Source organism: Octadecabacter algicola (assembly GCF_021532625.1).
GTDB classification, from domain to species: Bacteria; Pseudomonadota; Alphaproteobacteria; order Rhodobacterales; family Rhodobacteraceae; genus Octadecabacter; species Octadecabacter algicola.
In genome coordinates this window covers 741013-786458 of record NZ_JAKGAR010000003.1, presented here as the reverse complement: position 1 = coordinate 786458, position 45446 = coordinate 741013, and the positions used below count along the sequence as shown (strand labels likewise).

Sequence of the window (45446 nt, the reverse complement as noted above, 5' to 3'; positions counted from 1 at the left end):
GCGCCGCTTGCTGCGTTGCTGATGAAGGGGGTTCTACGGTCAGTCACCCAAACCCGCAACCCCTTTTTTAAAGAAAATGCACATTTCTGTCATTTTCTTGTTTTTCGTTGAATTTCAAAGCCTTGGTTGTCGAAAACTACGTGCGACCCTAGGTCATTCGTAATTTTGTTACCTTCGCGCTTGGGGCGCTAACACTAGATGCTGCGTTATCCACAGACATGTGCACAAGGCAGGCTGAAACGCGCACTGAATCGGCGCGCCCTTTCGACCGTTTCCAAATTTGAATCGCGTGATTCAGTCGAATGAAGCGGATACTTAGGGGAGAAAGTGGCCGTGTTTTCGTAAATATCACTGAACTCAGTCCCGATTCACTGCCTTGAAAAGATCCGCGACAGCCAAAAAGATAGGATCAACCCCGGAATCAGGCACATAAAAGCAGCACGAAGCGAAAAAGACTCTGCCACGAAGCCAATTAAGGGCGGTCCGATCAGAATCCCGCAGATTCCAATCATCGCCATGGTCGCGATGTTCTGTGCTTCATGTGTGTTGTCCAACCCAGCCGCTGCAGAAATGCCCAATGGAAAGGCGACCGACACTCCAAGTCCGATTAAGGCGAACCCGACAAAAACGGCTGCAACACCGAATGGCAATATTAGACATGCAATTCCCGCAATCGCCAAGCTCACAGTCAGCCGTGCGATGGCCTGCGCCCCATACCTGCGTCGCAACGCATCACCGACAAATCGCCCCACGGCTAAGAACCCCGCGAAGATGGAAACCGCGATGCCTGCATCTTCGGACATCCCTCCCCAGCGTTCCGCGAGATAAACCGCAGCCCAATCCGACATCGCGCCTTCGACCATGGTCACACACAATACAAAGAGAGAGATAACGAAGAGTGCTTTTGGCATTTCTCTAAGCCGTTGGGGTTTTACGGATGCATTATCTTCTTCACCCAAGAGGCGCGGCAGGCTCAAACCGGCCCATACACCGATCAATGCCGACATTGCAGCGACAAGGAAAACACCCAAGGCTGGCCCAACGACAATCAACACAGTCGCGAGCAATGATCCCGCCATGACACCCAAGGCCCAAAAACCATGGCATCTGGACATGATGTGAAGGTCAGCGGATTTCTCTAGGCGTCCAGCGTAGGTGTTCAACGCCACCTCAAGGAACGCCACAAATGCGCCCAGTACCGCCAAGGATAGAAACAAGCTTACCACGCCGCTGGCCATAAACGGCAAAAGCACCGCCGCTGTCTGTATCGGCAACATAAAAGCAAACGTTTTACGCGGCCCGATCTTGGCAACGATCCGACTGGCTAACTGCAATGTCGGGATCAGTGCAATCGGCATTCCAAGCAAAGCTAGGGCAAGGTCGGATTTCGACAGGCCAAGCGTTTCCTTTATATAAGGGATCAGTGCCAGCCATGCACCGAAAGCCATCGGCTGAAGAAAGAAGAGTGCCATGATAAGGATCGTGGCTTTTTTAGTCGTGCGATTATCCATAGGCGGACGCTAACAGGCGCCGGTGCGAACACCAGTCAATTCGCATTTCAAGATTGAAAGACCGGCAGCCTAAACGCTTGTCGACAGCCGAGCTTTAATGTTCGGTACATAACGGGTCCCGATCAGGGCGACGACAACCGCAAGATAAACCATAGGTTCAACCTCCCACACCTTTTGCACCATTATAAAGTGCACCGCCCCAAGGACCGCGATGGGATAAACCAGCTTGTGCAACTTGCGCCACGCCGCGCCCCCCAACTTACGAACGGACAGGTTGTTAGATGTCACCGCCAACGGGATCATCGCGACGAATGCGACCATGCCGATAGTGATATAAGGACGTTTCCAAATATCGCTCCACATTTGGTCAAACCGCAGCGACATATCCAACACCACCCAAATGCCCAGATGCACCGCGACATAAACAAACGCCATGACACCGATGGCACGGCGAAACTTTAGCAGGTTCAGCTTCAGGTATTTACGCAATGGCGTAATGAGCAGGCCAAAGATAATCAGCTTTAACGACAGCTCACCTATCTCTCGCTCAAGTGCGTTGATCGGCTCAACGCCCATCCCACCCGTCGCCGCACTATAGAACAGATACGGGATCGGCAGGATCAGCAAGATATAGAGCACCCAAGCAGGAACCTTACGGGCGGCGGCGTTAATGGTGTCGATCATTAGAAATCTACGCTCAAATCCATGCCTTCATAAAGGCTGGCAACTTCGGGATAGCCGTTGAACATCAGCGTGTCTTGGCGTGATGCAAACAACCCGCCGCCAATCATACGCTCAGAGGCTTGTGACCAGCGCGGGTGGTCCACTTCTGGGTTCACATTACTGTAGAAGCCATATTCGCGTGCATTGATGTCATTCCATGTGGCCTTTGGCTGTTCGTCGGTCAAAGTGATCCGCACGATAGATTTAATCGACTTGAAGCCATACTTCCACGGCACCACCAGCCGGATCGGCGCGCCGTTCTGATTGGCCAAAGGTTCGCCATAGATTCCGGTCGCCATCAGCGTGAGCGGGTGCATGGCTTCATCCAAACGCAGCCCTTCGACATATGGGAAATCGATCACTCGGTTGCGCACACCAGGCATGACTTCCGGCATCACAGCAGTTTCAAATGCAACATGGGTCGCTCCGGACTGAACGCCCGCCTTTTCCAGCAGATCTGCCAATTCAAAACCATTCCATGGTACAACCATCGACCATGCTTCAACGCAACGGAAACGGTAGATACGTTCTTCCATGGTCATATCGGAAATCAAGTCTTGCAAAGAAAAGGTGCCCGGATTGTCGACCATACCGTCGATTGTAACTTCCCAAGGGTCTGTAACCATGTCGCCAGAATTCTTGGCGGGGTCATCTTTGCCTGTGCCGAATTCATAAAAGTTATTGTAGCTGGTGATTTCTTCCAACGTGTTCGGCTCAAGTGGGGCTTGCTGCGCCGCCGCCTGCCCTGCAAGACCGCCCGCAGCAGCAAGGCCCGTCATCCCCGCCAAAACGGCACGGCGATTAAGCCAAACGCCTTTCGGTGTGACATCAGAAGCAGTGTAAGTGTTTGTCCAGCGGTGGGCCATTGGGGCGTTCTCCGTTTCAAGTTTCACTCTCTATATAAGGAAGAGTGATCACAGGTCACTAGAAGCCGCCTCACATCTGCGCGGGGGAACTGTAACGTTTGAAGAAGGTTATGACGGATAAAGCACCGAAAGCGGTGTGCTCGTGCCGTCAGGCTGAACAATCCGCACGTGATCGCGGCGCATTTTGCGCGGTTCCGGCACACCTACAGAATGGGCAATGGTTTCGACTTCTTTGACGATTCCTTTGGCGTAGGCGGCAACGTGTTCCCATTTTTCTGCCGGCACGAGACCTTTTTGAAACCGAGGGTCGTGTGTGGTGATCCCTGTTGGGCATGTGTTCTTGTTACATTTAAGTGCTTGAATGCAGCCAAGGCTAAACATGAACCCCCGCGCAGAAGTCACAAAATCAGCGCCTGCACAAAGCGCCCAAGCAATATCACCGGGGTTAACCAGTTTGCCCGAAGCCACGACACGGATACGATCCTTGAGGCCACGCTCATTACGCAATGCGGTCACCAGAGGTAAAGCTTCGCGGATCGACACGCCCACCAAATCCATCAACGGCATCGGCGCAGCCCCTGTGCCGCCTTCGCCCCCATCAAGCGTGATGAAATCCGGAGCGGACTCAACGCCACGTGCAACGATCACATCAAAGAACTCCGCCATAGCGGCCTCTGACCCGAGAACGGTTTTGATTCCCGTCGGCAGGCCCGACACCTCGCGCACGTGGGCAATAAAATCGAGCAGGTCATCCCAGTCGTCTACTTCCGCATGGCGGTTCGGGCTGATTCCGTCTTGTCCCTTAGGTAGGCCACGAATCTCTGCGATCTCAGCACTGATCTTGGCGGCCGGAAGGATGCCACCCTTACCGGGTTTAGCCCCCTGAGCGAGCTTAATCTCAATCATTTTGACTTGTGGCGTTTCCGCCACTTTGCGCAGCTTTTCGTCGTCCAATGCGCCATCCGCATCCCGCACGCCGAACTTCGCGGTACCCATCTGAAAGACGATGTCGCAGTCACCTTCCAAGTGATAGGGTGACAGTCCGCCCTCGCCAGTGTTCATCCAGATGCCCGCAGCGGCGCAGCCTTTTGACAGCGCCTGCACTGCCGGCTTTGAGATTGCCCCATAGGACATGCCTGACAAGTTGAAGATAGACTTTGCCTCATAGGGCACGCGGGTGTTCGGCCCGATAACCAGTTTCTCGGTGCTGGCAAATTGATTGTCCAAGGGCGGAAATGCAGCATTGGTAAAGATTGGCGTACCGGGAATAGACAGATTGCGAGTCGATCCAAACGCCAAAGTGCTACTGCCCCCATCCGCTGTATGTTTCACCCAATCCCTTTGCGCGCGGTTGAACGGCAGCTCTTCGCGATCCATGGCAAAGAAGTATTGGCGGAAAAACTCGCCCAGCGCAGAGAACAGATAACGAAACCTGCCAACCACTGGATAATTGCGACGGATCGCATCCTCGGTCTGGGTGCGATCAATAATTCCGAGCACGAGAACCAATAGAATGACGGCCCCGACAATGAGGATGAAAGCCACAGCGAGACCTTCAAAAACGGACATCGAGAAACTGGAAAACATTGGAAATCGCCTATTTTTGGAAACCGTTAGAGTACAGACAATAGAATGGCTAGCAATCGGTCAACCGCTTCACGTAATTGAGAACTTTTGCTTTCCCTAGTGTTAAGGACACTCTACTCTATGGCGATAGGCTGGCCAAAAATTGTCAACAATATGGCGCAGTTGAGCCTATCGGGCTAGGATAGCTGTTTACTCCCTGTCGTTCACTTGCCACTGTGCGGTTTCACGAGGGCTAACCATGACCAAAACAGCAATTATCACAGGGGCCGCGCGCGGCATTGGGTTGGCAACGACCGACATCCTTTTGTCACAAGGCTGGCAGGTCGCGATGGTCGATCGCGACGGTGGTGCTCTCGCCGACGCTATAAATACAAGAACCAACGTACATGGCATTGATTGCGATGTGTCAGATCCCGTTGCCGTAGATGGCATGGTTACTGAAACGCTGCGCCATTTCGGACGAATTGATGCATTGATAAACAATGCAGGTGTCGCCGATTTTGGCCCGATAGAGGCAACCGATTTCAGCCGTTGGAAAACGGTCATGGAAACCAATCTGGACGGCGTGTTCCTGTGTTCGCAGGCGGCTATTCCCGCGCTCAAGAAAACCAAAGGTGCCATTGTAAATATCGCCAGTATTTCAGGCCTTCGCGCGTCAACGCTCCGCGTCGCCTATGGCACATCTAAGGCTGCGGTGATCCAACTCACACTCCAGCAAGCCGCCGAGCTTGGTGAATATGGCGTCCGAGCCAATACAGTATGCCCCGGCCCAGTGCGCACGAAGCTCGCGATGGCCGTCCACTCGCAAGACATTATCGACGCCTATCACGATGCAATTCCGCTGAACCGCTATGGGACCGAGAATGAAATCGGTGAAGTCATCGCCTTCTTGGTGTCCGACAAGGCCAGCTATATGACGGGTCAGACAATCGCCGTCGATGGCGGGTTCGAAGCGACGGGCGTCGGTCTTCCGTCGTTGAGAAAAACAACTGAAACAGCGGATGAAATGGGCGAATAAGGTGTAAGAACACCACACATTGCCAGTTTTTTGCCTTATTGTGCTTCAAAATCACCCCATTGAAGGCAGATTTATCGTTAATTGTGAGCCGTGAACCAAAATCGGTAACGCAATACTGGAGACGCAATGAATCGTCTTTTTAAGTCAAAGAAGCACGAAGCTGAGGTTGATCCCAACAAGCTATTAACCCGTTTCAAGCGTGTGCATCGGCGTGACGCGCCTCAACCCCCAAGAGACGGCGGGATCGATCCGCTTGGAAAGCTGACGCGCTCCGATCAGCAACACCAGCGCACGGCCCCAATTCCCAATCTAACCTCAGGTCCAAGCCCAGTTAGACGGTCGATGATGGATCTGCAGGCTACATTGCATGCCACAGGACCGATCTCGGTCAACGTATTGCAAAAGGCTTTGCCACTCCGTGCCGCAAAGATCGCCGGAAAGTCGCTCATTTGACAGCAATGACATCGTCAATCACCTTGATGGGTGTAAAAGGCGGACCCGCTATTCGGCCCGGATCAAACATGCCGACATCCAATCTGTTACGCATGGGCGGGCAGACCATCCTGATCGATGCAGGGCTTGGTTGCACCCGCGGGATTTGTGATGCTGGCGTGCCACTGACGGGGATAGATTGCATCGTTATCACCCACCTACACTCGGATCACTACCTCGAGCTTGGGCCTTTCTTTCACACCGCGTGGACAGCTGGGTTGAACCGCCCCATTCGCGTTATCGGCCCTGAGGGTTTGCAGGCCTATTGGGACGGTTTTTTGTCTTCGATGGCTTTCGACATCAAACTTCGCCAAGACGATGAGGGCCGCTGCCCTCTCGCACCACTGGCCGAGATCGAAGTGATCACGGATGGTCCAACCGCAATTGGCGACGTATCCCTGCAAGCGATGCGCAACCTCCACCCGCCCATCCATGACACCTACGCCCTGCGATTTGATTGTGCTGGAAAACGCATTGTTGTGTCAGGTGACACAGCCTTTATGCCCGAAATGATCGATTTTGCCGAAAGTGCCGACATCCTTGTGCACGAAGCAATGTTGATCGAAGGGGTCGAAGCCCTCGTGGCGCGAATGACAAATGGCGACGACCGTCTTCGCACCCATATTCTACGCAGCCACACCAGCGCCGAAGACGTAGGCCGCATCGCGCAAGACGCGGGCGTCAAACAACTCGCGCTAACCCATATGGTTCCGGACGGAGATCCTGATTTTACCGAAGCCCATTGGGTCGCGGAAATTCGGAAACATTTCAACGGGCGGTTTCAGATCGGCACCGATGGCGTTACCCTGACGACTTAATACCCGTTCATAATATTTTGGATGTATGGAAGCACACTCGCCGCCAATATGCCCACAGCTGCGCCCACACCGAGCCGGACTGAAAAGCCCGGAAATTTAGGCGCAACGACGCTCAAGCAACCGCAAACAACTGCATAGAAAATAAGTGTGGTTCCATCCATCCTTTGACCCTAGCACAGCATTTCGGAACTACAAAACGCGCGGCCTGCGCCGCCTGCACACTCGTGGGATATGCTCGCATCGGTGGCCGCCAGCCTTACCACTTGCCTAAAAAGTAAAAAGCCCCCCAGCAAAGCTGAGGGACTTTTTTGTCGTGTTGAAATGCCAGTGCTTAGTGAACCACAGCATCATCTGGTTTTGGACGGTTGGATTCACTAACGCGGTCGCCAACCAAAAGCCCGTCAGCTCCTGCGGAAACCGAAACAGTGCTACCGTCTTTCACATCACCCGCCAGCAGCATTTCTGCCAATGGATCCTGCAAGGCACGTTGGATCACCCTCTTTAAAGGCCGCGCCCCGAACACAGGGTCATAGCCTTCGTCGGCCAACCATTTGCGCGCCCCTTCATCAAGATCGAGCGTGATCTTGCGAGCGGCCAAACGCTTGAGCAGACGTGCCATCTGGATGTCGACGATCCCGTCCATGTCATCCCGTGCGAGACGGTCAAAGATGACGGTTTCGTCCAGACGGTTGAGGAACTCGGGCCTAAAGTGTGCCCGCACCGCATTCATCACATCGCGCTTGGCGTCGCTCGCGTCCGATCCTTCTGGCAACTGGCTGAGCGCTTGCGACCCAAGGTTGGACGTCAGGATGATCAGCGTTTGCTTGAAGTCCACAGTGCGACCCTGACCATCGGTCAGAACACCGTCATCGAGAACCTGCAACAGAACGTTAAACACATCGGGGTGGGCTTTTTCGACTTCGTCAAACAGGATCACCTGATAGGGGCGTCTGCGAACCGCTTCGGTCAACACACCGCCTTCTTCATACCCAACGTATCCCGGAGGCGCACCAATCAGACGTGCCACGGCGTGCTTCTCCATGAACTCAGACATATCGATCCGAACCATGGCGTTGTCATCGTCGAACAGGAACTCGGCCACCGCTTTGGTCAGCTCGGTCTTACCGACACCGGTTGGCCCAAGGAACAAGAACGACCCAAGGGGGCGGTTCTCGTCATTCAATCCAGCACGCGCGCGGCGCACGGCATTCGCCACGGCTTTCACAGCAGAGTTCTGCCCGATAACGCGTTTATGCAGCCCATCTTCCATGCGCAGCAGTTTTTCGCGTTCGCCTTCCAGCATCTTAGCGACAGGTACCCCTGTCCAACGCTCGACCACGCTCGCGATTTGCTCGGGACGTACGGCTTCTTCGACGAGAGGCCCTTCATCGCTTTGCTCCTCGGCTTCGCCAAGTTGCTTTTCGAGGTCAGGAATCACGCCATAAGACAGCTCACCCGCTTTTTGCAGATTGCCTTCGCGTTTTGCGATGTCCAATTCAGCGCGAGCACGATCCAGCTGTTCTTTCAGCCCACGCGCCCCTTCGAGCTTATCGCGTTCTGCCTGCCATTTCGCCGTCATGCTTGCCGATTTTTCCTGCAAGTTCGACAACTCACCCTCAAGAGTTTCAAGGCGATCTTTCGACGCTTGATCATCCTCAAGACGCAGAGCTTCGGCTTCGATTTGAAGCTGCATGATCTGACGATCAAGCGCATCAAGCTCTTCCGGTTTAGAGTCGACTTCCATCCGCAAACGGCTGGCCGCCTCGTCTACAAGGTCAATTGCTTTATCGGGCAAGAAACGGTCGGTGATATAACGATGCGACAGGGTCGCGGCGCTCACCAAGGCGCTGTCAGAAATCCGCACACCGTGGTGAAGTTCGTATTTCTCCTTGATACCCCGCAGAATGGAAACCGTGTCTTCGACGGTCGGTTCTTGCACCACAAGCGGCTGGAAACGACGGGCAAGGGCCGCGTCCTTTTCAACGTATTTGCGATACTCGTCCAACGTTGTCGCACCGATACAGTGCAATTCACCGCGCGCCAGAGCGGGTTTAATCAGGTTGGCGGCATCCATCGCGCCGTCGCCTTTGCCCGCGCCCACAAGCGTGTGCATTTCGTCGATAAACAGGATCACTTCGCCAGCGGCTTCGGTAACTTCGTTGAGAACGGCCTTGAGGCGTTCTTCAAATTCGCCGCGATATTTTGCACCAGCAATCAATGCGCCCATGTCTAGCGACAAAAGCGATTTATTGCGCAGGGATTCTGGCACATCGCCGTCTACGATCCTCAATGCCAACCCCTCGGCAATCGCCGTTTTACCAACGCCAGGCTCCCCGATCAGAACAGGGTTGTTCTTTGTACGACGTGACAAAACCTGCATAGCGCGACGAATTTCTTCGTCACGACCGATGATCGGGTCAATCTTGCCTTCGCGCGCACGTGCGGTCAGGTCGAGCGCATATTTCTTTAGTGCATCATAGCCTTCTTCGGCATTCGCCGTATCAGCGGTGCGGCCCTTGCGAATGTCATTAATCGCAGCGTTCAGCCCTTGGGCTGTGACCTTACCGGCATCAAGCGCGTCTTTGGCTTTCGATTTCACCATCGCAAGCGCCATCAAAATACGTTCGACCGGCACAAAGCTATCGCCGGCCTTGCTGGCCAACTTTTCTGCTTCGGCAAGAATCTTACCGGTCGTGCCATCCATATAGGTCTGCGCAGCGTCACCGGACACTTGCGGCAGTTTGGCCATAGCGATGTCGACGTTTTGAAGAACAAGTGCTGCGTCACCGCCGGATGCATTGATCAGGTTCGCAGCGAGCCCCTGATCGTCATCCAGCAAAGCTTTGAGTAGGTGTTCAGGCGCGAGCCGCTGATGGCTTTCGCGCATTGCAATGGTCTGTGCGGCCTGAATAAAACCGCGTGACCGTTCAGTGAATTTTTCAAGATTCATGTGGTCTCTCCTTCTAAAGCGCCCCGTTTAAATTGCTGCCCGCTATGCGGCACAGACTGAGTGGGGCCTTGTTCTAAATGTGGTGTTCGTGCCCGCCCAATTCAAGGGTGCCGCGCTGTGTTCTCGTGCCCCAACGCCGCCGATTAGGGTGCCGCGATAATCCTATATTTGATTGTGGTTACCGTAGTGCAATAATGGCCAAGAACGATTCCTTGGCCCATTACACCGGAGAACGGACATGTCCCTGTCAGTTAAGCCTCTCGCGAGCGCAATCGCGCTTTGTGCATCTGTTACAACAGCCATCTCACAACCTGCTGGTGGACCCCCGGGCGAAGGCGGACCAGAGGCCGATCCACGTCAAGGCGACACGAGCACCTTGATGAGTACCGTTCAAATTCCCGACGTGGTCGCAGAATGTGATGCCGTAGAAGATTACGCTCGTTTGCTCTGCTTGACGGATGTTCTCATCGCATCAATCGACGATGAAGAACTGCTTGAAAACCTGCAGTATGATTACTCCGTCGAAGAAGCCCAAAACTGGAGCAACCTTCCGGCAGGCGCATTCCCCGACCGACCCGGCGTGTTTTTAGGTGAATTCAGCCTCGAGCAACGCGGAATCGTCAAGGCGATCATGATGCAAGCCACCAGCGGAACCGACAATGAAGGCTTTGACGAAATGGTGCAGACCTTGAATGCCGATGACTACATCGGAACGATCAGCACCGACTACAAAGCAGGTTACTCCTCGTTTAACACTAAGTTTGCATTTCTCGGCACACCCGCCGAAACAGGCACTTGGCAACTTTATTATGGTGGTCACCACTTGGCGTTCACCAACACCTACACTGATGGCGCCTTGGCGGGTGCAACCCCGTCATTCCGAGGTGTTGAACCCTTTCCTCGTTTTTACATGAATGGGCGTGAAAACATTCCGTTGATGCAAGAACGCGAAGCGTTTGCCGCCTTGCTGCGTTCGCTTGATGACGACCAGAAAGCGGCGGCTTTGTTGGAAGGCACCTACCACGACATCCTTGCTGGGCCGCAAACGGATGATGGCATTCTGGACGTACAAGAAGGGCTGGCCGTCACCGAACTGAGCAGTGAACAAGTTGCTTTGCTACTTGCCGCGATTGAAACCTATGTGGGCGATCTCAACGCGGTAGACGCCGCAACCTTTATGGAGAAGTACGCCGCAGAACTGGACGAAACTGTTCTTGGCTATTCTGGAACAACCGAGGTCAACACGACCGACGACTACGTGCGTATCCACGGGCCCTCGCTCTGGTTAGAGTTCTCATTGCAGACAATCAAATCGACAGGCGAAGTAGGCGACCACCCGCATTCTGTCTGGCGCGACATTACCAGTGATTACGGCGGAAACTAAAAGTGACTTTCGCAAAAACGGGGCGAGCCTTTGGGCTCGCTCTTCTTGTGGCCGTCGTCACCTTCGCGAAAGCCAGTGCCCACGCCCTACCCGGAAGCGTCCTGACATTATCTAAAGTTGAGGAACGCCTCGATCTTACGATCACGCTTCCGGTCGATGACCTTGCAATCGCAGCTCCGGCCTTGGCTGTTTTACAAACCCACCCGCTTGATACTCCTTTCGCGGAGCCGCACCTTGCGCTGTTGCAGGGTTACCTTGACGCTCACCTTGCCGTTCGTACGGACGAGACTGCACATCGGATTTCACTTCAGTCCGCTGTCTTGCAGCAAACCTACGACGAGCATCTTGGCTCTTTTCTTATTCTGAAGATGTCCCTAGCCATCGAAGGCAACAGTAATTCGGGGGGCCTGTATCTGACCTATGACGCCGTCATGCATGAAATTCGCAATCATCGCGCTATGGTCGTCTGGTCCAGCCCGACCATGCCTGCGCAACTCCTTGCCGAATTTGGATATCGCCCAAAGGACGGCGTGCAACGCCCCGTCCTGATTGACCTCCCCGATGACTGATGAAAGGCATCGCCGCTTGCCCCTTTCCGCGCGGTTTCGTAAGACCACCCCAACAGCACAGGAGCTCTCCCCATGACCACGTCTGACCAGTTGATCGTAGCACTAGATGTTCCTGATGCCCTGCAAGGCTTGGCGTTGGCTCAAAAACTGGGTGACGATGTGTCTTTCTACAAGATCGGGTTGGGCATGTTGACCGGCGGCGGTTTAGCCTTGGCCAATGAATTGTCTGACGAACACGGCAAACGCATCTTTCTTGATATGAAACTGTTCGACATCGGCGCGACCGTCGAAAGCGCTGTGCGTGGTCTGTCTCGCTTTGGCCATGACTTCCTTACAGTGCACGGTGACCCGCATGTCGTCCGCGCTGCCGCCGAAGGCAAAGGTGGCACGGATATGAAAATCCTCGCCGTAACGATCCTGACTTCGTTGGACCGCGCTGACTTGGATGCGTCCTGTATCAAGGCCGGCGATATTACTGATCTTGTGCAAGAACGCGCGGGCACAGCGCTGTCCAACGGCGCAGATGGCGTGATCGCTTCACCAAAAGAGGCCGCTCTCATTCGTGCGCTCCCAGAGGCCGAAGGTAAACTGATCGTAACACCCGGAGTGCGCCCAGCAGGCGCTGATTTGGGTGACCAGAAGCGGGTCACGACTCCTGCTCAAGCCATCGCAAATGGTGCAGATCACGTGGTTGTCGGCCGCCCGATCTGGCAAAACCCAGACCCAAAGGCCGCGGCACAGGCTGTATTGGCAGAACTACGCTCTGCACGGACGGACACCCCAAGCAGCTGAATTTCAAGGGAATATCCCTTTAGCGCTGTACTTTATGACATTGAATCACAGGATCGGGTGAAAACGTGAGTTTTCTTCCCCCTTCATAAATCCAAAGTTATCCCCAGATGTTGTGTAGACGAAAGACACCTGCACCAGATCAGTGATTGATCTACTCGAAAGGGGAAATACGATGATTGTACTGAATGATATCCGCTACACTGGCAAAGCCTTTCGGGGCGCTGTTGTTTTACCAACGCATGACGGACCTCTGAAGTTTGATTGCCACGTTGAGGGTCCGATGAATCTCGACCCAACTCAGGTGAAGCGCGCCTTATTGGGCCACGCTGTTCGTCAACGCACACGCTAATCCAGACAACAGGAGTTCAATCCAATGTCTAATATCTCACTTGGAAACATCCGCTACAATCCTACGACGGGCGCCTATGAGGCCCGAGTAGATATCGATCGCAAAGGCCGCACATATCGCTACCCGTGTTCCGTAACAGGTGCACTGACCATGGACGAAGCCACTGTGCGCCAAAGCTTGAGCCGGCAAGCCCTTAAGATGGCAGGTCGCGAAGGTGGTTTGCACGCGGTTCTCTAGATTTTCGAAACGTCTGTCACTGCCTCTGTCCGAACTGTCCCTCGGACACGAATTCCTCGTGATCAGATAAACTGGCCCCGCCTTTTGAGCGGGGCCTTTTTTTGTCCGTGAAACGGTCTGTCGAGGACATCACTACGCCAAAGGCGCGTTAGTCATTGATATCACGGTCCCAGATTTTAACCTGCCCGCGACGGATACCGAACATCTGGCGCATGATGACATAGGCAAGAAGTGACAGCACGGCAAAGACCACCAGCGACCACGCGAGCGAAAGCCCCGTGAAAAGACCCAGCCAGATAACCGCCCCAAGGAAAAAGGCGCCGACTGCAAAGCCGAAGAAGATCCAACCCGGGATCAGGACCTCGGCGATGGCAAGCACAAGTGCGGCCACCATCCAGATCCACCATTCATTATGCCAACCCATCAGCTGCGTCCTTTCAACATGTTGAACGCGTCGCCGAAGCTTTCGATCAAGCTCGCGGGGAGGACAACCGTGTTCGAACCCGCCGAAGAGCTCATCGCGTTGACAGCCTCAACCTGTTTCAGCGCAACTTGATACTGCGCCGCCTCTAGTCCGTTCTCGGCAATCGCAACCGCAACAACCTGCGTTGCATAGGCTTCGGCGTCTGCAGACACACGGCGCGCTTTGGCGGCTTGTTCCGCCGCATAAAGCTCAGCGTCGGCCTGAAGCTCAACAGCTCGCTTCATACCTTCGGCTTCCGTCACCTGCGCGCGGCGGGCGCGTTCGGCGTTCAACTGTTGCAGCATAGCAGCACGGGTTGCGGCGTCCAAATTCACGTCCAGAATTTCAGCGCGGGTTACTTCGATACCCCAGTCATCTACCTGTGCGGCCAACTGATCCTGAATAGCAAGGATCAAGCCTGTGCGGTTCGCCTGCACTTGGTCCAATTCCATCTTACCGATCTCGGAACGAACGATACCTGCGACAGTTGTCGAAATCGCGCCGTCCACGTCACGGATACGATAAACTGTCTTTTCAGGTTCAGTGATACGGTAGAACACGGATGTTTCGACCTGCACCAACACGTTGTCCGATGTAATCGCGTCTTGGCCCATTACGGGTAACTGACGTTCAAGGATCGAGATTTTATGCGCAACGCGGTCCAAGAAAGGCACGATAAAGTTAATGCCCGGCCCAAGCACCGAGCGCAGACGGCCAAACCGTTCAACTACAAATTTTTCGGATTGCGGGACGATGCGAACACCAACCAGAATGCAGATGATAATGAATGCAGCAAGCAGGATCAGGACGATATTGCCGCCAATCAAATCTGTAATAATGTTTTCGATGTCCATGAAATGTCCTTACTAAGTCTTCTGCCCTCAATTGGGGGCATAACAATGCGTATGACACTCTAGATAGGGGCGACACCCGTTTCGCGCAACATTTGCCGTAGACGCGAATGCAGGGCGGGCACCAGATTCGGCATATTCATCACATGGTGCATAGGACGGAGCGCATAACGCTGACCTTCGTCTCCAAACCGAATGTCATTGGCTGCGCTGGCTGGCAAATGAACCGCAAAAAACCATGCGTTATTTGTCGGCACCACCATCGACGGAACCGCCTTGCCCCACGTTATTGCAACCTCGGGCAATATCAGCCCGAATTCCTCAAACACCTCTCGTTTCAAACAGGCTTCGGGCGTTTCTCCGCCTTCGCGCCCGCCCCCAGGAAAATCCCAATACCCGGGCCAGATCACACCGCGATCCCGTTGGTAGATCAATAGGTCAGCACCGATGAAAATCGCCGCTTTCGCTCCGTGAAACCTGCCGTCCGTCATCTGCTCGCGCCCCTTTATCTTGATCATCGCGTCTGACCTAGCACGCTTGCCACAACTGGTACTGCTCTTTATTCACGGATCATGCCTGCCCTATGCCGCGCCTGTTTACATACCTTTGATGCCGGAACCCGTTGTCCGGCATGCCGGTCGCCGCGTGTCACAAGCCACGCTGAATTGTTCGACCTGACGATAGCGCATATGGATTGCGATGCCTTCTACGCCAGCGTCGAAAAACGCGACAACCCAGAACTGGAAGGCAAACCCATCATCATCGGCGGCGGACATCGCGGCGTCGTTTCCACCTGCTGCTACATCGCGCGCATCAAAGGCGTACGATCAGCGATGCCAATGTTTCAGGCGCTCAAACTCTGTCCAGAAGCCGTTGTCGTGCGCGGCCGCATGGACGAATACGTCAAGGTGTCACGGCAGGTCCGCGCGCTAATGGATGAGCTTACGCCCACGGTTGAACCTCTATCCTTGGACGAAGCCTTTATGGACCTTTCGGGCACAGCAAAGCTCCACGGTGCGCCGCCAGCCGTGATGCTGGCACGGCTTACCAAACGCATGGCGGATGAAATCGGGATCACGGGGTCCATTGGCCTTAGTCACAACAAATTCCTCGCAAAGGTTGCATCGGACCTTGATAAACCGCGCGGTTTTTCTGTGATCGGCGCAGCCGAAACTACCGATTTTCTACGACCAAAGCCCGTAAAACTGATCTGGGGTATCGGCCCCGTGGCCCAACAATCTTTGGACGCCGCGGGCATCCGCACTTTTGATGACCTGCTTCGATGGGACCGTCGTGATCTGCATGATCGTTTTGGCGGCATGGGGGATCGGCTCTATTCCCTTGCGCGGGGCGAAGATGCCCGCCGCATCAGCGCTCACACCCCTGTCAAAGGGCTCAGTAACGAGACAACGTTTTACGAAGACACCAGCGACGTTGATATTCTTGACGGGCACATCTGGCGTTTGGCCGAAAAGGTATCTGACCGCGCCAAGGCCAAAGACAAAGCTGGCCGAGTAGTGACGTTGAAATTGAAAAAATCCGATCACAAATTGCTCAGCAAACGGATTAGCCTGCACCAACCGACACAACTCGCCGACACAATTTACCGCACCGCACGCATATTGTTTGACCAAGTGGGCGATCAAGGCCCCTACCGACTGTTAGGCGTCGGAATTTCCGAACTGGTCGCCGCCGACGACGCTGACCGCGAAGGCGATCTTCTAGATCCGAACGCAGGTAAGCGCGCAGAGGCAGAACGTGCAGCAGATGCGATTCGTGAGAAGTTTGGCAAGGATGCGATTCTAAAGGGACGCGCGTTGCGGTGATTATTCCGCAGCGAGCCTCTTAGCCGCAGGGCGGCCGATATCTGCTAACTCAGAGATAACGCCAGCCAGAATCCCTTTGACTGCTTCGTAGTCGGCGCTCGGCTTGATCGCGGCTTCGTCCATATAAAGAGATCGGTTAATTTCGACCTGAACTGCGTGGTGCCTACGCGAGGGGCGGCCGTAATGCTGACAAATATAAGCCCCTGCGAACGGCATGTTACGCGCCACCTTAAAGCCAGCTGACGCAAAGGCTGCTTCGATATGTTCAACCACCGATGATGCGGCAGCTGCCCCGAACCGATCCCCAAGCACCACATCAGGACGTGCCCCTCCTGACGGGCACACACTTTCAAGCGCTTCGTGAGGCATGGAGTGGCAATCAACCAGAATCGCCTCACCAAAGGTGTTGTGTGCTTCGTCCATCAAGGTTTGCAGCATGTCATGATAGGGCCGCCAAACTGTCGCGATCCGGTTATGCGCCTCAATCAACGGTAGCTTGCCGTTGTAAATCGCGCGCCCGTTGGACACGACCCGGGGAATCACACCCAGCCCGCTGGAAATACGTGGGTTGTGTGACGATCTTCGCACACCTTCGATCACAGCAGGGTCCAGCTCATCAGGCGCACGGTTCAGATCGAGGTAGGCGCGCGGGGACTGTGACAACAAGAAAGGTGCACCGTGATCCACGGCCCCAGCAAACAAATCATCAACAAAAGCGTCCTCGGAGGACCTGATTTCAAGCTTATTCAGCACCGTTCGGCGCATAAATGACTCCGGATACTTACGTCCAGAATGGGGTGACGCGAACACAACCGACGTTGACCGCGCCTTGGGGCGGTGCAACAGGTAGGACAAATCATGCGATGTTGGCGCCCGTGAGGCCATAAACGTCACCCTTTCGCGTTTCAGTGTAACGCATTTTGCTCAATTACCAAAAGCCCTTGATCCCTATGCCGACTCTTTATATAGACCGCCCAACCGACGCGCGCTCAGCGCGTCCTATTCGTTTATAGGGCGTGTCGAATGTGTTAAGGAAAAGGATGATTAGCTCAGCGGTAGAGCACTTCGTTGACATCGAAGGGGTCACTGGTTCAATCCCAGTATCGTCCACCACGAATTTAAGCCGCGCTGCATTTGACCAGCGCACAAACGAAACAAAGGCGCCTTTCACCGCGCCGCGAGACAAAGGATAGAACCATGAAAGTTCGCAACTCCCTCCGGTCGCTGAAAAACCGCCACCGCGATTGCCGCGTTGTGCGTCGTAAAGGCCGCGTTTACGTGATCAACAAGACTCAGCGTCGTTTCAAAGCACGCCAAGGTTAAGACTGACCACATCGTTTTAGAAAGCCGCGCCCGAGCAATCGGGGGCGGCTTTTTACTTTGGAACCCGCCAGTACCGCCCTGCATTGAGTTTCCCGCCCAACCTCGCCACCATAGACAGCAGGAAGGCGGGATTTATGTTTGGAGCATATGAATGGGTGACACGGCGGGTCCTAAACCTCGTTGACCCCTACGTACATGGGACAGGAGAAACGCCATCGTCACGGGTCTGGCCCTATCTGCGATCCCACCTGCGGCCTTTGCGCAGTGTCCTTTTCCTGAGCATCTTTGTCACTATTCTCGCCGCCAGCATGGAAGTCTGGTTGATCAGCTATGCGGGCAAACTGATTGATATGCTTGCCGATACGTCGCCCGCCGACATTTGGCAAACCCATGGCTGGAGCCTGATTTTTGCAGCCGTGATGATAATTTTGATCCGTCCGCTAAGCCAGTTCGCGCGGCATTCAGTAAATGAATTCGGCCTCAGCTGTAATTCCGCCAACCTGTTTCGCTGGCGCGCCTATGATCATTTAACCAGACAATCTGTCGGCTGGTTTCAAGAAGACCTCGCAGGGCGGACCGCGTCACGCTTGGTTCTTATGGGGAACTACGCCGGAGACGTCATATTTCATGCTTTGAACGCTTTGGCGTTCGGACTGGTCTATATGGTCGGGGTCGTCACTTTCATGGCTGGCATCGATATCCGGTTGGCTATTCCGCTGTTCATATGGCTCGCATTGTATGTAACGCTCATGACGTTGATTGTTCCGCGCATGGTGCGGTCGATGGAAACATTTATGGCGGCAAAATCTGCTTTATTGGGGGGCGTTGTTGACGTGTTCTCAAACTTTGACACCGTCAGTCTTTTTGCCCGCCGACAAGATATCGAAGAGGATCACAAAGCCTCCCTTGAGGCGACTCGGGAAAAGCTGTTTTTGACGCGCCAAATCAGCGTTGGGATGCGCACAATAACTGTCTGGCTAGAAGGCGTGATCATCGTGGGCTTCGTGGGTTATGGCATTTTTCTTTGGTCACAAGGTGCTGCATCCATCGGTTTGGTAAGTGCCGCTATGGCCATGAGCTTGCGGATCACCACGATGGCGGATTGGGTTTCCGAAGCGGTATGGTCGATCTTCCAACAAGTCGGCTCAGTTCGGGAAGCATTGCGATCCATCAGCCAACCGCTCGCCATTCCCTCGGCAGATACGCTCCCTGATTTTGAGATGAAGGGCGGTGAAATCACCATCAATGACGCGCACCACCACTACGGTAAAGGTAAAGGCGGGCTGGACGGGATCAACCTGACCATTCGCGCCGGTGAAAAAATAGGACTGGTCGGTCCGTCTGGCGCAGGAAAATCAACGCTCGTGAACCTAATCTTGCGGTTTTACGAACCCGAAGACGGGCAAATCATGATAGACGGCCAAGACGTGCGAAGCGTCAACCTTGAAAGCCTACGCAACGCCATCGGCATGGTCAGCCAACAAGCGGCCCTTTTGAACCGCTCGGTGCGTGACAACATTGCCCTAGGGCAGCCGGACATAATGCAAAGCCAAATCGAAAGTGCCGCGCGTCGAGCACATGCCCATGACTTTATTTGTGATTTGACTGACAGCAACGGACGCACAGGATACGATGCCCACGTCGGCGAACGGGGCGTAAAACTGTCTGGCGGGCAACGGCAACGGATCGCCTTGGCACGCGTTTTCATGAAAGACGCACCGATCCTGATCCTTGATGAAGCCACCAGCGCATTGGACAGCGAAGTCGAAGCAGAGATCCAGTCTTCGTTGCAGACCGTAATGCAAGGCAAAACCGTGATTGCCATCGCTCATCGTCTTTCGACAATTGCAGAAATGGACCGGATTATTGTGATCAAAGACGGCACGATTGTCGAAAACGGTACCCACCAAGACCTCCTGAACGCGGACGAACTGTATGCGTCGCTGTGGAACCGCCAGTCGGGTGGGTTCATCGGAGCCGTGGTCTAAGATCGCCAGCAAAATTGAGAAGAGGTCGGGTTTCCCTGACCTCTTCTCAATTTCGACAACTCTTCTCTAGCCACGCCGACGTCGTCTGCTTACGCTGCCGTCAAGCAATTCATATGAAAGGTATTGTTATGATCCGGTCTTTCTCGACGACATTGACGGCGGGCCTCTTTGCGCTCGCTGCACTTCCAGCAGCGGCACAAGATGCGAACCTTTGTGGTGGCGCAGGGTCATCCGGTCAATGGCTGGGTGGCGATGAGGCCTCGTCAGATATTTCGGTATCCCCGTCCTTTGTGGAACAGATGGCACTAGTTTTGATGCGAAATGAATACGTTGGCTTGTTCACGGTATCCCAAGATGGCGATTACCGGATCGAAGCGCAGGGCAATGGCGGTGGTGACACGGTTTTGGACGTACGCAACGCCGCAGGCGACATCGTCGCATCCGATGATGACAGCGGCGGAGAAGGCGCCAGCCGCACAGAAGTATACCTCACTGCCGGCACCTATTGCGCCTCAATGCGCAGCTTTGACGGCACTCCATTGACCGGATTTGTTCGCGCGGCACGTGTCGACCAAGAAGCTCTGACACCCGGTTTCGGGACCCCGTCTGATGGTGGTGAAAACTACAACACAGGCACTTGCGATCTTAGCGCAGCGGTGCCTCTGACCCTTGGCGAACCCATCGCGAATGCGTGGTCCGCCCAGAACATGTATAGCCTCCAGCTCGATACTCCGATGGCTATTTCGCTGACGGCTGAAAATGAAACCGCTGATCCGATCTTGTCGCTTTATGATGCAAGCGGGAACTGGATTGCCGAGAACGATGACTTCGACGGATTGAACAGCCGTATCGATGTGTCCACACCACTTGAGGCAGGCACTTATTGTGTCGCGGTCAATCTGTACGGTGATGAAAATGTGCCAATCACAGTGGTCGCGAAGGAATATGACGCGTTGGAGGTTCAGGTGGGGCTCTATGCCCGCGGCGACGCAAGCCCGCCGCTGGATGGATCCTATCCTGTCACCGGATTGGGTGAACTGCAGACGCGCCTTCGCCAAGACGCAAATGTCGGCGGCGATGCGACATGGTTCTCGTTTGATATCAACGAGGGCGGGTTGGTGTTGGTCGAAGCGATTGCACAAGGTCAGGGTGACCCAGTACTGATCATGTACGATGATCTCGGTCGTCAGGTCGGTTACAATGATGACAACGGTGGTTCACTTGATTCACTACTAACAGTTCGCGTGCAGCCGGGAACCTATGCGGTTGCTGTTAAACAATTGGACAACGGAACAACCGGCATGATCCGTATGCTGTTTGAACGCTACGTTCCGGCGCAACCGTAAATCAGCCCAAAAGCAACGAATACATGGCCCTCCCTCAACACCATGTTAGGGAGGGCTTTTTTGTTAACCTTGAGGCATTACCGACCGATCCTGACCGTGCCCGTCATCAAACCGACAGCAGTTGCACGATCCACGTAGCCAGTGGCGAGAATGTCTTGCGCTTCTTGGTAAGCAACAATGGCATTGCGGGTGCTGTTATCTATCACCCCATCCAAACGACCGGGATCATGACCCAATTCCCGAAGGCGCAATTCCAAGAGTTGGGCGCGCACCCCAGACAGGCGCAGCGCGCGTTCCTCGGCTTGTGCTTGCGCCACCTGTGCGTCACTGATGTTCGGCGTATTCAATGCGTCGATACGTTCTCGGGCTTGTGCGGCAAACACGCCTGATGGGTAGGCCGCCAAGTATTCTTGATAAGATGCGAGAGTGTCATCGGAACCCGCGATCGCCCACGCGGCGCGATCTGCGGTCTCAGCGGCGGTGCGGCGCTGGTCTTCGATGGTCGCAAGACGCGCAGTGGCGATATTGGCGAACAACCCATCAGGGTAACGCGCTAGATAAGCGCGATAACCGGGCTCATCACCGACCCCTCCGGTTTCTGTCCAATAGGCACGATCACGGGCCTCGGCGCGGGCCAGTTCGCGGGCCTCTTCGGCCTCTATCTCGGCTTGGCGACGGGCGGTTTGTGCCTCCATCAAATCGATCTGATCAACGGTCAAATAGGATGTCTGTGGATAACCGTTAGACTGCTGCCAATTGGTAATCGCACCACGCGACCCAGGTCCAAAGATGCCATCAACGCCACGGGTGTCGAAGTTTAGCAAAGTAAGATTAGACTGCACCGCACGACGTTGATCACGAGTTAGGTCCAACTCATCTTCGGCCAAGCGTGCGGCACGGTTTGGTTCAGCCAATATCGCAGCGATCTGGGCCTCGGCATCATCGACAAACCGGCCGTTTGGGTAGCGATTAACGTACGCGCGGTAGGCGTCTGCACTATCGGCGGCCGTCGTACTGTCCCATAAGGCGGCTTCGGCATTTAGATCATCCTCGCTCGGCCCTATGTTTGCTACCGGCTGATCCACGATAACCTCGCTTGGCATCAAAACCCAATCACGAGGCATGTAGCCCGAAATCGATAGCGAAGGATTAAGCGAGAGTTGAACCCCCAATGTAGCCTCGGGCTCGCTTAGTGGTCCCTCAAGCACCGTGTTCGCCATAGACGGCGTCGTCCGGATCAAAGTCACACCCTGCGGCAAATCAATTTCACCGATACCTGCACGCAGCCCGCTGTCATCCAGATCAAGGTCGTCCTCATCCGCAGCGCCCAGCAAGATCACCGCCTTGCCTTGGCGTTGCGCCAAGAGCGGCAGCAGGCTGTCCACAGACAGCGCGGCATTCTGAACGCTAAACAAATCTGGCGCATCCGCCTCGGCTGTAAGCAACCAAGTCCGCGCACCATCAGTCACAAAATGCCCCGTCAGCACAACAACAAGACGATCTGCATCATTCACGGCACCTTGAAAGGCTGCGGCCAGATCATTGGCGGCTTCAACTCGTGGATTGGCGCGGCTGAAAACATCAAACCCAAGACTATCGAGCCCGCCCGTCGCCTCCAGCACATCGTCTGCACGATTGACCCGATCAAGTTGCTCGTAGCGTTCGGTCCCAAGAACCAAGGCGGCATCCTGCGCCCAAAGGGGCATGGGCATCAGGAAGGCGGTGGTTAAAAGTAGTTGGCGCATGCAGCGTCCTTTCAAATGTGTTGATCCGAATGTCGCGGCCGCGGGCGCGCTATTCAATAGCACTTTGGATTTTGTCGCGTTTTGCGTGGGGTATTACCTGCACATCCGACCGACGCAAAGGGTCCGAGTGCTTCATCTCACAAGACTTCTTTCATTCGTTAACCAGACTGCCCCCAAGCGAAAAACTCGAGCAAAGCGCGACCATTAGCGGTATTGCGGTTTTGCCTGATCTTCGTCATCTCTTAGAAATACACAAGCAATCGGTTGTTACTATGCCCTATTCTGATGATTTCTCACCCACAGCTTTGGACCCTCGGATTACCGTTCTAGAAGGGCCCCAAATCATCGAAATCGTGTTCACAGGGCTGTATTTTCATACCAGCGCCGATGTGAACGCATTTTACGACTACATAGAAACCCGTATTGTGGAAACCGGCGAGGGGCAGTGGTTCTTTATGGTGAACACCCAAGACTACCGCGTTGATGGCGACGCTTGGTTTGCCTTTACCCGTCGCGGGCTGGATCTGAACGAAGGCCACGGCATGAAAACCGTGCGCTATGATGCTGACCCGATTACAGTAAAACAGATCGAACGGGCCAAAGGCACCGAACGCGAGAATCCGAACCTGTTTGGATCGCGCGAGGAGGCTCTTGAGCACCTCAAGTCCCTGCCCTCCAAACGACGCGAACGTTTGGCGCATCACCCCAGTTTCGAGAAAAACGAATTCATGCGCCGCCTGAAGTTTGACAAAGAAACCGGCATTCTGGACATCGATCTATCCGGCATGAGCTTTGAACATTCTCGTGACGTCAACGACGTCCACAATTGGGCAGAAGAAGCGATCCGCGCGTCGCGCCAAAAATGGTGGATGTTGTTTAACTACGAAGGCACGCGCATTCAATCACCAGCTTGGGTGCAATTTTCGGTACGCTCCGAGGAATTCAACAAGACCTATTCTATGGGCTCGGTGCGCTATGCGCTCGGGTCAGAAACCGAGGCCGACAAACGCCTTCGGTACGAAGCCAAGGCAACACGCCCAAACATCCGCAACACCCGCAAAGAAGCGCTTGTGCGGCTCGAAGAACTACGAGCGGAATACGCCTCTGCGCATCCGGAGAATTAATCATGCTGATATGGATGCGCCACGAATCGCGAGCCAACGAAGCCCGCGCGCCGCTGACACCAGAAGGGGCACTGCAGATGATTGCAAAGGGATGGCGTGTGGTCGTGGAAACCGCCCCACACCGCTGTATCCCCGACAGCGCCTATTTTGACGTCGGCTGTGAAGCCGCCGCAGCCGGATCATGGGTGGACGCCCCAAACGACGCGATCATCCTTGGGCTCAAAGAACTTCCCGAAGACGGAGCGCCTCTTCGGCATCGCCACATCATGTTCGGACATGCCTACAAAGGCCAAGCCTCAGGTCGGATGTTGTTAGACCGTTTCAAGGCAAACGGTGGCACGCTGTTAGACTTGGAGTACCTAGTAGATGAAACCGGCCTCCGCATTGCCGCATTTGGCTACTGGGCAGGATACGCTGGGGCCGCCTTGTCCGTGATGGCATTGGGCGCGCAACAACGCGGTGAGGTCATGGCCTCAGTGGACGCTTTTACGTCAGCGACCGCCCTTGCTGAAACCGCCAAGGCATCCGTGACAAACACACCAAGCGCCCTCATCATCGGTGCATTAGGCCGCGTTGGAACGGGGGCGAGCGACCTTTGCCGCGCTGTTGGGATCACGCCAACGGGTTGGGACATGGTCGAAACCGCACACGGTGGCCCTTTCCCTGAAATCCTCGGCTTCGACATTCTGCTGAATTGTATTTTGGCCCATGATGGCGCGCCTGTTTTCGTGCAAGCCGACGCAGGGCAAATGCCACGCAAACTGTCGGTCATCGGCGATATCGCCTGTGACCCCGAAAGCGAATTTTCCCCAATCAAGGTCTATGACCGCGCGACAAGTTGGGCCGTGCCAACCGTACGGGCCCATCAGGACCCGCCGTTGGATGTTATGGCGATTGATAACCTACCGTCGCTTCTTCCTTCGGAAAGTACGGATGATTTTGCAAACCAACTCTTGCCGCACCTTCTAGCGTTGGATACCGATTCAACTGGTGTTTGGGACCGCGCGGCAGCGACGTTCAAACAGCACGTCTAGTAAAGGTCATCTTCTTCAGCGGTTGCAGATATCCCCAAAGCGTCCAAACCATTTTCAAGGTGATCAGCCAAATGCGGCGATCCTTTGAGGTAGTCTTCAGTTGGAGTAGAAGCTTCGGTAATCGCGGTGCGGTAGGCTTCTGCGTATTCTAACGCATCGAAACTCCCACGCCCGATCCACATCACAGCCACAAGACTGGCCTGTTCTTCTTCATCTAGTCCGGACACGAACGCGTTAAATTCGCGCTCCCCGCGGGACATGTCCCGTGCGAGGATTATGATCTCGGCGATTTTGTCTGTGTTGATTTTCAGCATGTCTCAATCTCCTCTTTCGAGAACAGATTGAGACATTATACCATAAAACGCTTTGATTTAGAACAAAGGCGAGCGTGGTCTGCAATCGACACTAAGACGGCAAGGAAACCCAACGCATCCCAGTGGTATCGCCCGTCGCAAGATCACTCAACTGGCCAATACCTGACGGAACACCGCCTTCGTCCAGCTGCAAAATCAAACGGGTTGTCTCATTGCCAAAGCTAACGCCAGTTTCCGTGCTTTCGATCGGAAAAGTCGCACCGTTAGACATCCGCACGCACGTTTTCTGGAAGAAATCGTTACCGCAAGAAACGATTTGCGCTTGATCTGGCGGATCTGTCAGAACGGATTGGTAGTAGAACGTCAGCGTGTTCCCAGGCGCAAATGGGCCGGTTTCACCGCCCGGCAATTCCGCCAGACAGCCGGACAACACAGCCCCCAACAATGCCACAAGGGCTGTACTCTTAATTCCACGCAAGATCACGATTCACTCCTCGCCAAGTCAAATAACCGTCGCCACCAGGCGACAAATAAAATGTCCGGTCGCGATAGGCGCCCGTCACCACAAAATAATCTTCTGTCCTTTGCAAATGCCCAGCACGGCCTGTTCCGCCACAAATGTGGGTTCCGTTTTGGCACGGTGTCAGAGAATAGGTATGCAAATCGCCGTGCTCATCGGCCACGACATAGACTGTTCCAGTGTCAAACGGCAAGTCGCGGTACGCAACATCGATATCGCGTCGTGTCTCATCCAAAAGGTCCAGATTTTCGACATTTGAACGCATCGCAGCAAAATCCGCCGTGCTACATCCCGCTTGTGCGACCAAAGCAGCCAATACCAGAGCTATACGCATTACTTATCCCCATCTTTTGTTGCACGGTATCGCCCGACCTCATGCTTCTCAATAGCTGAGTGCCCTTATGTTCGACCAAACAGCCGCTCAATGTCGCTTAGCTTCAATTCAACATATGTTGGGCGCCCGTGGTTACATTGCCCTGATCGAGGGGTTTGTTCCATCTCTCGCAAAAGCGCATTCATTTCTTCGCCGCGCATCCGTCGCCCCGTACGGATCGAGCCGTGACAAGCCACCCGACTGAGAATCGCTTCGAGCTTTTCTTGCACGAGGGTCGATGAGCCCTGATCATCAAGCTCATCCAGAATATCGCGCAACATGGCTTCGGCGTGTACTTCGCCTAAAAGTGCTGGGGTTTCACGCACGGCAATGGCACCAGCCCCGAAGGGTTCGATCGTCAGGCCGAATTTGGACAGGTCGGCGGCGTGCGCCAGCAACTGGGCGGCATCCCCGTCTGACATTTCGATAATCTCGGGGATCAGCAGCGCTTGGGCTGCCACACCATTTTCCGCCATCTGAGTTTTCAGTTTTTCGTAGACCAGCCGTTCGTGCGCTGCGTGACCGTCCACAATAACAATGCCTGTTTCAGTTTGGGCAATTATGTAGTTCTCATGAACTTGCGCACGAGCTGCCCCAAGGGGATGGTCTTCTTCTACTTCAACGCTTTCGGTTTCCACCACATCAACACGGCCGGACAAATCAGCGCCAAAATCAGCAAACCCGCTAGGCTGTGGGTCTGGGCGATACGCGGGCCCTGCCCCGCCAGACGGTCGATCCATCTGGTACACCCGCGCACCACTTTCAGAGGCCGGGCGCTCGGGTTGCATCGCACCCAAGGTCGCGTCGGCCACGGTCGTAGATGCACGATGTCCTGCTTCAGCCAAGGCATGGCGTATGGCACTAACGATAAGGCCGCGCACCACACCGGGGTCGCGGAACCGCACCTCGGACTTGGCAGGGTGAACGTTTACGTCGACGCGGGTCGGATCAAGGTCAATAAACAAACAGGCGGCGGGATGCCGATCACGGCTCAATGTATCCATATATGCGCCACGCAACGCACCCATGAGCACCTTGTCTCGCACTGGGCGGCCATTCACGAACAAGAACTGTTGAACCGACGACCCACGCGAATAGGTCGGCAAGGCGGCATAACCCGTCAAATGGACCTCTTCTCGTTTGGCATCAATCGCCAGCGCATTGTCAGCAAAGTCACGACCTAGGACACAAGCCAATCGCGCATGTAGGCCTGCAAACATATCGCCAGTTTCGGCATCTGCCCGAAACGTCACGCGGGACTTGCCACCAGATACATCGGTGAGAATGAACGTCACAAAAGGTTCCGCCATGGCGAGCCGTTTTATCACATCGCTGATCGCCTGCATCTCGGAACGATCCGTGCGCAGGAACTTTAGACGGGCTGGTGTCGCGTAAAACAGATCACGCAATTCCACGACTGTGCCCGCAGTCAAAGCGGCTGGGCGGACTGGCTCTTGAGTGCCGCCGGACACAGAAATCTCTGCACCCTCACTACCCGACGTGCGGCTTCGGATTGTCAGACGACCAACCGCACCAAGAGACGGCAAAGCCTCCCCTCGGAACCCAAAACTATGGATATTGAGAAGGTCGGTACCGTCAATCTTAGACGTCGCGTGGCGTGACAGGGCTAAAGGCAAATCTTCAGCTGACATTCCGACACCATTGTCGGTAACACGGATCAGGGTTTTGCCACCGTCAGCGATAGATACTTCGACACGTGTCGCCTTGGCGTCCAAGGCATTCTCAACAAGTTCTTTCACCGCAGATGCGGGGCGTTCCACAACCTCACCAGCTGCGATCCGGTTGATCGCAGCGTCGTCCAGTTGCCTGATTACAGGGCGCGTTTCGCTTATGTTGGGGTCAGGGGCAGCCATACCGCTACAGATAGCATGGCGTTGCCCGATTCTGACAGGGCTTTTGTGTTATTCTAGACCCTCGGGTTGGCCAACGACGACGAAATGCAGACCGTCTGGGTCCAGCAGTTCAGCAGCCATTTCGTTAACCTCTTCCAAGGTCACAGCGTTAACCAAATCATTGCGCCCAGCGATGTATTCAGTAGGCAGGTCTTGGGCCTGCATACCCACCAAAATCCCTGCGATTTCAGCATTGCCATCAAACCGTAACGGGTAGGCCCCCGTGAGGTAAGTCTTGGCAGCATCCAGTTCTTCGGCTGTCACACCTTCGCTCGCCATTTTGGCCCACTCGGCGCGAACAACCTCGATCGCTTCAGCGATGGTCCCATTACCGGATGCGACTTGCCCCAGATACATCGTAGAAAGGTCTTTGGTGACAAGGTAGGAATAGACGCCGTAGGTCAGCCCGCGTTTCTCTCGGACTTCGTGCATTAAACGGCTTTCTAGCCCGCTGCCGCCCAGTATTTCGTTTAACAGATAAGCAGCAAAGAAATCCTCGTCATCCCGTTCGATGCCCTCATGGCCGAACAGCGCAACGGACTGTGGCGTATCGTAGGGAACAACCGTTGTGCCCCCCTCAAGGCCAAATTCAACACGGTCCGGCAACTCAGGGCCCTCCATCGGCAAGTCGCCGATCAAGTCATCAATCAAAACACCCAGTTCTTCAGCGGAGATATCACCCGCAGCGCCAACGTAAACACGCCCTTGGACAAGAGCATTGGTATGCGCCGCAATCAAATCATCGCGTGTAATCGCGGCGACAGTTTCGGCGGTCCCATCGAGCGACGAGCCATATGGGTGATCGCCAAAGGCCGCAGCATCAAAGGTCGCGCCTGCAATGCTATTGGGGTCTTGCGCGTCCGAACGCAGCATCGATTGCACTTGCGCACGGACCCGTTCGATGGCGTCATCATCGAAACGTGGGTCAACCAGCGCATCGCGCAAAAGCGCTACAACTTCGTCGCGGTTTTCTGTCAGGAACACGGCGGAAACCGAAACGGAATCGTCATAGGCGCTGAAGTCATAAGATGCCGCAAGCGCCTCACGGGCTTCTTGGAAACCGCGTGCGTCCAACTCACCGGAACCCTCTTCAAGCAATGCCATCATCAAATTGGTAGCACCCCGCTTCTCAGGGTCGTCCAGCGACGCACCGCCGTCAAAGATGATCTCGATCGCGACAAAGGGAATGGAATCCTCTTCTACCAGCCACGCGTCAATTCCACTCGGAGATGTAATTTCTTGAATATCAATTTCGGCTTGAGCGGACACAGCCGTCAGCGACAAAGCAAAGGCGATAACGTAACGGATCATTGTAGAACCTCCCGGCTTGGAATGACCCAGCCTGTAACAGATTGGTCTCGATCGAGGACGCGTTCAGCCGCCGCAAGGACATCCTCAGCGGTGACCGCTTGCAAGATGTCGGGCCAAGCCTGAACGTCATCCACTGTCAGTCCGGACGTCAATGCAGCGCCGTAACGACGAGCGATACCGCCCACATTGTCGCGAGCATAAATTTCACTCGCCTTAAGCTGAGTGCGCAAAGCTTCCATGCGGGCGGGGTCGATGCCTTCTTCGAGGAAAGCCGCTATGGCGGCGTCCATTGCGTCTTCTGCGTCTTGCAGCGAAACGCCTTCGGCAGGTACGACCGTGAGTCCGAACGTACCATCATCAAGATTCAAACCATCGTAATAGGCCCCTGCATACACAGCTGTGTTGGTTTCAAATTGCAAAGCGATGCCAAGCGCAGACGTAAACGGAGAACCACCCAAAAGATCCGCCAAGTAGGTCAGTGCGGCAGCTTCTTCTTGCGCACCTTCATCCCTTTCTGGCGCTATGTAACTGCGACTGATGTATGGCTGCGCAACGCGCGGATCTTCAAAGATAAGACGGCGTTCTGCGATTTGTGGTGGTTCCTGAGTGCGAAAACGCTCTGGCAGATTGGGCTCCGCGGGAAGTGGACCATAGTATTCTTCTGCCAAGGCCAGAACCTCGTCTGGTTCAACGTCGCCAGCCACAACAAGGATCGCGTTATTGGGGGAGTAGTAGATGTCATAAAAGGACAGCGCATCTTGCATATCCAGTTCTTCCATCTCGTGTTTCCAGCCAATAATCGGCACGCCGTAACGATGATTAAGGAATTGCGCTGCACGCATCTGTTCACGCGCCAGTGCGTTCGGCGAATTCTCTGTGCGCTGGTTGCGTTCTTCGAGGATAACGCCAAGTTCAGTGCGAATGTCCTCTTCGGTAAGGACAAGGTTGTTCATCCGGTCGGCTTCGTATTGCATCATTAACGGCAAACGATCTGCTGCGACCCGCTGAAAATATCCCGTATAGTCATAGCTAGTGAAAGCATTGTCCGAACCACCGTTTGCCGCAACAACGCGCTGGAACTCGCCGCTTTCAACTGTTTCAGTAGCTTTGAAAAGCAGGTGTTCTAGATAGTGGGCGACACCAGATGACCCGACAGGCTCATCCGCAGATCCTGCGCGATACCAGAGCATATGGACTACGACAGGCGCACGGTGATCTTCGATCACAACCACGTCCATGCCATTGTCGAGCTGATAGGTGGTAACCTCTTCTGCGAGGGATGAGCTCGCGCAAAGGGCAAGGGCCGCTGCTAGTAGACGCATGAAAATACTCCGCTAATGTCTAAGCAGAACCTATGCCACAACGCGCCACCTGCAAGGGCACAAACGCGTTTGTGAAAACCGGGTGTTACTGTGGGGGCGCAGAAGGTGTCGCGACACCAGCATTCCGGAACCGTTGCAACTCAGCATAAGCATCGAGAGCTTGGCGCGCGTAGGCTTGGAAATAACTGTCACGGGCACGGAACAACCCGAAACGGGATTGCCGCGTGCGAAAGGCCTCGTCCTCAGCGGCCAAAGTCTGGCGAATTGCCGGATCCACACCATTTCGGCTGGCGGCGGTAATCAACGCCCCGTCACGGGTCGGCACGCCCGCGGCAACAAGCGCGTTGGGGTTACCACCCAAAACAGCCACCGCATCCGCATTTGGCATGGGGTCGGCAATGTTAGTGCCACCTGGAGTAGGCGTCGGAAGAACGCTTAGGTCGCTCGGCAAAGTCAGCGGACCTGACGGTTGAACGCGAAATTCATCCGGCCCACCACTGGAAGAGCGCAAATCGCGTAATCCACGATCACCGCCTGCACAAGCAGTCAGTGTCAGCACCAGCGTCATACAAAGTGTCAGTCGTAACATCTCGCCCGTCCCTGTCGTTCCATAAGCGTTTTAGCCGATAGTTTGGAGATCGTCACGTGGTCTTCTTCTCGCTGTCATTATCTGTAAACAACACCAGTCCGATCGCGCCAGCAAAAATCGCCACATCTGCGACGTTAAAGGCGAACGGATTATTGATGCCGCAACACGACATGTTCAGGAAATCTGCCACAGCACCATGTAGAACGCGGTCTATGATATTCCCCAAAGCACCGCCGACAAGCAGTCCTGCGCTGATATAACCCCACCGACTGCGTGGTTCCTTACGAATCCACCACAATACAAAGATCGAAATGGCCGTCGCTACGCCGATCAACACCCAACGCATGTCGAAATCTGCGAACAAACCAAAGTTTACACCCCGATTCCATGCCATGCGGAGCGTCAAAAGAGGCGCAAAAACGTCTAAGGTTTGGTTCGGCTGGCTTTCCAGATCGACCACATAGAGCACAATGTACTTAGTGACCTGATCAATCAGGAAAATCCAAAATCCAGTCCAGTAGGTCAGCCGCATCTGTGTGAGCCTTCTTTATTGTCAGTGCTTAAAGTGGCGCATGCCGGTGAAGACCATAGCAAGGCCCGCCTCATCTGCAGCGGCGATAACTTCGTCATCACGCATGGAACCACCAGGCTGAATTACACAAGACGCACCCGCTGCAGCAGCTTCAAGAAGCCCATCGGCAAACGGGAAGAACGCATCAGAGGCAACCGCCGCCCCTTTGGCCAGCGAAGCCGGCAAGCCAAGCGCATCCGCCATACGTTGGGATTTGGTCGCCGCAATCAGCGCTGAGTCCAATCGAGACATCTGCCCCGCGCCCACACCAACTGTCTGACCGTCTTTTGCGTAAACGATGGCGTTGGATTTAACGTGTTTGGCAACAGTCCACGCAAACAACATGTCGGCGATCTGTGCATTTGAAGGCTGGACCTTCGTCACGACTTTAAGGTCGGACGCAGCGATATGGCCGTTGTCTTTGTTCTGCATAAGGTATCCACCGGACACCTGTCGAATGGTTTCAGAAACCGCCATCGGGTCAGCCAAACCACCTGTCGTCAGCAAACGCAGGTTCTTTTTGGCTGCGAACAGTCCCTTCGCCTCGTCCGTTGCAGACGGCGCGATAACGACCTCGGTAAAGATACCTGTAATCGCCTGAGCCGTTTCAGCGTCGAGTTCACCGTTCAACGCGATGATACCACCGAATGCTGAGGTTTGATCGCATTCAAAGGCCTTTTGGTAAGCTTCGGCCAATGTCGCTCCGCGGGCAACGCCGCACGGGTTCGCATGTTTGATGATCGCAACCGCTGGACCGTCTTTGGCCGCAAATTCACTGACCAATTCAAATGCAGCGTCTGTGTCGTTGATGTTGTTGTAGGACAGTTCTTTGCCCTGATGCTGCTGAGCCGTCGCAACGCCGGGACGGTCGGAACCGTCAGTGTAGAATGCTGCTGCTTGGTGCGGGTTTTCACCATAGCGCAACGTCTGCGCGAGCGTGCCGGCAACGGCTTTGCGACGCGGTGCAGCATTGCCGATAGCGCCTGCCATCCACGTGCTAACAGCTGCATCATAGGCACCAGTGCGGGCATAGGCTGTTTGTGCAAGGGTCTGACGGAACGCGAATGTCGTCGCGCCGTCATTAGCGTCCAGTTCAGCCAACAATGCATCGTAGTCTTCGACATCAACAACAACGTTTACGAAAGCATGGTTCTTCGCCGCTGCACGGATCATCGCAGGGCCGCCAATGTCGATGTTCTCGATCATCTCATCATACTCGGCACCACGCGCCAAAGCAGCTTCGAACGGATAAAGGTTCACAACCAGCAAATCGATCGCGCCGATGTTGTGTTCGTCCATCGCAGCAACGTGGGCATCATTATTTCGAAGCGCCAGCAAGCCGCCGTGCACCGCTGGGTGCAGTGTTTTCACGCGACCATCCATCATCTCAGGGTAGCCCGTAACATCAGCCACATCGCGCACGTCCAGACCGGCGTCGCGCAATGTCTTTGCTGATCCGCCAGTCGAGAGCAATTCAACCCCACGCGCGGATAGCGCCTTTCCAAGGTCAATCAATCCGGCCTTGTCGGATACGGAAAGCAAAGCGCGGCGAATTGGTTGCAGGTCGGTCATGTGGGCCCCCTCAGGCGGTATCAAGTTTCTGATCCGTTAAGGCTAGCGACATCACGCAACGCGGTGGGCGTTTCTTGCGCTTTGGACAAAGACCAACGGATGCGCGTCGAATAGGCCAAAGTGTTGCCAGTTAAAACCACCTGTTGCGTGGCACGGGGCCGCAATCGGCCATTTTCTAGATAAACTGACGGTTCTAGGCGCAAATCCCCCACCCCATCATGGCGAAACACCCAAATTTCACCGGATTTCTGGGTAAGCGAAACGGCCGCCCCGCCCAAATCAATCACAGCATCCACTTCAGGATGTAAATGGAACCGCACAGACCAAGGAATGCCTTGCAGCTTTTCGGCATCCAGCGCCCTATCGAAAATCGGTTCGTCTTTCGAATCCAGAATCGTCAGCAAGTCTTCGCCAGCGATAGCGCGCCCGTCCGATGTAAGATCAAGCGTTCGTACGTGGGTCAAACCATGAGTACGCCGATAACCGTCATGGGCCGTGGCCAACCGCATACCGTCGCCAAGCTCACTGAGCTCTGATTGGACATCCTTGGGCCGATCCGACAGAAGCTCCGCGCCGCTTTTCTCGACCTTGATACGGGACGACGAAAGGCCTTCAATCGTCAATGTAGAGTGGCTTGGCGTTGCTCGGCCAGCACGGCGCCATTCTGGGCCAAAGCTTGCGCCGGGCCCGCAATTGACGATCAACGGCCGCCGTCCTGAGGTTACTTCCATCGCAAGAGTGGACGCATGGGCCTCAGCGGACGCCGCACCAGAAGGTGGAATATCCGCATCAACGATAAGCGACGTGCGCCCCGCTGTAAGCCGCCCGTAGCCCATATGAAGGGATTGATCCGGCTGTTCTAACGTGCCGACAGCGGCCAAGGCTTGATCGAGCCATCCATCAAGCCCGCGTCCACCCCCATGAAATCGCGCCAACCCACCATCCGAATGGCGCAACGCCCGCAATGTAGGAGCAATCCGATGCATCGCCGATGTTAGGGCCTCCGGGACTTCGCGGTCTGCATTGCGCAAGGCGGTTTCTACCCAAGTCAGCAGCGTGAGAACCTCAAGAAGTTCTTCGGGATTTCTTGTTGCGATGCCACCGTCTGGCCCAATCTGCACTTTGCAGTCGCGGGTCAGCACAGCAATCGCTGGAGCCACACGCGATTCCATGCCTTGCAATGCCAGACCTGCGTAAATCATCCCCGCCAGCGCCTCAAAACGCGGTAAGCCAGGGCGTGCGGCACTCCAGCGACGAGAAAGAAAGATAGCCTGTTGAGCGGCTGATCTGAAATAAGCCTCTGATTGTTCTTTTTCGGCGCCCCTCAGTAGGAAAAACCCATGGGCAATCCAACGGATCAGCCGACGACCAGTAATGTCTGGAGTCCAACCCGCGCCGCGCCCATCGCCGTAACGGACAATCCAGTCCTGCAACCAAGCTTGCGCGGCCACCCGCGCCTTACTGTCACCAACTGCGGCCATATCATCTAGCCAAGCAAACCCATGGGCAGCATTGGTCGATGTATCAACGCGTGCGGCCGCCTCCCAAAGGCTGACACCCGGTGCTTCGATCAGATGCCCCGAGAATAGGAAATTACCCGCCAAAAGCTGTCTGCCTCGGGCGAAATGACCAATCATCTTCGGCTCAGGATTGGAAATAAAACCGGTAGCCGGACGCGTTCGTGCTGCCAGCCGCGCTTGCAACCGGTTCATCAGGCGCGTGCGCCGTGTTGAGGTGTCGGATGTATCCACCACTTTTAGATCTGCCTCTCGCTCGTGCTGTTCCAGCATCTTTGCGTTGGCAGACTTATAAGCCTCGCGCCCGTTTAAGTCACAGGTTTTTTAGTCAGGTTTGCGCAATTGCGCGATGTAAAAGCCGTCCATGCCACCGATTTCGCCCCAATAGTCGGGCCGAAGGCGCAAGCCGCCTTCAGAGGTACGCCATGCCGGATCAATTCCAGCGATATCGAGAGCGTGGACTTCGACAGTCAGACCATCATGGCGCTCAAGGGCATCATCAACCTGAACTTCGCCCTCATCAGGGAGCAGGGAACAGGTGCAAAACACCAAACGACCACCTGGTTTCAGGAGGGACAAAGCGTGGTCAATCATGCCAGCCTGCTGGGCAATGAGTTCACCAAATTCAGAACCGTCTTTAGCATATGGCAAATCGGGGTGACGGCGGATTGTCCCTGTGGCGGAACATGGAGCATCCAGCAAAATCGCATCGAACCCGTCTTCGTTGTAGGCAAACGCATCAGAAGTGACAGTCTTTGCTGTCAGGCCCGTACGTTTGAGGTTTTCAGAGACGCGAATCATCCGGCCAACCGACGAATCAACAGCCGTCACGTCTGCTCCGCTGGCCGCAATCTGCATCGTTTTGCCACCCGGCGCCGCGCAAAGATCAAGAATCTTTTCGCCCTTTTGCGGGTTCAACACCATGACGGGAATAGCGGCAGCGGCGTCCTGCACCCACCAATCGCCCGCATCAAAACCAGGCAAGGCAGAGACCTGACCAGCATCTTGCAATCGAATTGAACCTGTTGGCAGAATTTCGCCCTTCAAGACCTCATTGGCAGCTTCGATATCGCCTTTGACGGTAATGTCTAACGGAGCGCTTGCAAACTGAACCGCCTCAATCGCGGCAATAACTTCGGGGCCGTAGGCGTTTTTCAGCGGTTTGCGCAGCCAACCTGGCATGCGGGGCAAGGCAAGCTTTGACCAGCCTTCCGGCCCTTCAGCGGCGACTTTGCGCAGCACTGCATTGACCAAGCCTTTCATGGATTGCGTGCGTTTGTTACGCGCCACCAGTTCAACGCCGGCGTTCACAACACCATGCGCCGCTTCGCCCCCTGCGAGTTCAACTGTGCACAGACGCAGCACGTTGCGCACTTGGGTCGGCGGGGTCTTTTGCAAGAACCGGGCCAACATCCGATCCGCACGCGCCATTCCGCGCAGGGTTTCGGTTGCGAGGCGTTGCGCGCGGGCGCGATCTTCTGCTGGAAGGTGCTGCAATGCACCCTCACCGATCAACTCAGACAGCAACCGCCCTTCGGTTGTGATTTGATCGAGAAGAAAAAGCGCGGCCTTGCGCGGGCCTAAGCCTTGTTGTTGCGACATCTGGAACCCCTTGGAATCTGATCCATGCGAGGTATATCAGGACTAGGCCCCACGCAAGGACACCAAAATGGATGATACTGACAAGGATCTCACCCCAGCCGCCCAGCGCGCTTTGGCCGAAGCTGACGAGCGCCGCAAAAAGGCGAAAGCCGCTGAGATGCCCGCAGAACTAGGTGGCCGTGATGGCCCAGAGCCCGTACGTTTCGGAGATTGGGAAAGAAAAGGCATCGCCGTCGACTTTTGATTCTCAGCATGTAGAAAATCAGCCGTCTTTCAGACCCAGAACATCTATCATGTCATAAGACCCCGGCTTTTGGGATTGCCCCCAAAGGGCTGCCTTCAACGCACCACGTGCAAAGATCGCCCGATCTGTAGCGATATGGCTTAGTTTGATCCGCTCACCGTAAGCTGCAAACAGCACATCGTGTTCTCCGACGATGTCACCACCACGAATGGCACTAAAGCCGATATCGCCACGTGTACGCGCACCCGTAATGCCATCTCGACCTGAATCGCTCACGTCCTTAAGATCAACGCCGCGACCTTCGGCAGCCGCTTCACCCAGCATCAAGGCAGTTCCAGACGGCGCGTCTACTTTGTGGTGATGGTGGGCCTCAATGATCTCGATGTCGAAATCTTCATCCAAGGCGGCAGCGACTTTCTTTGTAAGTTGCATCAACAGATTTACACCAAGCGACATATTCCCCGCCCGAACAATCACCGCATGATGTGAAGCAGCGTCCAAATGCGCGAGGTCGTCTTCCGTAAGTCCAGTTGTACCGATGACATGCACAGCGCGGGCTTGCGCGGCAAGTTCTGCGAAGCCGACTGTCGCTTCTGGAGCGGTAAAATCAATCACCGCTTGCGCCTTGGCAAATACAGCAACAGCATCATCAGTTACGTTCACGCCAACATTCGCGCCACCCATCGCAGCGCCCACGTCCTGACCGACCCAATCGTGACCGGTCCGTTCTAGAACGCCAACCAATTTGCAGGCGTCCGATGCCAAAACAGCGTTGGTCAGCATCTGCCCCATACGACCAGAGCATCCAGTGATTACGATCCCGGGCAAATCAGTCATGTCGTTTCCTTTCGTCACATTGGCGCCAGTGCGCTTGGCAAGCCGCTTCGCACCCCTTACATGAGCTGCATGGCAAAGAACAGTTTTCAAGGCAAGGACGGCCCATCACAACGCCAATTGCGCGTAGGTGAAGTAATCCGTCGATCAATGTCCGAAATTTTGCAGCGCGGTGAGGTCCATGACCCCGACCTGCAACGCATGTCGATTACCGTCGGCGAAGTCCGCATGACACCCGATCTGTCAATCGCGACCTGTTTCGTGCTGCCCTTGGGCGGCAAAGATGCAGATGTGGCGATTGCAGCATTGGCGCGCAACAAAGGCGAGCTACGGCATCTCATCTCAAAGGGGATGAAGCTTAAGGCGACCCCTGATCTGCGGTTCCGCATCGACGATATGTATGACCGGATGGACGCAACCCGTGCGATGTTCGCCGAAGATCGTGTCGCAAAGGACGTTGCCGCAACAGATTCCGACGAGGACGAATAATGCGTTGGCTCGTGGGTCTATGCTTGCTGGCGTCCCCTGCAGCGGCAGTGACCTGTAAGGACGTCCAGCACTTGGGCGCGTCCTATACCATCTGCGATGTCGGAGTTGATGAAGACTTACAACTTTTCTTGGGGGATGATGATGGCAACGTCCTTGGCAGTTTTCGCGCCGTTGAAAACTATCATGGCTTGTCTCTGTCGTTCGCGATGAACGCGGGAATGTATCACGACGATCGCTCACCCGTGGGTCACTATGTTGAAGACTTTATCGAGCAAAGATCCGTCATGTCCCGCGAAGGTCCGGGGAATTTTGGTCTACTGCCCAATGGAGTATTCTGCAGCGGCGAAACATTTGAGGTTTTCGAAACGCTCAAATTCCTAGAGCAGACCCCACTTTGTGCAGACGCGACCCAATCTGGCCCGATGTTGGTCATTGATGGGGAACTGCACCCACGATTCATCCCTAATGGAACGTCTAAATTCATTCGCAACGGAGTCGGCACTCCGGCCGATGGGCAGCGTGCCTATTTTGCGATTTCCAACGAGCCCGTGAACTTCCACGATTTCGCTACCTTGTTTCGTGACCACATCGGAGTGCCTAATGCGCTTTATTTTGATGGCAAAGTCAGCCGACTTCATGCCCCCCAGCTGAACCGGTCCGACTTCGGTTGGCAGCTTGGTCCAATCATTGGCGTGGTTGACGCCGATCAGTAGGCAGACTACCCCGCCCGCCTGACATAAAATCGGAGGCCACATGGCACGCAAACGCAAAGGACGCGACCTGCATGGGTGGCTAGTGGTGGACAAACCTGCGGGGATCACCTCGACATCCGTGGTGAATAAGGTGCGCTGGGCACTGGATGCCAAAAAGGCGGGCCATGCCGGCACACTTGATCCCGAAGCAACCGGCGTTTTGGCCGTGGCCTTGGGCGAGGCTACGAAGACCGTTCCTTGGATTACCGACGCATTGAAGGCCTATACTTTTACGGTACGCCTAGGTCAAAAGACCAATACAGATGACGCCGAAGGCGAAGTTACCGCAGAAAGCGCCGATCGACCCTCCGATGACGATATCAAAGCAGCGCTTGGGCAATTCGTCGGTGACATCATGCAAATACCACCCGCCTTTTCCGCCGTTAAGATCGATGGTGAACGCGCCTATAAACGGGCGCGCGATGGCGAAGAATTTGAAATTGCGGCACGCCCTCTGTGGGTCGAAGAATTGTTGTTGATTGACCGGCCCGACCAAGATCACGTCACTCTAGAGATGACCTGCGGTAAGGGCGGGTACGTCCGTTCGATCGCCCGCGACCTTGGTGAGGCTTTAGGTTGCCACGGTCACGTTCGCGAATTGCGTCGTATCTGGTCAGGCCCTTTTGAAGCCAAAGATGGTGTTAGCCTTGAACAGTTGGACGAACACGCAAAGACCGATGGGCTCGATCATTTGATCTTGCCGCTCGAAGCGGGCCTCGATGACCTGCCCCGCGTTCATTGCCCCGAATCCAGCATCACCAAGCTGCGCAATGGCAATCCTGCGATGGTCATGGGCGATGTGGAATACGGTGAAGAATGCTGGGCCGACCACGGCGGGCAGGCTATTGCCGTCGGCGTTTTCAAATCAGGCGAGTTACACCCGACACGGGTGTTTGTCCGCTAGCGGTGCTGATCAATCAGAATCGGGTTTCCATCCGGGTCGATGACCACGAATGACCCAATGCCGCTATCGTCACCGGTTTCTTGACTAACGTCATGCCCTGCGGCTTTCACCTTGGCCTTAATCTCGCGCACATCTTCAAAGGGATCGACCTCGTTCGCAGATTGGTCCCAACCCGGATTAAACGTGAGCATGTTACCCTCGAACATGCCTTGGAACAGACCGATCAAAGTATCGCCGTTCTTCATAATCGCGAAGTTATGTTCCACCAGACCACCAAAGTGCGAAAACCCGAGGTCTTTGTAAAACGCTATGGATTTGGTCAAGTCCTTGACTGACAGTGAAACCGAAAATGCGCCGAGTTGCATAGGATGTCCTTTCGCTGTGCGTTCACCCTAGCACATTTTTCGATGCTTGGGCATAACGCTGCAATGATCACTCGCACTCATATTAAAGACGACGCGCCTTCAACCGCAGTTTATTCAGATTGCGAACGATATCGTTACGCCCTGACCCGGGTTTGGGATGAGGCCGGGACTTCAGTTCATTTTGTTATGCTCAACCCGTCCACCGCGACTGAAGTACAGAATGATCCTACCGTTGAACGCTGTGAACGCAGGGCGCGCGCATTGGGGCATGGCGCGTTTCGGGTTACTAATATCTTTGCATGGCGTGACACCGATCCACGTAAAATGCGCGCTGCGACTGATCCTATTGGCCCTGAAAACGACGACACGATCCTCGAGGGGTTGGCATGGGCGGACCAGACCATTTGCGCCTGGGGGACCCACGGGGAACATCTGCAACGCGGCCCGCAGATCGAAGCAATGTTGCGCACTCAGGGCAGCCAACTGTTCCACCTTGGCCTGAGCAAAGCGGGCCACCCTAAACATCCTCTTTATATCGCCTACACCCAGAAGCCACAGATCTGGACGGCTGGCTAACTCGCCAGCGGTTAGGCAAGCGTTAACCAACTGACCCGAATTATTGCGCTTTGGGCGCTTCATTGCCCTATGATTACGGGGATCATTTATCCGCAATCGGTGGGACAAACCCAAGCCGCCAAGATTCGTCGGCCTTACGAAAGAAAACACCATGTTTATGCTTCTTGGCCTTGTAAGCCTCGCCATCGCAGGAACAGCCATTATTGGCCTACCAACGGCTGATGACGATGCACTATCTTCGGACGGCACCTCAGAAGCAGACAACGTCTTGGTTGGGCCCGAACACGCCGACGTCGGCGGGACAAATGACCTCGACAATTTGCTCGGAGGGAGCGGCGACGACCGGTTAAACGGCCAGCTTGGCGATGATTACATCGATGGCGTGAGCGGGAACGACACCCTTTTGGGCGGCGAGGGCAAAGATGATATCCATGGCGGCGAGGGGAATGACCTCCTTGCAGGTGAAAACGGAGACGATCAAGTCTACGGTTACTTTGGCGACGATGACCTGTCCGGAGGAAGCGGTAATGACACGCTCCACGGCGGCAGCGGCGACGATCTGATTGACGGCGCCTATGACGACGATGAGATTCTTGGCGGTTATGGCGATGATACTCTAATCGGTGGTGCTGGCCGCGACATGGTCCAAGGCAGCGAAGGCGATGACTTGATCGACGGAGTGACTGGCGAAGACGGCGGCGCAGAACAAGACTACCTGAACGGCAGCGAAGGCAATGATACCCTTATCGGCAACGATGGCGACGTGATGTCTGGGGGGGATGGGACCGATCGCTTTGAAGTCGAAAACGGCTTGGTTTCGATCATGGATTACACAGGCGACGACGTACTTGTTGTCAAATACGATGACGCGGTCCCGACCTTGACAACACAGCTTACTGAGAACGGTCTTTTGCTGTTGGCCGACGGGGATGCCATCGCAGAGCTGTTTGGCGTTGCGTCGATTGACGTGGACATGGTGCAACTCATGCCAATCTAGCCGCACATTTCCTTTGCTTTCGTAAGGGAATCTTCCTATATGCGCGCATCTGGCCTCGTTATTGGGGGCAGACCACCCTCCACGGGCCCTGCTGGACGACATCCCGGCTTGTGCCATTCACCCTTTAAATAAGGAGATCCCGATGTCGATTACTGCTGAAGAAAAAGCACGCTTGATGAAAGAATTCGCAATCAAAGAAGGCGACACTGGTTCGCCGGAAGTTCAAGTTGCGATCCTGACATCCCGCATTTCTACGCTCACAGAGCACTTTAAGACCCACAAGAAAGACAACCACGGTCGCCGTGGCCTTTTGAAAATGGTTGCTCTGCGCCGTAAGCTTCTGGATTACACCAAAGGCAAAGACGAGGCTCGTTACCAAGACCTCATCAAACGTTTGGGTATCCGCCGCTAAGCCTTTCTGGTTTTTGCGAACGAATAGCAGCCGCCTACGGGAAACCGTGGGCGGTTTTGCTTTGCCCGTGAACCGTATAGGGAAATCCCATGGACATTTTTCTCATTACCGCCCCCGGCCTGCAGGACCTGCTGGCAACCGAAGCCCGCGAAAAAGGTTTCAAAGTAACTTCTGTCATCCACGGCGGGGTCACGATCCGTGGTGAGTGGCCACAAGTCTGGCGTGCAAACCTACAGCTTCGTGGGGCTGCACGCGTCCTTGCACGGGTTGCGGAATTTCGCGCGCTTTACTTGTCGCAACTCGAGCTCAACACGCGTGACTTTGCTTGGCAGGATGTCCTACCGAGCGGCGCATGGGTGCGCGTTGAAACCGCGTGCCATAAATCAAAGATCTATCACGCAGGAGCCGCGACCGAGAGGGTCGAGAACGCGCTTTCCGCACGCGGTTACAACATCGCGCGCGAAGAGGAAGACCTAGCCGACGCCCTGTCCATCCGCGTTCGCATTGAGCGTGACATCGTCACCCTGTCGCTCGACACCTCTGGTGAACCTTTGCACAAGCGCGGCCACAAAGAGGCCGTCAACAAAGCGCCTATGCGTGAAACCATGGCGGCGATGTTTCTGCGCTATGCGGGCTATAACGGCAAAGAGCCGTTTTATGACCCCATGTGCGGATCGGGCACCTTTCCAATCGAAGCCGCCGAAATTGCACGCAGGTTTGATTCCGGTCGCGCCCGCGCGTTTACGTTTCAGTCTCTGCCCAATTTTGACGTCGAGGCGTTTGATGCGATGCGCAGCCCTGAACGGCCCGCAATGTTCAACACCTACGGCAGCGATCGCGACCAAGGAGCTGTCACCATGTCCAAAGCCAACGCAGACCGCGCGGGCGTTTCTGATGTAACCGATTTTCAAGTGAAACAAGTCAATGAGATTACCCCGCCATGTGACGACACGGGGCTGGTCATGATCAACCCGCCCTACGGTGGGCGTATCGGCAACAAGAAGCCGCTGTTCGGTTTGTATTCTTCGTTCGGAGATAGGATGAAGTCACACTTCAAAGGGTGGCGCGTGGGGGTCATTACCACCGAACCCAGCCTAGCCAAAGCAACGGGCCTGCCGTTCAAGCCGCTCAGCCCTGTTGTAGATCACGGTGGAATGAAAGTGCGGTTGTATCAAACGGACGCGCTTTGATGCGGCGTCTTGCGGTGATCATCACTGTCCTGATCCTAAGCGCTTGGGGCGCTCTACAGTTGAGCCGTTCAACTACATTCATGATTGCCGGCGAAGCCATCGCACGGGTTGAGACAAACGCACCTGTTATCGCGCTTACCTTTGATGACGGCCCATCCCCGCGTTTTCTGGGCGACGTTCTGACCACGCTAAACGAGCACGGCACCGTCGCGACTTTCTTTTTGGTTGGGCAAGATGTTGTTGCGCATCCGGAGTTGGTCACTCAAATAGCGGATGGCGGCCATGAGCTTGGTAACCACTCCTATTCGCACCCTCGTTTGGTGCTGATGTCCCCGTCCCGCGTCGCGGCCGAGATAGAGACTACAGATCAATCCCTCAGGAACGCTGGATATACAGGGGCCATCCCTTTCCGTCCTCCTTACGGTAAGAAACTAGTGATCCTGCCGTTCTACCTCGCGCGTAACGAGCGGCCTGCCATCATGTGGGACGTCGCCCCAGAAGATGATCCTGCACTTGCAGGCGACGCAGATGCCATCACCGATTTTGTCCTGAAGGAAGCCCGGTCAGGCTCCATTATTTTGCTCCATCCGATGTATGATAGCGGCGCTGCTACCCGCGCTGCTTTGCCAGCCATATTGTCAGGACTGACTGCGCGTGGCTTTGAATTTGTCACGGTCTCTGAACTGTTGGACCTACGCGCGCCATAGGCTTCGGCACGCCGCGTCATCCTTGATCGGAATCAGACCCCTGCCCTAGAGTTCCTCAAACTCTGGGAGGGGAAACATGATTCCGACACTTCGTATTCTGACCAACATGGGCAGCTTGCAACGGCTCGCGCCGTTCTGGGTGTTGGGTCTAGTTTTGTTTATCCTGAACTTTAGCTTGCTGGCATTTGTGGCAGTCATCTACGGAGTCGTTCTTCAATTCTTTGTGGAGTACGTCATGCACCGGTTTCTTTACCATCGTGAACCGCCTCAACAGCAGGGCATGTTCAATGACCTGTATCGCAGCCATATCGGCCATCACGAATTCCCTACGAACCCCGAATTCTTCACCGGTGGCGACAATTGGTATGCGTTGAAATTCGGGCTGGTTGCGGCGGCGCTACACACAGTGGTTCTTTGGCCCATTCTTGGACTATCTAGTGCCGCGCTGTTCGGAACCGTGGCTTTGTTTCTTGGGTCAGTCAGCGCGTTCACCTTTTATGAGTACTGCCACACGCTAGCACATGTGAACGTGCCAAAGGGGTGGTTCGGAAACAAAGTCACGCAAAGCCACCTGCGCCACCACTTCAACGACCATGAGACAACGTTTCACGTCAGTTTTGGCATGGGATGGATCGACCGTTTGTTTGGCACATCTTATAGCCGCGAAGACGCACGAGAGAGGTTTGATCGCGATACGATCTTAAGCCTTGGTATGGACCCCGAAGACTTGCGTTTGATCGAAGCCAGAAAAGCGTTTGGACTCCCCAAATCGCCAAGGGACCGAGCCGTTTAAGAATATTCGACCGAATCTTGAGTGTCATGCGTATCATAGGAACACGCAACGTTTCGTGTTTCTGACAGTGATCAAAAAAAGGTTCCGCAATGATACGCTCGCTCCCCGCTATAACACTTCTATCCTGCCTTGCCGCCACATCCGCCGTGGCTGATGCCACCGACGACCGCATCCACGAACTTGAACATCTGTTTGTGAATGCCATGGTTCTGAACGGTCCAGAGGTCGTTGACTGCACACTGTCCGGCGGCGCGCAAAGCACCTGTTTTACAATTACTGTTAAGGCCGAACCACAAGACTACGAACCCGGCCCATGGTGCCCGACATCCGGCAGCGACGGCCCCGAACTGGCAGGTAAGTGGTTTGTGGATGGCGAATTCGTCGATGCGGATGGCGCATTCATGGCGTCCTTGGCGGACGTTTACGATGACCCCAAATGGCAGATGGTTGATCCTGAAACAGGTGAAATCAAAGTGACGGATTCACTCGAACAATGCGCTGCTGCTGCGCGCCCTGACGTGGGTGCGGAATACGAAAACTTCTGTGTTGTCTGTGAAGCATCCTACATGGATGAAGACGCCGC

At 54.9% G+C, this 45446-nt stretch carries 48 protein-coding genes and 1 tRNA gene (1 of these 49 running past the window's edge); 26 read left to right on the top strand and 23 right to left on the bottom strand.

Going from position 1 to position 45446, the window contains the following annotated elements:
- Positions 1-368: 368 nt before the first annotated feature.
- The 4 genes from L0666_RS15090 to L0666_RS15075 form a co-directional block, all read right to left on the bottom strand.
- A complete protein-coding gene (locus L0666_RS15090; RefSeq protein ID WP_235262195.1) occupies positions 369-1472 on the bottom strand; it encodes an MFS transporter in 1104 nt (367 codons plus the stop codon).
- A gap of 108 nt (positions 1473-1580) precedes the next feature.
- The gene (msrQ, locus tag L0666_RS15085) at positions 1581-2195 is read right to left on the bottom strand and encodes a protein-methionine-sulfoxide reductase heme-binding subunit MsrQ (RefSeq protein ID WP_235262194.1); all 615 of its coding nucleotides are present in this window, start codon (positions 2193-2195) and stop codon (positions 1581-1583) included.
- On the bottom strand, positions 2195-3100 hold the full coding sequence (msrP, locus tag L0666_RS15080; protein WP_235262193.1) for a protein-methionine-sulfoxide reductase catalytic subunit MsrP: 906 nt from the start codon (positions 3098-3100) through the stop codon (positions 2195-2197). The genes msrQ and msrP overlap by 1 nt, the downstream gene beginning before the upstream one ends.
- 108 nt (positions 3101-3208) lie before the next feature.
- On the bottom strand, positions 3209-4687 hold the full coding sequence (locus tag L0666_RS15075) for an FMN-binding glutamate synthase family protein (protein ID WP_235262192.1): 1479 nt from the start codon (positions 4685-4687) through the stop codon (positions 3209-3211).
- Between the two features lie 238 nt (positions 4688-4925).
- On the opposite strand from L0666_RS15075, the gene L0666_RS15070 reads away from it, so the two are divergent.
- The 3 genes from L0666_RS15070 to L0666_RS15060 all read left to right on the top strand — a co-directional run bounded on the left by L0666_RS15070 (position 4926) and on the right by L0666_RS15060 (position 7015).
- The gene (locus L0666_RS15070) at positions 4926-5705 is read left to right on the top strand and encodes an SDR family NAD(P)-dependent oxidoreductase (protein ID WP_235262191.1); all 780 of its coding nucleotides are present in this window, start codon (positions 4926-4928) and stop codon (positions 5703-5705) included.
- A gap of 126 nt (positions 5706-5831) precedes the next feature.
- Positions 5832-6158: a hypothetical protein gene (locus L0666_RS15065; RefSeq protein ID WP_235262190.1), complete on the top strand. Its 327-nt coding sequence runs from the start codon at positions 5832-5834 to the stop codon at positions 6156-6158.
- Positions 6159-6163: 5 nt separating this feature from the next.
- Entirely contained in the window at positions 6164-7015 is an 852-nt protein-coding gene (locus L0666_RS15060; RefSeq protein ID WP_235262189.1) for an MBL fold metallo-hydrolase, read from the top strand.
- Between the two features lie 331 nt (positions 7016-7346).
- Here L0666_RS15060 and clpB read toward each other — a convergent pair whose 3' ends face one another.
- Positions 7347-9965, bottom strand: coding sequence for an ATP-dependent chaperone ClpB (gene clpB / locus L0666_RS15055; RefSeq protein ID WP_235262188.1), 2619 nt, complete (start codon positions 9963-9965; stop codon positions 7347-7349).
- Positions 9966-10203: 238 nt separating this feature from the next.
- Between clpB and L0666_RS15050 the strand changes: the two genes are divergently transcribed.
- From L0666_RS15050 to L0666_RS15030, 5 genes are all read left to right on the top strand, one after another.
- Positions 10204-11349: a DUF3500 domain-containing protein gene (locus L0666_RS15050; RefSeq protein ID WP_235262187.1), complete on the top strand. Its 1146-nt coding sequence runs from the start codon at positions 10204-10206 to the stop codon at positions 11347-11349.
- A 2-nt stretch (positions 11350-11351) separates the two neighbouring features.
- On the top strand, positions 11352-11918 hold the full coding sequence (locus L0666_RS15045) for a hypothetical protein (RefSeq protein ID WP_235262186.1): 567 nt from the start codon (positions 11352-11354) through the stop codon (positions 11916-11918).
- A 72-nt stretch (positions 11919-11990) separates the two neighbouring features.
- A complete protein-coding gene (gene pyrF, locus L0666_RS15040; protein WP_235262185.1) occupies positions 11991-12710 on the top strand; it encodes an orotidine-5'-phosphate decarboxylase in 720 nt (239 codons plus the stop codon).
- 172 nt (positions 12711-12882) lie between these two features.
- Positions 12883-13059: a hypothetical protein gene (locus tag L0666_RS15035; protein ID WP_235262184.1), complete on the top strand. Its 177-nt coding sequence runs from the start codon at positions 12883-12885 to the stop codon at positions 13057-13059.
- A 24-nt stretch (positions 13060-13083) separates the two neighbouring features.
- Positions 13084-13296: an orotidine 5'-phosphate decarboxylase gene (locus L0666_RS15030; protein WP_235262183.1), complete on the top strand. Its 213-nt coding sequence runs from the start codon at positions 13084-13086 to the stop codon at positions 13294-13296.
- Between the two features lie 148 nt (positions 13297-13444).
- On the opposite strand, the gene L0666_RS15025 is transcribed toward L0666_RS15030, so the two are convergent.
- Genes L0666_RS15025 through L0666_RS15015 form a run of 3 tightly spaced genes read right to left on the bottom strand, consistent with a single transcriptional unit; the run spans position 13445 to position 15128 of the window.
- Entirely contained in the window at positions 13445-13720 is a 276-nt protein-coding gene (locus tag L0666_RS15025; RefSeq protein WP_235262182.1) for an NfeD family protein, read from the bottom strand.
- Positions 13720-14613 (bottom strand): SPFH domain-containing protein, encoded by an 894-nt coding sequence (locus L0666_RS15020; protein WP_235262181.1) that lies wholly within the window; start codon positions 14611-14613, stop codon positions 13720-13722. Before L0666_RS15020 ends, L0666_RS15025 begins: the two co-directional genes overlap by 1 nt.
- Positions 14614-14672: 59 nt before the next feature.
- Positions 14673-15128 carry an NUDIX domain-containing protein gene (locus L0666_RS15015; protein ID WP_235262180.1) on the bottom strand — a complete coding sequence of 152 codons (456 nt, stop codon included), beginning with the start codon at positions 15126-15128 and terminating at the stop codon, positions 14673-14675.
- 54 nt (positions 15129-15182) lie between these two features.
- Between L0666_RS15015 and L0666_RS15010 the strand changes: the two genes are divergently transcribed.
- Positions 15183-16436, top strand: a complete 1254-nt coding sequence (locus tag L0666_RS15010) for a DNA polymerase IV (RefSeq protein ID WP_235262179.1) — start codon at positions 15183-15185, stop codon at positions 16434-16436.
- Here L0666_RS15010 and L0666_RS15005 read toward each other — a convergent pair whose 3' ends face one another.
- Positions 16437-17321 (bottom strand): N-formylglutamate amidohydrolase, encoded by an 885-nt coding sequence (locus L0666_RS15005; RefSeq protein ID WP_235262178.1) that lies wholly within the window; start codon positions 17319-17321, stop codon positions 16437-16439. It lies immediately after the preceding gene.
- 153 nt (positions 17322-17474) lie between these two features.
- Here L0666_RS15005 and L0666_RS15000 point away from each other — a divergent pair.
- The 4 genes from L0666_RS15000 to L0666_RS14985 all read left to right on the top strand — a co-directional run bounded on the left by L0666_RS15000 (position 17475) and on the right by L0666_RS14985 (position 21093).
- Positions 17475-17549, top strand: a tRNA-Val gene (locus tag L0666_RS15000).
- Positions 17550-17633: 84 nt separating this feature from the next.
- On the top strand, positions 17634-17759 hold the full coding sequence (ykgO, locus tag L0666_RS14995; RefSeq protein WP_005850168.1) for a type B 50S ribosomal protein L36: 126 nt from the start codon (positions 17634-17636) through the stop codon (positions 17757-17759).
- Positions 17760-17893: 134 nt separating this feature from the next.
- On the top strand, positions 17894-19747 hold the full coding sequence (locus L0666_RS14990) for an ABC transporter ATP-binding protein (protein WP_235262177.1): 1854 nt from the start codon (positions 17894-17896) through the stop codon (positions 19745-19747).
- Positions 19748-19860: 113 nt separating this feature from the next.
- Positions 19861-21093 carry a DVUA0089 family protein gene (locus tag L0666_RS14985; protein ID WP_235262176.1) on the top strand — a complete coding sequence of 411 codons (1233 nt, stop codon included), beginning with the start codon at positions 19861-19863 and terminating at the stop codon, positions 21091-21093.
- Between the two features lie 77 nt (positions 21094-21170).
- Here L0666_RS14985 and L0666_RS14980 read toward each other — a convergent pair whose 3' ends face one another.
- Positions 21171-22838 (bottom strand): peptidoglycan-binding domain-containing protein, encoded by a 1668-nt coding sequence (locus L0666_RS14980; RefSeq protein WP_235262175.1) that lies wholly within the window; start codon positions 22836-22838, stop codon positions 21171-21173.
- Between the two features lie 272 nt (positions 22839-23110).
- On the opposite strand from L0666_RS14980, the gene L0666_RS14975 reads away from it, so the two are divergent.
- Both L0666_RS14975 and L0666_RS14970 read left to right on the top strand, forming a co-directional pair.
- Positions 23111-23962 carry a hypothetical protein gene (locus tag L0666_RS14975; protein ID WP_235262174.1) on the top strand — a complete coding sequence of 284 codons (852 nt, stop codon included), beginning with the start codon at positions 23111-23113 and terminating at the stop codon, positions 23960-23962.
- A gap of 2 nt (positions 23963-23964) precedes the next feature.
- Entirely contained in the window at positions 23965-24996 is a 1032-nt protein-coding gene (locus L0666_RS14970; RefSeq protein ID WP_235262173.1) for a saccharopine dehydrogenase, read from the top strand.
- On the opposite strand, the gene L0666_RS14965 is transcribed toward L0666_RS14970, so the two are convergent.
- The 11 genes from L0666_RS14965 to L0666_RS14915 all read right to left on the bottom strand — a co-directional run bounded on the left by L0666_RS14965 (position 24993) and on the right by L0666_RS14915 (position 36600).
- Positions 24993-25310: a DUF3775 domain-containing protein gene (locus L0666_RS14965; protein ID WP_235262172.1), complete on the bottom strand. Its 318-nt coding sequence runs from the start codon at positions 25308-25310 to the stop codon at positions 24993-24995. The two genes, L0666_RS14970 and L0666_RS14965, sit on opposite strands and share 4 nt — an antisense overlap.
- Before the next feature lie 91 nt (positions 25311-25401).
- Positions 25402-25794, bottom strand: a complete 393-nt coding sequence (locus L0666_RS14960) for a hypothetical protein (RefSeq protein ID WP_235262171.1) — start codon at positions 25792-25794, stop codon at positions 25402-25404.
- Complete coding sequence (locus L0666_RS14955; protein ID WP_235262170.1) at positions 25775-26164, bottom strand: hypothetical protein; 390 nt, start codon at positions 26162-26164, stop codon at positions 25775-25777. Before L0666_RS14955 ends, L0666_RS14960 begins: the two co-directional genes overlap by 20 nt.
- Before the next feature lie 65 nt (positions 26165-26229).
- On the bottom strand, positions 26230-28077 hold the full coding sequence (mutL, locus tag L0666_RS14950; RefSeq protein ID WP_235262169.1) for a DNA mismatch repair endonuclease MutL: 1848 nt from the start codon (positions 28075-28077) through the stop codon (positions 26230-26232).
- Between the two features lie 48 nt (positions 28078-28125).
- On the bottom strand, positions 28126-29427 hold the full coding sequence (locus L0666_RS14945) for a M16 family metallopeptidase (protein ID WP_235262168.1): 1302 nt from the start codon (positions 29425-29427) through the stop codon (positions 28126-28128).
- On the bottom strand, positions 29424-30749 hold the full coding sequence (locus tag L0666_RS14940) for a M16 family metallopeptidase (RefSeq protein ID WP_235262167.1): 1326 nt from the start codon (positions 30747-30749) through the stop codon (positions 29424-29426). Before L0666_RS14940 ends, L0666_RS14945 begins: the two co-directional genes overlap by 4 nt.
- Positions 30750-30834: 85 nt before the next feature.
- The gene (locus L0666_RS14935; RefSeq protein ID WP_235262166.1) at positions 30835-31338 is read right to left on the bottom strand and encodes a DUF3035 domain-containing protein; all 504 of its coding nucleotides are present in this window, start codon (positions 31336-31338) and stop codon (positions 30835-30837) included.
- A 52-nt stretch (positions 31339-31390) separates the two neighbouring features.
- Positions 31391-31870, bottom strand: coding sequence for a signal peptidase II (lspA, locus tag L0666_RS14930; protein ID WP_235262165.1), 480 nt, complete (start codon positions 31868-31870; stop codon positions 31391-31393).
- 21 nt (positions 31871-31891) lie between these two features.
- A complete protein-coding gene (purH, locus tag L0666_RS14925; RefSeq protein ID WP_235262164.1) occupies positions 31892-33481 on the bottom strand; it encodes a bifunctional phosphoribosylaminoimidazolecarboxamide formyltransferase/IMP cyclohydrolase in 1590 nt (529 codons plus the stop codon).
- Positions 33482-33501: 20 nt separating this feature from the next.
- Entirely contained in the window at positions 33502-35271 is a 1770-nt protein-coding gene (locus tag L0666_RS14920) for a heparinase II/III family protein (RefSeq protein WP_418887993.1), read from the bottom strand.
- A 51-nt stretch (positions 35272-35322) separates the two neighbouring features.
- On the bottom strand, positions 35323-36600 hold the full coding sequence (locus L0666_RS14915) for an RsmB/NOP family class I SAM-dependent RNA methyltransferase (protein ID WP_235262163.1): 1278 nt from the start codon (positions 36598-36600) through the stop codon (positions 35323-35325).
- A gap of 67 nt (positions 36601-36667) precedes the next feature.
- On the opposite strand from L0666_RS14915, the gene L0666_RS14910 reads away from it, so the two are divergent.
- The gene (locus L0666_RS14910; RefSeq protein WP_235262162.1) at positions 36668-36844 is read left to right on the top strand and encodes a DUF1674 domain-containing protein; all 177 of its coding nucleotides are present in this window, start codon (positions 36668-36670) and stop codon (positions 36842-36844) included.
- 18 nt (positions 36845-36862) lie between these two features.
- Here the strand turns inward: L0666_RS14910 and dapB are convergent, their stop codons facing one another.
- Entirely contained in the window at positions 36863-37681 is an 819-nt protein-coding gene (gene dapB / locus L0666_RS14905) for a 4-hydroxy-tetrahydrodipicolinate reductase (RefSeq protein WP_235262161.1), read from the bottom strand.
- A gap of 69 nt (positions 37682-37750) precedes the next feature.
- Here dapB and rbfA point away from each other — a divergent pair, with 69 nt between their 5' ends.
- From rbfA to truB, 3 genes are read left to right on the top strand one after another with little or no spacing between them, the layout of a single operon-like run.
- Positions 37751-38167, top strand: coding sequence for a 30S ribosome-binding factor RbfA (rbfA, locus tag L0666_RS14900; RefSeq protein ID WP_216035705.1), 417 nt, complete (start codon positions 37751-37753; stop codon positions 38165-38167).
- Positions 38167-38880: a phosphodiester glycosidase family protein gene (locus L0666_RS14895; RefSeq protein ID WP_235262160.1), complete on the top strand. Its 714-nt coding sequence runs from the start codon at positions 38167-38169 to the stop codon at positions 38878-38880. The genes rbfA and L0666_RS14895 overlap by 1 nt, the downstream gene beginning before the upstream one ends.
- 40 nt (positions 38881-38920) lie before the next feature.
- On the top strand, positions 38921-39823 hold the full coding sequence (gene truB / locus L0666_RS14890) for a tRNA pseudouridine(55) synthase TruB (protein WP_235262159.1): 903 nt from the start codon (positions 38921-38923) through the stop codon (positions 39821-39823).
- Here the strand turns inward: truB and L0666_RS14885 are convergent.
- A complete protein-coding gene (locus tag L0666_RS14885) occupies positions 39820-40188 on the bottom strand; it encodes a VOC family protein (RefSeq protein ID WP_235262158.1) in 369 nt (122 codons plus the stop codon). The genes truB and L0666_RS14885 overlap by 4 nt on opposite strands.
- Before the next feature lie 63 nt (positions 40189-40251).
- Between L0666_RS14885 and L0666_RS14880 the strand changes: the two genes are divergently transcribed.
- The 7 genes from L0666_RS14880 to L0666_RS14840 form a co-directional block, all read left to right on the top strand.
- Entirely contained in the window at positions 40252-40764 is a 513-nt protein-coding gene (locus L0666_RS14880; protein ID WP_235262157.1) for a DUF1643 domain-containing protein, read from the top strand.
- A 151-nt stretch (positions 40765-40915) separates the two neighbouring features.
- Positions 40916-41761, top strand: a complete 846-nt coding sequence (locus tag L0666_RS17305) for a calcium-binding protein (protein WP_272492189.1) — start codon at positions 40916-40918, stop codon at positions 41759-41761.
- Positions 41762-41903: 142 nt separating this feature from the next.
- Complete coding sequence (gene rpsO / locus L0666_RS14860) at positions 41904-42173, top strand: 30S ribosomal protein S15 (RefSeq protein ID WP_216035711.1); 270 nt, start codon at positions 41904-41906, stop codon at positions 42171-42173.
- Positions 42174-42262: 89 nt separating this feature from the next.
- Positions 42263-43363, top strand: coding sequence for a THUMP domain-containing class I SAM-dependent RNA methyltransferase (locus L0666_RS14855; RefSeq protein WP_235262156.1), 1101 nt, complete (start codon positions 42263-42265; stop codon positions 43361-43363).
- The gene (locus tag L0666_RS14850; RefSeq protein WP_235262155.1) at positions 43363-44070 is read left to right on the top strand and encodes a polysaccharide deacetylase family protein; all 708 of its coding nucleotides are present in this window, start codon (positions 43363-43365) and stop codon (positions 44068-44070) included. The genes L0666_RS14855 and L0666_RS14850 overlap by 1 nt, the downstream gene beginning before the upstream one ends.
- 76 nt (positions 44071-44146) lie before the next feature.
- Positions 44147-44863 (top strand): sterol desaturase family protein, encoded by a 717-nt coding sequence (locus L0666_RS14845; RefSeq protein ID WP_235262154.1) that lies wholly within the window; start codon positions 44147-44149, stop codon positions 44861-44863.
- 89 nt (positions 44864-44952) lie between these two features.
- Positions 44953-45446, top strand: partial view of a YHYH protein gene (locus L0666_RS14840; RefSeq protein ID WP_235262153.1) — the 5' portion only. 478 nt of this gene lie beyond the right edge of the window; 494 of the gene's 972 nt are visible here — the first part of the coding sequence; it begins with the start codon at positions 44953-44955; the stop codon falls past the right edge of the window.

Coding starts and splice junctions, on each gene's coding strand:
- L0666_RS15090 (WP_235262195.1), bottom strand. CDS start 1,472: ATGGCACTCTTCTTTCTTCAGCCGATGGCTTTCGGTGCATGGCTGGCA.
- msrQ (WP_235262194.1), bottom strand. CDS start 2,195: ATGATCGACACCATTAACGCCGCCGCCCGTAAGGTTCCTGCTTGGGTG.
- msrP (WP_235262193.1), bottom strand. CDS start 3,100: ATGGCCCACCGCTGGACAAACACTTACACTGCTTCTGATGTCACACCG.
- L0666_RS15075 (WP_235262192.1), bottom strand. CDS start 4,687: ATGTTTTCCAGTTTCTCGATGTCCGTTTTTGAAGGTCTCGCTGTGGCT.
- L0666_RS15070 (WP_235262191.1), top strand. CDS start 4,926: ATGACCAAAACAGCAATTATCACAGGGGCCGCGCGCGGCATTGGGTTG.
- L0666_RS15065 (WP_235262190.1), top strand. CDS start 5,832: ATGAATCGTCTTTTTAAGTCAAAGAAGCACGAAGCTGAGGTTGATCCC.
- L0666_RS15060 (WP_235262189.1), top strand. CDS start 6,164: ATGACATCGTCAATCACCTTGATGGGTGTAAAAGGCGGACCCGCTATT.
- clpB (WP_235262188.1), bottom strand. CDS start 9,965: ATGAATCTTGAAAAATTCACTGAACGGTCACGCGGTTTTATTCAGGCC.
- L0666_RS15050 (WP_235262187.1), top strand. CDS start 10,204: ATGTCCCTGTCAGTTAAGCCTCTCGCGAGCGCAATCGCGCTTTGTGCA.
- pyrF (WP_235262185.1), top strand. CDS start 11,991: ATGACCACGTCTGACCAGTTGATCGTAGCACTAGATGTTCCTGATGCC.
- L0666_RS15035 (WP_235262184.1), top strand. CDS start 12,883: ATGATTGTACTGAATGATATCCGCTACACTGGCAAAGCCTTTCGGGGC.
- L0666_RS15030 (WP_235262183.1), top strand. CDS start 13,084: ATGTCTAATATCTCACTTGGAAACATCCGCTACAATCCTACGACGGGC.
- L0666_RS15025 (WP_235262182.1), bottom strand. CDS start 13,720: ATGGGTTGGCATAATGAATGGTGGATCTGGATGGTGGCCGCACTTGTG.
- L0666_RS15020 (WP_235262181.1), bottom strand. CDS start 14,613: ATGGACATCGAAAACATTATTACAGATTTGATTGGCGGCAATATCGTC.
- L0666_RS15015 (WP_235262180.1), bottom strand. CDS start 15,128: ATGATCAAGATAAAGGGGCGCGAGCAGATGACGGACGGCAGGTTTCAC.
- L0666_RS15010 (WP_235262179.1), top strand. CDS start 15,183: ATGCCTGCCCTATGCCGCGCCTGTTTACATACCTTTGATGCCGGAACC.
- L0666_RS15005 (WP_235262178.1), bottom strand. CDS start 17,321: ATGGCCTCACGGGCGCCAACATCGCATGATTTGTCCTACCTGTTGCAC.
- ykgO (WP_005850168.1), top strand. CDS start 17,634: ATGAAAGTTCGCAACTCCCTCCGGTCGCTGAAAAACCGCCACCGCGAT.
- L0666_RS14990 (WP_235262177.1), top strand. CDS start 17,894: ATGTTTGGAGCATATGAATGGGTGACACGGCGGGTCCTAAACCTCGTT.
- L0666_RS14985 (WP_235262176.1), top strand. CDS start 19,861: ATGAAAGGTATTGTTATGATCCGGTCTTTCTCGACGACATTGACGGCG.
- L0666_RS14980 (WP_235262175.1), bottom strand. CDS start 22,838: ATGCGCCAACTACTTTTAACCACCGCCTTCCTGATGCCCATGCCCCTT.
- L0666_RS14975 (WP_235262174.1), top strand. CDS start 23,111: ATGCCCTATTCTGATGATTTCTCACCCACAGCTTTGGACCCTCGGATT.
- L0666_RS14970 (WP_235262173.1), top strand. CDS start 23,965: ATGCTGATATGGATGCGCCACGAATCGCGAGCCAACGAAGCCCGCGCG.
- L0666_RS14965 (WP_235262172.1), bottom strand. CDS start 25,310: ATGCTGAAAATCAACACAGACAAAATCGCCGAGATCATAATCCTCGCA.
- L0666_RS14955 (WP_235262170.1), bottom strand. CDS start 26,164: ATGCGTATAGCTCTGGTATTGGCTGCTTTGGTCGCACAAGCGGGATGT.
- mutL (WP_235262169.1), bottom strand. CDS start 28,077: ATGGCTGCCCCTGACCCCAACATAAGCGAAACGCGCCCTGTAATCAGG.
- L0666_RS14945 (WP_235262168.1), bottom strand. CDS start 29,427: ATGATCCGTTACGTTATCGCCTTTGCTTTGTCGCTGACGGCTGTGTCC.
- L0666_RS14940 (WP_235262167.1), bottom strand. CDS start 30,749: ATGCGTCTACTAGCAGCGGCCCTTGCCCTTTGCGCGAGCTCATCCCTC.
- L0666_RS14935 (WP_235262166.1), bottom strand. CDS start 31,338: ATGTTACGACTGACACTTTGTATGACGCTGGTGCTGACACTGACTGCT.
- lspA (WP_235262165.1), bottom strand. CDS start 31,870: ATGCGGCTGACCTACTGGACTGGATTTTGGATTTTCCTGATTGATCAG.
- purH (WP_235262164.1), bottom strand. CDS start 33,481: ATGACCGACCTGCAACCAATTCGCCGCGCTTTGCTTTCCGTATCCGAC.
- L0666_RS14920 (WP_418887993.1), bottom strand. CDS start 35,271: ATGCTGGAACAGCACGAGCGAGAGGCAGATCTAAAAGTGGTGGATACA.
- L0666_RS14915 (WP_235262163.1), bottom strand. CDS start 36,600: ATGTCGCAACAACAAGGCTTAGGCCCGCGCAAGGCCGCGCTTTTTCTT.
- L0666_RS14910 (WP_235262162.1), top strand. CDS start 36,668: ATGGATGATACTGACAAGGATCTCACCCCAGCCGCCCAGCGCGCTTTG.
- dapB (WP_235262161.1), bottom strand. CDS start 37,681: ATGACTGATTTGCCCGGGATCGTAATCACTGGATGCTCTGGTCGTATG.
- rbfA (WP_216035705.1), top strand. CDS start 37,751: ATGGCAAAGAACAGTTTTCAAGGCAAGGACGGCCCATCACAACGCCAA.
- L0666_RS14895 (WP_235262160.1), top strand. CDS start 38,167: ATGCGTTGGCTCGTGGGTCTATGCTTGCTGGCGTCCCCTGCAGCGGCA.
- truB (WP_235262159.1), top strand. CDS start 38,921: ATGGCACGCAAACGCAAAGGACGCGACCTGCATGGGTGGCTAGTGGTG.
- L0666_RS14885 (WP_235262158.1), bottom strand. CDS start 40,188: ATGCAACTCGGCGCATTTTCGGTTTCACTGTCAGTCAAGGACTTGACC.
- L0666_RS14880 (WP_235262157.1), top strand. CDS start 40,252: ATGATCACTCGCACTCATATTAAAGACGACGCGCCTTCAACCGCAGTT.
- L0666_RS17305 (WP_272492189.1), top strand. CDS start 40,916: ATGTTTATGCTTCTTGGCCTTGTAAGCCTCGCCATCGCAGGAACAGCC.
- rpsO (WP_216035711.1), top strand. CDS start 41,904: ATGTCGATTACTGCTGAAGAAAAAGCACGCTTGATGAAAGAATTCGCA.
- L0666_RS14855 (WP_235262156.1), top strand. CDS start 42,263: ATGGACATTTTTCTCATTACCGCCCCCGGCCTGCAGGACCTGCTGGCA.
- L0666_RS14850 (WP_235262155.1), top strand. CDS start 43,363: ATGCGGCGTCTTGCGGTGATCATCACTGTCCTGATCCTAAGCGCTTGG.
- L0666_RS14845 (WP_235262154.1), top strand. CDS start 44,147: ATGATTCCGACACTTCGTATTCTGACCAACATGGGCAGCTTGCAACGG.